The organism is Chryseobacterium phosphatilyticum (assembly GCF_002899825.2).
GTDB classification, from domain to species: Bacteria; Bacteroidota; Bacteroidia; order Flavobacteriales; family Weeksellaceae; genus Chryseobacterium; species Chryseobacterium phosphatilyticum.
Genome location: NZ_PPED02000004.1, coordinates 288,358 through 346,028, shown reverse-complemented (window position 1 = coordinate 346,028; position 57,671 = coordinate 288,358). Strand labels below are relative to the sequence as shown.

General features: G+C 37.6%; 48 protein-coding genes (2 of these 48 only partly in view). 27 read left to right on the top strand and 21 right to left on the bottom strand.

All coding sequences use genetic code 11. The features are described 5' to 3' along the window. From C1631_RS17255 to C1631_RS17200, 12 genes are all read left to right on the top strand, one after another. On the top strand, nt 1-432 hold the 3' portion of the coding sequence (locus tag C1631_RS17255) for a SusD/RagB family nutrient-binding outer membrane lipoprotein (protein WP_103246998.1). 1,194 nt of this gene lie to the left of the window's left edge; only the last 432 of its 1,626 coding nucleotides appear in the window; the start codon falls outside the window, past its left edge; its stop codon occupies nt 430-432. A 144-nt stretch (nt 433-576) separates the two neighbouring features. Then, nucleotides 577-1,869: an MFS transporter gene (locus tag C1631_RS17250; RefSeq protein ID WP_103246997.1), complete on the top strand. Its 1,293-nt coding sequence runs from the start codon at nt 577-579 to the stop codon at nt 1,867-1,869. A 93-nt stretch (nt 1,870-1,962) separates the two neighbouring features. Continuing rightward, on the top strand, nt 1,963-2,934 hold the full coding sequence (locus C1631_RS17245) for a glycoside hydrolase family 130 protein (RefSeq protein ID WP_103246996.1): 972 nt from the start codon (nt 1,963-1,965) through the stop codon (nt 2,932-2,934). Nucleotides 2,935-3,042: 108 nt separating this feature from the next. After that, nucleotides 3,043-5,286, top strand: coding sequence for a GH92 family glycosyl hydrolase (locus tag C1631_RS17240; RefSeq protein ID WP_228441308.1), 2,244 nt, complete (start codon nt 3,043-3,045; stop codon nt 5,284-5,286). Nucleotides 5,287-5,318: 32 nt separating this feature from the next. After that, on the top strand, nt 5,319-6,746 hold the full coding sequence (locus C1631_RS17235; RefSeq protein ID WP_103246995.1) for a glycoside hydrolase family 125 protein: 1,428 nt from the start codon (nt 5,319-5,321) through the stop codon (nt 6,744-6,746). Nucleotides 6,747-6,928: 182 nt separating this feature from the next. Beyond that, nucleotides 6,929-9,079 carry an endo-beta-N-acetylglucosaminidase H gene (locus C1631_RS17230; protein WP_109713541.1) on the top strand — a complete coding sequence of 717 codons (2,151 nt, stop codon included), beginning with the start codon at nt 6,929-6,931 and terminating at the stop codon, nt 9,077-9,079. A 59-nt stretch (nt 9,080-9,138) separates the two neighbouring features. Beyond that, complete coding sequence (locus tag C1631_RS17225; RefSeq protein ID WP_103246993.1) at nt 9,139-11,556, top strand: endo-beta-N-acetylglucosaminidase H; 2,418 nt, start codon at nt 9,139-9,141, stop codon at nt 11,554-11,556. A 119-nt stretch (nt 11,557-11,675) separates the two neighbouring features. Further along, nucleotides 11,676-12,536, top strand: coding sequence for an ROK family protein (locus tag C1631_RS17220; RefSeq protein ID WP_103246992.1), 861 nt, complete (start codon nt 11,676-11,678; stop codon nt 12,534-12,536). Between the two features lie 20 nt (nt 12,537-12,556). Beyond that, nucleotides 12,557-14,836 (top strand): GH92 family glycosyl hydrolase, encoded by a 2,280-nt coding sequence (locus tag C1631_RS17215; RefSeq protein WP_109713540.1) that lies wholly within the window; start codon nt 12,557-12,559, stop codon nt 14,834-14,836. Nucleotides 14,837-14,864: 28 nt separating this feature from the next. After that, a complete protein-coding gene (locus C1631_RS17210; protein WP_103246990.1) occupies nt 14,865-15,362 on the top strand; it encodes a cupin domain-containing protein in 498 nt (165 codons plus the stop codon). A 217-nt stretch (nt 15,363-15,579) separates the two neighbouring features. Then, nucleotides 15,580-17,679 carry a glycoside hydrolase family 97 protein gene (locus C1631_RS17205; protein ID WP_228441306.1) on the top strand — a complete coding sequence of 700 codons (2,100 nt, stop codon included), beginning with the start codon at nt 15,580-15,582 and terminating at the stop codon, nt 17,677-17,679. Continuing rightward, the gene (locus C1631_RS17200) at nt 17,676-19,715 is read left to right on the top strand and encodes a kojibiose hydrolase (protein ID WP_306461418.1); all 2,040 of its coding nucleotides are present in this window, start codon (nt 17,676-17,678) and stop codon (nt 19,713-19,715) included. The genes C1631_RS17205 and C1631_RS17200 overlap by 4 nt, the downstream gene beginning before the upstream one ends. A gap of 216 nt (nt 19,716-19,931) precedes the next feature. Here the strand turns inward: C1631_RS17200 and C1631_RS17195 are convergent, their stop codons facing one another. The 5 genes from C1631_RS17195 to C1631_RS17175 form a co-directional block, all read right to left on the bottom strand. Then, the gene (locus tag C1631_RS17195; RefSeq protein ID WP_103246988.1) at nt 19,932-21,284 is read right to left on the bottom strand and encodes a sugar porter family MFS transporter; all 1,353 of its coding nucleotides are present in this window, start codon (nt 21,282-21,284) and stop codon (nt 19,932-19,934) included. 5 nt (nt 21,285-21,289) lie between these two features. After that, a complete protein-coding gene (locus tag C1631_RS17190; RefSeq protein WP_103246987.1) occupies nt 21,290-23,044 on the bottom strand; it encodes a class I mannose-6-phosphate isomerase in 1,755 nt (584 codons plus the stop codon). 9 nt (nt 23,045-23,053) lie between these two features. Next, nucleotides 23,054-23,992: an ROK family protein gene (locus C1631_RS17185; RefSeq protein ID WP_103246986.1), complete on the bottom strand. Its 939-nt coding sequence runs from the start codon at nt 23,990-23,992 to the stop codon at nt 23,054-23,056. Nucleotides 23,993-24,104: 112 nt separating this feature from the next. Continuing rightward, nucleotides 24,105-27,434, bottom strand: coding sequence for a glycoside hydrolase family 38 N-terminal domain-containing protein (locus C1631_RS17180; protein WP_228441303.1), 3,330 nt, complete (start codon nt 27,432-27,434; stop codon nt 24,105-24,107). 65 nt (nt 27,435-27,499) lie between these two features. Beyond that, nucleotides 27,500-28,261 carry a GntR family transcriptional regulator gene (locus tag C1631_RS17175; RefSeq protein ID WP_103247569.1) on the bottom strand — a complete coding sequence of 254 codons (762 nt, stop codon included), beginning with the start codon at nt 28,259-28,261 and terminating at the stop codon, nt 27,500-27,502. A gap of 509 nt (nt 28,262-28,770) precedes the next feature. On the opposite strand from C1631_RS17175, the gene C1631_RS23860 reads away from it, so the two are divergent. The 3 genes from C1631_RS23860 to C1631_RS17165 are packed head-to-tail and all read left to right on the top strand — an operon-like array spanning nt 28,771 to nt 29,759. Further along, complete coding sequence (locus C1631_RS23860; protein WP_123966722.1) at nt 28,771-29,037, top strand: hypothetical protein; 267 nt, start codon at nt 28,771-28,773, stop codon at nt 29,035-29,037. After that, complete coding sequence (locus C1631_RS24150) at nt 28,952-29,509, top strand: hypothetical protein (RefSeq protein WP_103247570.1); 558 nt, start codon at nt 28,952-28,954, stop codon at nt 29,507-29,509. The genes C1631_RS23860 and C1631_RS24150 overlap by 86 nt, the downstream gene beginning before the upstream one ends. After that, nucleotides 29,502-29,759, top strand: coding sequence for a hypothetical protein (locus C1631_RS17165; RefSeq protein ID WP_123966720.1), 258 nt, complete (start codon nt 29,502-29,504; stop codon nt 29,757-29,759). The genes C1631_RS24150 and C1631_RS17165 overlap by 8 nt, the downstream gene beginning before the upstream one ends. A gap of 6 nt (nt 29,760-29,765) precedes the next feature. Here C1631_RS17165 and C1631_RS17160 read toward each other — a convergent pair whose 3' ends face one another. Further along, the gene (locus C1631_RS17160) at nt 29,766-30,233 is read right to left on the bottom strand and encodes a hypothetical protein (RefSeq protein ID WP_103247572.1); all 468 of its coding nucleotides are present in this window, start codon (nt 30,231-30,233) and stop codon (nt 29,766-29,768) included. 132 nt (nt 30,234-30,365) lie between these two features. Between C1631_RS17160 and C1631_RS17155 the strand changes: the two genes are divergently transcribed. After that, entirely contained in the window at nt 30,366-30,746 is a 381-nt protein-coding gene (locus C1631_RS17155) for a DUF6876 family protein (RefSeq protein ID WP_103247573.1), read from the top strand. Nucleotides 30,747-30,983: 237 nt separating this feature from the next. Here C1631_RS17155 and C1631_RS17150 read toward each other — a convergent pair whose 3' ends face one another. The 5 genes from C1631_RS17150 to C1631_RS17130 form a co-directional block, all read right to left on the bottom strand. Beyond that, nucleotides 30,984-33,674: a TonB-dependent receptor domain-containing protein gene (locus tag C1631_RS17150; RefSeq protein ID WP_185144678.1), complete on the bottom strand. Its 2,691-nt coding sequence runs from the start codon at nt 33,672-33,674 to the stop codon at nt 30,984-30,986. A 200-nt stretch (nt 33,675-33,874) separates the two neighbouring features. Then, entirely contained in the window at nt 33,875-34,030 is a 156-nt protein-coding gene (locus tag C1631_RS24145) for a hypothetical protein (RefSeq protein WP_165828323.1), read from the bottom strand. A gap of 89 nt (nt 34,031-34,119) precedes the next feature. Next, nucleotides 34,120-34,749 (bottom strand): hypothetical protein, encoded by a 630-nt coding sequence (locus C1631_RS17140; protein WP_228441300.1) that lies wholly within the window; start codon nt 34,747-34,749, stop codon nt 34,120-34,122. Nucleotides 34,750-34,826: 77 nt separating this feature from the next. Continuing rightward, nucleotides 34,827-35,513 (bottom strand): response regulator transcription factor, encoded by a 687-nt coding sequence (locus C1631_RS17135; protein ID WP_002982671.1) that lies wholly within the window; start codon nt 35,511-35,513, stop codon nt 34,827-34,829. Between the two features lie 150 nt (nt 35,514-35,663). After that, complete coding sequence (locus C1631_RS17130) at nt 35,664-37,208, bottom strand: sensor histidine kinase (protein ID WP_103247577.1); 1,545 nt, start codon at nt 37,206-37,208, stop codon at nt 35,664-35,666. Between the two features lie 200 nt (nt 37,209-37,408). On the opposite strand from C1631_RS17130, the gene C1631_RS17125 reads away from it, so the two are divergent. Then, nucleotides 37,409-37,897 carry an SRPBCC family protein gene (locus tag C1631_RS17125; RefSeq protein WP_109713536.1) on the top strand — a complete coding sequence of 163 codons (489 nt, stop codon included), beginning with the start codon at nt 37,409-37,411 and terminating at the stop codon, nt 37,895-37,897. A 75-nt stretch (nt 37,898-37,972) separates the two neighbouring features. On the opposite strand, the gene C1631_RS17120 is transcribed toward C1631_RS17125, so the two are convergent. The 5 genes from C1631_RS17120 to C1631_RS17100 all read right to left on the bottom strand — a co-directional run bounded on the left by C1631_RS17120 (nt 37,973) and on the right by C1631_RS17100 (nt 43,230). Then, entirely contained in the window at nt 37,973-38,314 is a 342-nt protein-coding gene (locus C1631_RS17120; protein ID WP_228441362.1) for a hypothetical protein, read from the bottom strand. An 11-nt stretch (nt 38,315-38,325) separates the two neighbouring features. Beyond that, nucleotides 38,326-40,371 carry a S9 family peptidase gene (locus C1631_RS17115; protein WP_109713534.1) on the bottom strand — a complete coding sequence of 682 codons (2,046 nt, stop codon included), beginning with the start codon at nt 40,369-40,371 and terminating at the stop codon, nt 38,326-38,328. Between the two features lie 138 nt (nt 40,372-40,509). Next, nucleotides 40,510-41,649: a T9SS type A sorting domain-containing protein gene (locus C1631_RS17110; protein ID WP_103247580.1), complete on the bottom strand. Its 1,140-nt coding sequence runs from the start codon at nt 41,647-41,649 to the stop codon at nt 40,510-40,512. A gap of 159 nt (nt 41,650-41,808) precedes the next feature. Then, nucleotides 41,809-42,549: a uroporphyrinogen-III synthase gene (locus C1631_RS17105; RefSeq protein WP_034721908.1), complete on the bottom strand. Its 741-nt coding sequence runs from the start codon at nt 42,547-42,549 to the stop codon at nt 41,809-41,811. A gap of 12 nt (nt 42,550-42,561) precedes the next feature. Beyond that, the gene (locus C1631_RS17100) at nt 42,562-43,230 is read right to left on the bottom strand and encodes a DUF4271 domain-containing protein (protein ID WP_109713532.1); all 669 of its coding nucleotides are present in this window, start codon (nt 43,228-43,230) and stop codon (nt 42,562-42,564) included. Between the two features lie 243 nt (nt 43,231-43,473). Here C1631_RS17100 and C1631_RS17095 point away from each other — a divergent pair, with 243 nt between their 5' ends. From C1631_RS17095 to C1631_RS17080, 4 genes are all read left to right on the top strand, one after another. Beyond that, nucleotides 43,474-44,190, top strand: coding sequence for a polyprenol monophosphomannose synthase (locus tag C1631_RS17095; RefSeq protein WP_109713530.1), 717 nt, complete (start codon nt 43,474-43,476; stop codon nt 44,188-44,190). Nucleotides 44,191-44,255: 65 nt separating this feature from the next. Beyond that, nucleotides 44,256-44,624, top strand: coding sequence for a DUF4296 domain-containing protein (locus C1631_RS17090; protein ID WP_103247971.1), 369 nt, complete (start codon nt 44,256-44,258; stop codon nt 44,622-44,624). Nucleotides 44,625-44,682: 58 nt separating this feature from the next. Then, nucleotides 44,683-45,813, top strand: coding sequence for a tRNA guanosine(34) transglycosylase Tgt (tgt, locus tag C1631_RS17085; protein ID WP_109713528.1), 1,131 nt, complete (start codon nt 44,683-44,685; stop codon nt 45,811-45,813). Nucleotides 45,814-45,823: 10 nt separating this feature from the next. Continuing rightward, a complete protein-coding gene (locus C1631_RS17080; RefSeq protein ID WP_103247982.1) occupies nt 45,824-46,933 on the top strand; it encodes an LptF/LptG family permease in 1,110 nt (369 codons plus the stop codon). 2 nt (nt 46,934-46,935) lie between these two features. On the opposite strand, the gene C1631_RS17075 is transcribed toward C1631_RS17080, so the two are convergent. Next, nucleotides 46,936-47,652: a biotin--[acetyl-CoA-carboxylase] ligase gene (locus C1631_RS17075; protein WP_109713526.1), complete on the bottom strand. Its 717-nt coding sequence runs from the start codon at nt 47,650-47,652 to the stop codon at nt 46,936-46,938. An 87-nt stretch (nt 47,653-47,739) separates the two neighbouring features. On the opposite strand from C1631_RS17075, the gene rsfS reads away from it, so the two are divergent. From rsfS to C1631_RS17050, 5 genes are all read left to right on the top strand, one after another. Then, the gene (rsfS, locus tag C1631_RS17070; protein WP_103247966.1) at nt 47,740-48,102 is read left to right on the top strand and encodes a ribosome silencing factor; all 363 of its coding nucleotides are present in this window, start codon (nt 47,740-47,742) and stop codon (nt 48,100-48,102) included. 22 nt (nt 48,103-48,124) lie between these two features. Further along, nucleotides 48,125-50,146 (top strand): ATP-dependent zinc metalloprotease FtsH, encoded by a 2,022-nt coding sequence (gene ftsH, locus C1631_RS17065; RefSeq protein WP_109713524.1) that lies wholly within the window; start codon nt 48,125-48,127, stop codon nt 50,144-50,146. Between the two features lie 136 nt (nt 50,147-50,282). Beyond that, nucleotides 50,283-50,864 carry an LUD domain-containing protein gene (locus C1631_RS17060; RefSeq protein WP_185144677.1) on the top strand — a complete coding sequence of 194 codons (582 nt, stop codon included), beginning with the start codon at nt 50,283-50,285 and terminating at the stop codon, nt 50,862-50,864. A 23-nt stretch (nt 50,865-50,887) separates the two neighbouring features. Next, entirely contained in the window at nt 50,888-51,760 is an 873-nt protein-coding gene (locus tag C1631_RS17055) for a phosphatidate cytidylyltransferase (protein ID WP_109713522.1), read from the top strand. 4 nt (nt 51,761-51,764) lie between these two features. Then, nucleotides 51,765-52,418: a phosphatidylserine decarboxylase family protein gene (locus tag C1631_RS17050; protein WP_103247416.1), complete on the top strand. Its 654-nt coding sequence runs from the start codon at nt 51,765-51,767 to the stop codon at nt 52,416-52,418. A 148-nt stretch (nt 52,419-52,566) separates the two neighbouring features. Here the strand turns inward: C1631_RS17050 and C1631_RS17045 are convergent, their stop codons facing one another. The 4 genes from C1631_RS17045 to C1631_RS17030 form a co-directional block, all read right to left on the bottom strand. Then, nucleotides 52,567-52,917: a DUF1801 domain-containing protein gene (locus C1631_RS17045; RefSeq protein ID WP_103247417.1), complete on the bottom strand. Its 351-nt coding sequence runs from the start codon at nt 52,915-52,917 to the stop codon at nt 52,567-52,569. A gap of 16 nt (nt 52,918-52,933) precedes the next feature. Further along, entirely contained in the window at nt 52,934-54,772 is a 1,839-nt protein-coding gene (locus C1631_RS17040) for an ABC transporter ATP-binding protein (protein ID WP_109713520.1), read from the bottom strand. A 218-nt stretch (nt 54,773-54,990) separates the two neighbouring features. Next, the gene (locus tag C1631_RS17035) at nt 54,991-55,914 is read right to left on the bottom strand and encodes a M28 family metallopeptidase (protein ID WP_109713518.1); all 924 of its coding nucleotides are present in this window, start codon (nt 55,912-55,914) and stop codon (nt 54,991-54,993) included. 165 nt (nt 55,915-56,079) lie between these two features. Next, nucleotides 56,080-56,469 (bottom strand): DUF4293 family protein, encoded by a 390-nt coding sequence (locus C1631_RS17030; RefSeq protein ID WP_103247420.1) that lies wholly within the window; start codon nt 56,467-56,469, stop codon nt 56,080-56,082. A 144-nt stretch (nt 56,470-56,613) separates the two neighbouring features. Between C1631_RS17030 and rho the strand changes: the two genes are divergently transcribed. Beyond that, a protein-coding gene (rho, locus tag C1631_RS17025) for a transcription termination factor Rho (RefSeq protein ID WP_109713516.1) crosses the window boundary here: on the top strand, nt 56,614-57,671 show its 5' portion. The gene runs 772 nt beyond the window's last position; the window shows 1,058 of its 1,830 coding nt (coding positions 1-1,058); its start codon is at nt 56,614-56,616; the stop codon falls past the right edge of the window.

Here is a 57,671-nt window from a genome sequence, read left to right as displayed (position 1 = left end):
GAATGGGGTAAAACGGCAGATGTAGCAACTTATCTTGCCAATACAACTGCTACTGAAGCACCTTATATTGATCCTAAGAATGCTGCCAATAATATTAATGCCGGAGATGCCCAATTAAGTACCATTACCATTGCATGGAATGATGCTGACTCAACAGAAAGAAAACTCGAAAGAATCATTACTCAAAAATGGTTATCATTGTATCCGAACGGACCTGAGGCATGGGCTGAACAAAGAAGAACCGGCTATCCTATCCTGTTTAAAATAAGACAAAATGATAGCGGTGGACTGATCAGTACTGATGCAATGATCCGAAGAATTCCTTTTACCAATGATACCAAAACTTCATTATACAATTATCAGCAAGCGTCTCAAATGTTAAATGGACCGGATAATGGGGGAACCAAACTTTGGTGGGATAAAAAATTATAAACAGGCAAAAACACTTAATACAGAGGCATCTCAAATATCTGATGAATGGCGACGGGAGAGGGAAAGGCTCCAAAATTTATAGTTTCGTTTTATGTCGTAATTCATTTTTGAGATGTTCTCTTTTTTAGCATTTATTTTTTTAATATGGGAAAAAACAACTCAGGAAACCGTCTGGTAAACCCTATCCTTTGGATATCGACGTTGTATTTTGCAATGGGAATGCCCTTTGTAACCATCAATGCCGTTTCCGGAATTATGTACAAGGATATGGGAATTTCAGATGCTCAGATTACGTTCTGGACAGCACTTATTATGTTCTCATGGACATTGAAGCCGCTCTGGAGCCCTTTCCTGGAGATTTATAAAACCAAGAAATTTTTCGTTGTTTCTACTCAGTTTGCTATAGGGATTTTATTCGCTCTGGTTGCCTTGAGCCTCCCTCTACCAGGATTTTTTAAGTATAGTATTGCTCTTTTTGCCATCATTGCTTTTTGTGGAGCGACTCATGATATTGTTGCCGATGGTACCTATATCAGTTTTCTTACCAATAAGGAGCAAGCAAAATATATCGGCTGGCAGGGAGCTTTTTATAACCTCGCGAAGATTATCAGCAGTGGAGCACTGGTTTATTTTGCCGGAGTACTTGAAAAAACAAAAGGAGTTACCCATGCCTGGATGATTATTATGGGAATTTATGCGATGGTATTTTTTGCTTTGGCGATGTATCACTCATGGGTATTGCCTAAAGAAAATACGGAAAAGCAAAAAGTGAAGAAAACAGCCGGAAATATCCGACAGGATCTCATGGAGGTTATCACTTCATTTTTTACAAAACCAAAAATTTTGTGGTGCATCTTGTTCATCATATTATACCGTTTTGCAGAAGGCTTTGCCATTAAAATTGCCCCGTTGTTTTTTAAAGCACCAAGGTCTTCAGGTGGATTAGGATTATCTACATCAGATATCGGACTGATTTATGGAACGTATGGTTCAGCAGCGTTTATTCTGGGATCTGTTTTAGCCGGATATTTTATTTCTGCCCGTGGACTGAAGAAATCTTTGATATGGTTATGTTGTGCTTTCAATATTCCATTTGTGGTGTATGCTTTATTGGCTCATTATCAACCGACAGATCTTATGCCTGTAGCAGTGGCAGTTGTAGTAGAATATTTCGGTTACGGATTTGGTTTCGTAGGTCTGATGCTGTATATGATGCAGCAGATAGCACCCGGAAAACATAAAACAGCTCACTATGCATTTGCAACCGGTATTATGAATCTCGGAGTGATGATTCCGGGAATGTTCAGCGGAATGATCAGTGACTGGGTAGGATATAAAATTTTCTTTATCTGGGTGTTGATCGCAACGATTCCTGCATTCCTTGTCACTCTGTTTGTGCCATTCCCTTATACAGAAAATAAAGAAGTTCATAGTTAAAAGACACTCAACCTAACAGGTTTCTAAAACCTGTTAGGTTTAAAATAACTCTTACTCAATATTAAATTAAAATAAAAAAGTAAAAAATACTTTATGACAGCTCAATCAGTAATGATCCCATGGCAGGATCGCCCGGAAGGTAGCAATGATATCATGTGGAGGTTCTCCGAAAACCCGATCATTAACAGATATGCGATACCCACTTCCAACAGTATATTCAACAGTGCGGTGATTCCTTTTGAGGATGGATTTGCAGGAGTGTTCCGCTGTGACAACAAAGCGGTACAAATGAATATTTTTGCAGGATTTAGTAAAGATGGAATCAATTGGGACATCAATCATGATCCTATTGAAATGAAGGCCGGAAATACAGAAATGATCGAATCTGATTATAAATATGACCCACGTGTGACCTTTATCGAAGACCGTTACTGGATTACATGGTGTAACGGATACAACGGTCCTACAATTGGAATTGGATATACTTTTGACTTTAAAGAATTTTTCCAGTGCGAAAATGCTTTTTTGCCTTTCAACAGAAACGGAGTGCTTTTCCCTGAAAAAATTAACGGTAAATATGCGATGTTAAGCCGCCCGAGTGACAATGGGCATACGCCTTTCGGAGATATCTATATCAGCTATAGCCCTGATATGAAGTACTGGGGGGAACATCGTTGTGTCATGAAAGTGACCCCATTTGAAGACAGTGCATGGCAGTGTACAAAAATTGGTGGCGGGCCGGTTCCTATTAGAACAGAAGAAGGATGGCTGTTGTTTTACCATGGTGTAATCAATACATGCAGAGGGTTCAGATATTCAATGGGAGCAGCATTGCTTGATCTTGAGGACCCTACGAAAGTATTGTACAGAACAAAACCGTATTTATTGGCTCCGGCAGAATTGTATGAACTTACGGGAGATGTTCCGAATGTAGTTTTTCCTTGTGCAGCATTAACGGAAGGAGATAAAGTAACGGTATATTATGGGGCTGCCGATACCGTAGTTGCCATTGCTTTCGGATATATTTCAGAAATTATTGATTTCATGAAAAAGAATTCAATCTAAAGAATATGAAGTTTTTAAATATGAACATCAGCTTAATTCCCTTTATTATTGGGATTTTTGTAATGGTTTTCCTATTTTTAAACCAACTTTTAAATTAAGAAAATCCTGATGCCTATTATCATGAAGAAAGAATTGCTAATCTGTTTTTTTACCACGCTGATTTCTATTGCCAACGCTCAACAGAATAAAAATGATGTGTTATCGTGGGTAGATCCGTTTATTGGAACTGGCGGGCATGGACACACATTTCCGGGGGCTACCACGCCTTTTGGAATGATTCAGCTGAGTCCGGATCAGAATACCAAAAGTGGTGACTGGGACTGGTGTTCCGGGTATCATTACAGCAGCAAGACGATTATGGGGTTCAGTCATAACCATCTTAGTGGTACCGGCTGGGCAGATCTCGGAGATATTCTGGTAATGCCTACGGTAGGTCCGGTGAAAATGACTCCAGGTACAGAAGCAAATCCTGAAACGGGATACCGTTCAACATTCAGTCATGATAAAGAAACAGCTTCTCCGGGATATTATTCCGTTATGCTTGATAGCTATGGAATTAAAGCAGAACTTACTGCCTCTCCAAGAGTAGGTTTTCATAAATATACATTTCCAAAAACTGAGGAAGCCAATATTATCATTGACCCCACCAATAAGATCTTTGGAAATATTTACCATACCCTGGTAAGTGTAGAAGGGAATAATAAGATTAAAGGATATTGCTACAGCAACGGATGGGGCGGAAAACGATTTGCCTATTTTGTAATGGAATTTTCTAAACCGTTCAAATCTTACGGAGTTTATGCTGAAGGAAAAATAAAAAACAATGAAAAGATTGCTCTTGCCAAAGATGCCAAAGCTTTTGTAAGATTTGCTACTGAGGACAATGAAAGCATCGAAGTAAAAGTGTCATTATCTCCGGTAAGTACGGAAAATGCTCAGGAAAACTTTGATACCGAAGCTAAGAACATCAATTTCGCTCAGGCTAAAGAGACTGCACAGAGTACCTGGAGAGACCTTATCGGAAGATTTCAGGTGACAGGAGGTACAGACAGTCAGAGAAAGATTTTCTACACGGGAGTTTACCATACGTTCATTGCTCCTAATTTATATATGGATGCCAACGGAGACTACGTGGCTGCTCAGGAAAATATGAACACCAAATGGTTTACCAATTACAGTACCTACTCTTACTGGGATGGGTTCAGAGCAACACACCCGCTGTTGACCATCATGGATCAGAAGCATACCAAGGAATTTGCCAACTCCTTAATCAGCAGATATACAGATCGTAAAGACCATATGCCTATCTGGGAGCTTTGTGGCTACGATAACTTCTGTATGCTGGGATATCATAGTGTATCGGTAATCTGGGATGCCATTTCAAAAGGGGTACCAGGCATTGATGCTGAAAAAGCATTTGCTGCGATGAAGGATGCTTCTTTAACTGACAAAATGAGCAGCAGCGATGGAGGCGGAGGTCTTAATGATTATATCAAATTAGGGTATACCCCTTCTGAAAACGGAGCTTCTGTTTCTGCAACATTAGAATATGCATATGACGACTGGTGTATCCTGCAACTGGCTGAAAAACTGGGTAAAAAAGATGAAGCGGATGTATACAGAAAACGTTCTATGAACTTCCTGAATACGTTCAATAAAGAAAATAATCATTTCTGGCCAAGACAAAAAGACGGGAAATTCATCCCTGATTTTACATTGAATGACTGGAAAAAATTACAGCCACACTGGGTTTCCGGGAATATCTGGGCCTATGACTTTTTTGTTCCGCATCAGATTGATGAAATGATGAATCTCTATGGCGGTAAAAAAGGATTTGAAGAAAAACTGGATAAAACCTTCACAGAAAAACTGAATATGGAAGGCGAGCAGCATGTTGATATCTCGGGATTCATTGGATCGCTTGGATTTGGAGATGAGCCGGGACATCATGTTCCGTATCTGTACAACTATGCAGGAAGTCCTTACAAAACCCAGAAAATGGTGAAGTACATCCGTGATAATATGTACGCCGCAAAACCTGATGGGATTGTAAACAACGAAGATTGCGGGCAAATGTCAGCATGGTATATTTTCTCTTCATTAGGATTCTATCCTGTAACACCTGGTAAACCTGTGTATGCCATTGGGGCTCCTCAGTTCCCTAAAGCATCCCTGAAGCTGGAAAACGGAAAAATATTTACCGTGATTGCTGATAAAATTTCTGATAAGAATATCTATGTTCAGAAAATGTTCCTGAACGGAAAAGAATACAAAAGCTGGGAACTGAACCACAGCGATATTATGAATGGCGGTGAACTGAGATTTGTAATGGGAAGTAAGCCTGTAAAATAAAAGAATAAAAATAAAACGAAATACTAGTATCAATGGAAAGGAGAAATTTTATTAAAACAAGTGCATTGGCAGGGGCCGGATTGCTGTTTACCCAAAATGTTTTTGCAAAGAATCTGATCATAGACGATTTTCCTGTTGTCCGTGTTCCGAAAGATAAAAGACATTTTACCAGTGAATCTGTAGAAAGTGCGATTGCCGCTTTCAAAAAGAAAGTTAAAAATAAAGAATTATCATGGCTGTTTGAAAACTGCTTTCCGAATACTTTAGATACTACTGTTTTTTATAGTGAAGCCAATGGAAATCCTGATACCTATGTGATTACAGGAGATATTGATGCTATGTGGCTTCGTGACAGTTCTGCACAGGTATTTCCTTACCTTCAGTTCTCAAAGAAAGATGAAAACCTTCACAAACTGATTTGCGGAGTTATTCATAAACAGACCACTTTCATTCTTAAGGATCCTTATGCTAATGCGTTTTACAATGATGATCAGAAGATCAGCAAATGGAAAGAATATGATCACACCGATATGAAGCCGGGGATCCATGAACGAAAATGGGAAATCGATTCATTGTGCTATCCTATCCGTTTAGCATACCATTTCTGGAAAGAAACAGGAGATACAAAACCTTTTGATGCCAACTGGCTGCAGGGGATCAAGCTGACCTTGCAAACATTTACAGAACAGCAAAGAAAAAAAGATTTAGGTCCTTACAAATTTGAACGTACCACATCATGGGCTACAGACGGTGTTCCTATGGGAGGTTACGGATATCCGACGAAACCTGTTGGGTTAATCAGTTCTATGTTCCGTCCAAGTGATGATGCTACGATTTATGGATTTTTAATTCCGTCTAATTTATTTGCAGTAGTAAGCTTACGTCAGGCAGCGGAAATGGTTTCTCAGATTAAAAATGAAAAAGCTTTAGCTCAACAACTGAACAGCCTTGCGGATGAGGTAGATGCAGCCGTTAAGAAATACGGAGTTTACAACCACCCCGAATACGGAAAAATATATGCTTTTGAAGTCAATGGCTTTGGAAGTTATAACCTGATGGATGATGCAAATTGCCCAAGTTTGCTGGGATTGCCTTATCTGGGCGCCGTGAAATCTGACGACCCTATCTATGCGAATACCCGAAAATTTGTATGGTCAGAAAATAACCCGTTCTTTTTCAAAGGTAAACTGGCGGAAGGAATCGGAGGGCCACACATCGGACTAGACATGATCTGGCCGATGAGTATTATTATGAAAGCACTCACTTCAAAAGATAAAAGTGAGATCAGATGGTGTATAAACACCTTACAGAAAACTCATGGAGGAACAGGATTTATGCATGAATCCTTCCACAAAGACAATGACAAGAAATTCACCAGAGAATGGTTTGCCTGGTCAAATACATTATTTGGTGAACTCTTATGGAAAACCTTTAACGAGAACCCGGATTTACTGGCTTAGGTTGGATATTTGCAGTAGGTAACAGCATCCCTTTATTCCCGTTTTTTAGTTGAATTGTGTTACAAGGCTTTTTGTTCAGAGAGGCCTTGTAGGACTCTCATTGCATACCTAATCCGTTTTTCCCCTTTTTCATAAGGAGAAACGACTAGATATAACAAATCAAATAACTTAAAAAAAACATTATGAAAAAAGCCTTTATTGCATTGATCCTATTGATCATCCACGTGGAATCTGTGCTCTATGCACAGCAGCTTAATCCTATGGGAATCTGCTATGTGGAAGTAAATAACAACAATCTTCTGAACGCAGGGGCGTACAAGTTACAAACCTCAAACAACTACCTGTTTAATGTCGTCAACATTTTTGCGGCAAACATTAATTATGACACAAGCCGTGGCAGAGCGTATTTGTATAGCAATAACAATGTCACCAAAGTACTGACCAATGCAGATACCTACATCAAACCCCTCCAGCAAAAGGGAATGAAAGTCGTATTAACAATCTTGGGAAACCACCAGGGAGCGGGAATTTGTAACTTCCCAACCCGTGAGGCTGCCAAAGATTTTGCATTACAATTAGCCAATACCGTTAATACCTACGGATTGGATGGAATTGATTTCGATGATGAATACTCGGAATATGGAAATAACGGAACCGGGCAGCCAAATGACAGCTCTTTTGTAATGCTCGTCCAGGAATTAAGAGCGCTCTTGCCTAACAAACTTATTACTTTTTATTATTATGGCCCCGCTGCTTCAAGACTTTCCTGGAACGGAAGCAGAGTAGGAGACAATGTCAACTACAGCTGGAATGCCATGTATGGTACATTTTCCGCACCCAACGTTCCTCCGCTTACCAAAGCTCAGATTTCTCCCGCAGCGGTTTGGTTGGGAAATACTTCTAATTCAACGACAACAAGTCTTGCCAGCCAAACCAAAACCGGAGGATATGGTTTATATCTTTGGTATGATCTGAAAGGAACTAACCAGGCTTCTCAACTTTCTGCAGGAACTCAAACTTTATATGGAGAGCAAACTGTATTGAGTGGTACTTTACAATCATGGACGGCAGGAACCAACTGTGACGCTCCTATCGGCTTATCCACAAGCAATCTTACCGGGACAAGTGCAAAATTAAACTGGACTGCCGTTGGAACAAATACATATGATATCGATTATAAAGCAGCTTCATCTACAACCTGGACGAGTGTAGCTACAGCTGTGACAGGAACTTCTGTGACGGTTTCAGGATTAACAGCAAATACAGAATATGACTGGAGAATAAGAACGAACTGTAGTGTAAAAAGTACCTATATGTTTGCTCCAAGATTTAATAGCGGAGGTGGAACAACCAATCCCACAGGTTCATATGCTATCAGCCTTAATGGCACCAGCAAATCAGGTTCGGCTGGAAATATCAATCTAAGCGGTTCTGCACTATCTTTTGAAGGATGGATAAAACCAGCTTCTTTCAAATCAGGATTTCCATATATTTCAGCCATCATGGGAACGGAGGCCGGAGATGCCAACTCTGCATTTATACGTTTAGGAGATGCCAACCTTGCCAACAACAAACTTCAGTTTGTACTCAGCATCAATAACGTGCAACAAAAACTAGCTTCCAATACAGCATTAAACGCCAATACATGGTATCATGTTGCGGCAACTTATGATGGAACAACCATGAAACTGTATATCAACGGAACTCTTGACGCCAGCAAAGCTCAAACGGGAAGTGTGAGTTCAAACGGAGCGTTCAATGTTGGATATTTATATGAAACGTCAAGAAATTTCAATGGAAAAATAGATGAGGTTCGTGTTTGGAAACGTGCATTAAGCCAGACGGAAATCAGTCAGAATATGTGTAATGTAATTTTACCTGCTACTTCTCTTGCTGCCTATTGGAAATTTAATGAAGGAAGTGGTTCATCCGCACAGGACAATTCCGGAAACGGAGTGACACTGACATTATCAGGAGCTGATGCTTCTATCTGGGGAACAGACGTACCATGTACAACTTCAACAGCAAGAACGTCAAAAAATACAACAACTCAAAAGGTAATTAACCCTGAGCAGACAGGATTGAAAAAACAATTAAAACTGTACCCGAATCCTTTAAGCAGATCTTCTCAGCTTAGTATTTCTAGTCCTGAAGAGTACAACAGAGGACAGCTGAAAGTATATAACTATAGTGGTGGCCTTATGGATACACAAGTATTAAAGGGCGGAGATCATGAGTATAATCTGCAAAAACTTCCCGCAGGAAATTATATCCTTCAGTTTGAATCGCAAAACGGAAGTTTGAAACAGACTGAAAAATTAATCATTAAATAAAAAAACTCCATCATTGGGCTTCGGCCCAATGATTTTATCAAAACTAAAAATAGTATACTATGAAAAAAACATTTATTCTTGCCACCCTGGCATTGCTGGGGATTCAGACAGCTTCCGTGCTTAAGGCACAGCAGCTTAATAATCCTGTAGGTATATGTTATGTGGAGGTTAATAACAATAACATGCTTAATGCCGGGTCTTATACTTTGCAAAACAGCAACAAGCAGCTTTTTGACGTTGCCATTATCTTTGCAGCGAATATCAATTATGATGTTTCCAAAAGCAGAGCTTACCTCTCAAGCAACAACAATGTCACCAAAGTATTAAACGATGTAAATACCTACGTAAAGCCTTTACAACAGAAAGGAATCAAAGTGTTACTGGATATTTTGGGGAATCATCAGGGAGCCGGTATTTCCAATTTTCCTAACAGGGAAGCCGCTAAAGATTTTGCTTTACAAATTGCCAATACGGTGTATACCTATGGTTTGGATGGAGTAGATCTTGATGATGAATATGCAGGATATGGAAATAACGGAACAGGACAGCCAAACAGCAGTTCTTTTGTCATGCTTTTACAGGAATTGAAGGCCGCTATGCCTGATAAACTCATCACCTTCTATTATCTGGGACCTGCAACAAGCAGACAAAGCTATAACGGAGATGCGGCAGGAAATTATATAGACTACAGCTGGAATCCATATTACGGAACTTACAGTGCTCCTAATGTACCACCACTTACTAAATCTAAACTTTCTGCAGCAGCAACCTGGATCCAGAACACAAACCCTCAGTCTACTTCTACGGCTACACTTACCACATTGGCTACCAACACCAAAAATGACGGGTATGGAGTATTTATGTGGTATGATCTTGGAGGAACCAATGTTGCCAGTTATCTGAGTACAGGATCCAATATTCTTTATAATGAAAATACACAACTTACAGGTCAGCTATACTCATGGACTCAGGGAGTAGCTTGTGATCCGCCACTAGGACTCGAGGTAACAAATGTAATGGGAACTTCTGCCAGATTAAACTGGGCTTCTAACGGTTCTCAAACGTACAATATCGATTATAAACCTGCCAATTCTACAACATGGGTGAATGCAGGAACCAATTATTCCGGAAGTAATATTGTGATCAGTAACCTTAATTTGAACACAGACTATGACTGGAGAATTCAGTCAAATTGTTCTTCGACATTAACAAGTACTTATCTTTTTGCGCCGAGGTTCAATTCCGGGAACGGATGTGCAACACCTGCAGGTCTGGTATCCGCGAGCAATCTGGGAACAACCACTCAATTATCATGGGATGCTACAGGAGCTTCTTCCTATAATTTACAGTATAAGACAACAGCTGCGACAACCTGGACTGATGTTCCTGCTGTTTCAACCAATACCTATACCCTTCAGAATCTTTCGCCAAATACTACCTATCAATGGAGGGTACAATCGGTATGCAATGGAGGAGCGGTAAGTACGTATTCCGGAGAAAGCACATTCAACAGCGGTTTTGCACCGGTAACCAGTCCTGGCTCAAGATCGCTTTCCTTTAATGGAAGCACCAATTACCTTAATGCCGGGCAATTTAATTTAAGTGGAAATGCAATGACATTTGAAGGTTGGGTGAAGGTTAATGCATTCAAAACAGGATTTCCTTATATCACTTCCGTAATGGGAATTGAAGTAGGGGATAATAATTCTGCAATACTTAGATTTGGAGATGGAAATCTTGCCAATAATAAGCTGCAGTTTATATTGAGTTTCGGATCTTCACAGGTGAAACTGAACAGTAACTCAACATTTAATACCAATACATGGTATCATGTGGCAGCTACTTATGACGGGACTTCAATGAAAATGTATATCAATGGTAATCTTGATGCCAGTGTGGCCACAACCGGAAACTTTACTGCAAACGGTATTTTGTATCTGGGAAGAAACTATGATAATTCCCGTACACTGAACGGAAACCTGGATGAATTCAGAGTTTGGAAAAGAGCATTAACAGCACAGGAGATTATAGATAATAAATGTAACGTTGCACCTACCTCCACAGCATTGGAAGCCAACTGGAAAATGGATGAAGGAAGTGGAAACGGTGCTCTTGATGCAACGGCCAACACTCATTTTGCAACATTGACGAATATGTCAGACTCCAACTGGAGCACAGATGTAGCCTGTAATTCTTCTTTATCTGTAGAAGATTTGAAAGGACTTGCCAGCGGGAAAGAAAGCCGTGTTTATCCTAACCCTGTTAAAAAGGGAAGTGATATTCACTTTAAAATTGAAAATAATTCAGCAAGTGAAATATCTTTGTATGATATTTCCGGAAAATTGTTGAAAAAACAGCAAATTAATAAAAATAATAACATTGTGAATACCCAGGATTTACCTCGTGGTACCTATATTTATAAAATTATTTCAGCAGACAGTCATATACTGTCATCAGGGAAGATTATTGTGGAGTAAACCTGTGGTTTGCCAGAATATATAAGTAGAATTAATTTTGAGATCTGAGACCGACAGGCAGGTTTTTTCTTGTCTGTCTGTTTTCAGTCTGAGAATAGTGAGTAAATAAATTAAAAATAATGCAAAATATACTGGGGATAGATATTGGAGGCTCCCACATTACATTGGCTCAGGTAGATCCTGAAAAACGTGAAATCATTTCTTCAACCTATGTAAGGGAACATGTTGATTCTTATGAAAAAAGGGAAACGATTTTTTCTGCGTGGGTTTCTGCGATAGAGAAAGCTTCCCATGATTTGAAAAGAGAGGATCTTCTCATAGGAATTGCAATGCCGGGACCTTTTGACTATGAAAACGGAATTGCTCAGATGCTGCATGGAAAATTTCTTGACATCTATAACGTAAACATCAAAGAAGAGCTGGCAAAACGTCTGTCAATCTCCCTCGATCAGATTTATTTTGTTAATGATGCAGCTGCTTTTATGGAAGGGGAGGTTTTTGGAGGCTGTGTGCAGGATTATACACGAATTTTTGGAGTAACACTGGGAACAGGATTTGGAACCACCTTTTATAATGGAGAAATAGCTACCGATGAAGACCTTTGGGATGCTCCGTTCAGAGACTCTATTTTTGAAGACTTTATGGCGACTCGCTGGTTTGTAAACCGTTACGAAGAATTGACCGGTGGAAAAATTTCAGGAACCAAAGAACTACTGGAAAAACCTCAGGACATACAGAATACCATGTTTGATGAGTATGCAGATACCTTTTCGGAGTTTATTGTGCAGCATGTCAGCAAGTACCAACCGGAAGTTTTAGTTATAGGAGGTAATATTGCCAAAGCATATCCTCATTTTGAAGCAAAATTTAAGGAGAATCTCTCCGCAAATCATATTAACCTGCCCGTGAAAATCTCTGCAATATTTGAAGATGCAGCCATTTTGGGAGCGGCCAGTTATGCCTTGAAAAAAGCAAAATAAATTAAAAACGAAACGATACAATGAAGTCTCTATTTTCTACTTTTTTTCTTGTATTACAGATCTGGGCTTTCAGTCAGAGCATGTCTCCCGTAGACTATGTGAATCCCTTGATGGGAACCCAGTCCAAACCCTCTTTATCCAACGGAAATACCTATCCCGCAGTGGGACTTCCATGGGGAATGAATATCTGGACTCCCCAAACCGGTAAAATGGGTGACGGATGGGCGTATACCTATGATGCAGATAAAATTAAAGGATTTAAACAAACCCATCAGCCTTCTCCCTGGATGAACGATTACGGCGCTTTTGCCATGATGCCGGGAGTCGGTAAACTAAAATTTAAAGAAGATGAACGTGCAAGCTGGTTCAGCCACAAAGCTGAGGTATCAACACCCTATTTTTACAGTGTATATCTGGCGGATATCAATGTAACCACTGAGTTTACCCCAACAGAGAGAGCCTCTTTTTTTAAATTTGATTTTCCTAAAACAGATAGCGCCTATGTTGTCATTGATGCCTTAAACAAAGGATCTTACATTAAGATTTTACCTAAAGAAAGAAAAATCCTGGGCTATACAACCCGATATTCAACCGGGAAATATGAAAATTTTAAAAACTATTTTGTCATTCAGTTTGATAAAGATTTTGAGCTGACAAGAACATGGAAAGACAATCAGCTGATCAACGGCCAGTTGGAGGTAACCAGCGACCATACCGGTGCAGTTGTAGGTTTTAAACTTAAAAATAAAGACGCGGTTTACGCTAAAGTAGCTTCTTCATTCATTAGTTTTGAACAGGCAGAGCTGAACCTTACAAGAGAAATCGGTAACAGAAATTTCGAACAGGTAAAGACTGATGCAAAAAATATCTGGAATAAAACCCTTGGGAAATTAGAAGTAAAAGGAGGAACAGATCAGCAGATGAGAACTTTCTATTCTTCGTTATACAGAACCCTCTTCTTTCCACAAAAATTATATGAAATTGACGCTCAAAATAAAATAAAACACTGGAGCCCGTACAACGGTAAAATCGCTGACGGAAGAATGTTTGCCGGGACAGGTTTCTGGGACACTTTCCGTGCTTTATATCCGTTCTTAAATCTGGTGTATCCAGGTATTAACGTGGAAATGCAGGAAGGTTTGGCAAATGCGTACAGAGAAGGCGGTTTCTTGCCGGAATGGAGCAGCCCCGGATATTCTGATATTATGATTGGAAATAATTCGGCTTCCGTGGTGGCAGACGCTTATATCAAAGGACTTCGGGGATATGATGTAGAAACGTTATGGCAGGCGGTAAAACATGGTGCCAATAATGAAGGTCCTATTGAAGCAGTAGGGCGTGCAGGAGTGCAATATTACAATACATTGGGTTACGTTCCGTATGATGTGAAAATCAATGAAAATGCTGCCAGAACACTGGAATATGCCTATGATGATTTTTCTATTTACCAATTGGGGAAAGCTTTAGGAAAACCTGCTTCAGAAATTGATATTTACAAAAAAAGAGCGTATAATTACAAAAATGTGTTTGACAAAGAAACAGGTTTAATGCGCGGTAAGAATAAAGACGGGAATTTTCAGAAACCTTTCAATCCCTTTAAATGGGGTGATGCCTTCACAGAAGGAAATAGCTGGCATTATACGTGGTCTGTATTCCAGGATATTGACGGGCTGGCAGAATTGATGGGAGGTAAAAAGAAGTTTGAAGCCAAACTGGATGAGGTATTTTCACTTCCTCCTGTTTTTGATGACAGCTATTACGGTGGAGTAATCCATGAGATCAGAGAAATGCAGATCATGAATATGGGGCAGTATGCTCACGGAAACCAGCCAATACAGCATATGATTTATCTCTATAACTATGCCGGAGCTCCGTACAAAACACAATATTGGACAAGGCAGGTGATGAATAAGCTGTATATGGCTACACCAGACGGATACTGTGGAGATGAAGATAACGGGCAGACTTCTGCGTGGTACGTTTTCTCGGCCCTGGGATTCTATCCGGTGACGCCGGCTACAGATCAGTATGTACTGGGTGCACCATTATTCAAGGAGGCAACCATTCATCTTGAAAACGGAAAGAAAATTGAAATAAAAGCACCGGAAAACAATGCAGATAATCTGTATGTGAAATCTTTGAACCTAAACCAACAGCCTTATTCCAAAAACTGGTTAAGCCACCAGGAGCTGATGAAAGGAGCTGTTCTTGATTTTACAATGGATAACAAACCGAACAAAGAAAGAGGCTCACAGGAAAAAGATTTTCCTTATTCAATGTCAAAAGAACAATCAAAATAAAATAATTTAACACTTAGAAATAAACTGTATGAGTACAGAAAAGAAAGAAATATTCGAGAGAGTAGAAGAGATGCTGGGAGCACAAGGGTTTAGTATTGCAGCAAAAGATGATACAAGACCTTGGGGAGGATTTTTTGTGATTGATGAAAATCAGGCTCAGGATTTTGCCAACCAGTATTTTGACGGGATTGATGTGGAAAACTTAAGAATAGGAGGGAAGCTAAGTCCTAAAATTCTTATTGTTGCTCCACAGGCGAGATTAAGCTGGCAGTATCACCACAGAAGAGCTGAGATCTGGCAGGTTGTGGAAGGTACCGTAGGAATCAAAAGAAGCAATACCGATGACGAGGGTGAAGTAGCAGAATACAATCCAAAAGATCAGGTAAAACTTCAGCAGGGAGAGAGACACCGTTTAATTGGTCTTGATGGCTGGGGAATTGTTGCCGAAATCTGGCAGCATACCGATGCTTCTCATCCTTCCGATGAAGACGATATCGTTCGTGTACAGGATGATTTCGGAAGATAATTAACCATAAAAACATTCATTTCTTCTCTTCAGCAATTCTGAAGAGAAGAATGTAATGTTACTTGCCTCCTTTTTTTGGATTCAGTATTTCTTAAGCAACCTTTCTATCCACAGTTGCACCCTGATTCTGAACTTATCATTTGCGCTCATCATTTTTATATGGCGGAATGAATTTCTTTTTTAATAATTAAAATAGCTGAAGATCATGATAAAAAATATGCTGTCACTCTGTATATCTGTTATATGCGGAATCATTATACATGCCCAATCATTCGAATCTCCCAATGGTCAACTGAAATTGAACTTTACTATCAAAGAAGAAGGAAGCCCGTATTATGCGCTTCAATACAAAGGGAAAACCATTGTGAAGGATAGTAAACTGGGATTTATTCTAAAACCTTCCACCTCTTATTTTTCAGGATTTAAAGTGGAAAATATCAGCTATACTTCTGAAAGTAATACCTGGAGGACCGTTTGGGGACCCAACAAAGAAGTAAAAGATCATTATAAAGAAATGCTGGTTCATCTCGTGCAAAATAAAACGGGTTGGAAACTGGATATCAGATTCAGACTTTTTGATGATGGATTGGGCTTCAGATATGAGTTTCCCGTTCAGCCTGAGTTGAGACATTTTACGATCAACAACGAGCTTACCTCTTTCAATCTGTCCAAAGATTATAAAGCATTCTGGATTCCCGCAGATTATGATACCAATGAATTTCCGGTAACGACTTCAACATTATCTCAGATTTCAGGTTTAATTGATGAGGTAAGAAAAGAACCGTTGGCAGCCAAAGCTCCCAGTTCAGGTTTAGCTGTACAAACGCCGTTGATGCTGAAATCTCAGGATGGAATTTATATCAACATCCATGAAGCTGCACTGGTTAATTTCCCGGCGATGACTCTTAACCTTGATGATAAAAACTTTATTCTTTCTTCCAATCTTACACCCGATAAAAACGGCGACAGAGGATTTATTCAAACCGGTTCAGTAAGTCCGTGGCGTACCATGATCATCAGTGATGATGCAAGAGAAATATTGTCTTCCAACCTGATTGTTAACCTTAATGAGCCCAGCAAAATAAAGGATACTTCCTGGATAAAACCTACGAAATATGTAGGTGTATGGTGGGAATATTTTACTGGCGGTGGTTCTACGTGGGCCTACTCTGATAATCAGGACATCAGAATTGGAGAAACAGATTATAAAACATTGAAGCCGAACGGCAGGCATGGTGCCAACACAAAACATGTGAAAGAATATATTGACTTTGCCGCAGCGAACGGATTTGATGCTGTTCTGGTAGAAGGCTGGAATGAAGGCTGGGAAGATAACCAGGCGTACAGAAAAGAACATATTTACAGCTTTACCAAAGCTTATCCGGATTTTGATGTGAAAGAACTCCAGGCTTATGCAAAAAGCAAAAATGTAAAAATCATCATGCATCACGAAAGCACTTCTTCAGTGGTGGATTATGAAAGACAATTAAAAGATGCTTTCAAATTTATGAAGGATAATGGATATGATGCCGTAAAAACAGGATATGTAGGACCAATTATTCCAAGAAGTGAATATCATGATGGGCAATGGATGGTTAACCATTACAGATATGTTGCTGAAACCGCAGCCCAGTACCAGATCATGGTCAATTCCCATGAAGCAGTGCGACCTACCGGATTGCACAGAACATATCCCAACTGGATTGCCCAGGAGTCAGCGAGAGGAACCGAATTTGAATCCTTCAACGGAAACAAACCGGATCATACCACAATTCTACCTTTTACCCGATTGATCGGAGGTCCTATGGATTATACTCCGGGTATATTTGAAGGTGATCTTTCTGTGTATGGAAAAAATAAAGCGAAATTAAGCACAACTTTGACAAAACAGCTTGCTCTTTATATTACAATGTACAGTCCACTTCAAATGGCTGCAGACCTTATTGAAAATTATAAAAAATATCCTGACGCTTTCCAGTTTATCAAAGATGTTGCAGTAGATTGGGATTCATCTTATATTCTTGAGGCAGAGCCGGGAGATTATGTGACGATCGCAAGAAAAGCAAAAAATAAAGACCAGTGGTTTGTCGGAAGTATCACCGATGAAAATCCAAGAGAAGCTACAGTCGATTTATCATTCCTTCCTATAGGTCAGAAGTTTGAAGCCATTATCTATAAAGATGGAAAAGATGCCAGCTGGAACCACAATCCGAAAAGCTATGAAATTTCAAAACAAAAGATAAAATCAAGCGAGAAACTTAAAATAAAAGTAGCTCCGGGTGGAGGATTTGCCATCAGCATAAAACCAATATCATGATGAAAAAAGGACTAGCGGTTTTAAGTATAGTATTCACTTGTATTTTCGGACTCTGTTCCGCACAGGATCCGTGGGGAATTAAAGCAGAGAATATTAATCCGGATCATTACACCGGTATTACGGTTTCCAACGGAATGATAGGAGTGATTTCCTCACCGGAAGCTTTGAAAGCGGGAAATGTTATTCTGGCCGGAGTGTATGATCAGTATGGAAGAGGAAGAACAAGTAATTTTCTTTCCAACTTTAATGTGCTTGATTTTAATCTTGTCATCGACTGGAAAGAAGTTAATCGTAAAAATATTTCGAATTATACCCAACATATCAATTTTAAAACAGCCACTTTTTCCGGTTCATTCGATTATGGAGATATAGCCTCTGTAGAATATCAATATGCAGCGTTGAGGCATCTTCCCAACAATGTAATTCTTACCGTGACCATACATCCCAAAAAGGAGCTTTCATTTGTTGCGGAAAGCAATCTTAAAACCCCTCAGGGATTTCTGCCCCTTCAACAGAGTTATAACGAAGTAAACCCTCCGCATGCCACGATACCTCTCTTAACCTCGGTAGCAAAAAGTCCTACCGGAGCGCTTACGATGGCAGCAAGCACCACATTTGTATTTCCGGAAGAACAATATAAGCAGCCAAAAGTTTCACATGAAATGCGTGACAGCGATGCTCATTTGATGAAATTCGTGAAAAAATTAAAAAAATCAGAACCCTATACTTTTTCTTTGATAGGTTCTCTTGTATCATCCTCTCAGGTTCAGGATCCATATAATGCTGTTGAAAGATTAAGTATTTATGCCAATTTGCAAAATCCGGTTCAACTGTATAAAATACATGAAGAAGAATGGAAGAACTTGTGGAAAGGCGATATTGAAATAGAAGGGGATGCGCAGGCACAACAGGATGTTCATAATATGCTGTACCATCTGTATTCCTTTTCAAAAGAAGGATCAGATTACTCCTTATCTCCGGTCGGATTGAGCGGAACAGGTTATAACGGGCATGTTTTCTGGGATACAGAAATGTTTATGTTCAAACCTTTGTTGTTTTTCCATCCTGAAATTGCACAAGGACTTGTAGAGTATCGTTTTAACAGGCTGAAGGCTGCTAAGACAAATGCTATGATGTATGGATATAAAGGTGCAATGTTCCCCTGGGAAAGTGCAGTTTCAGGAGAAGAAGAAACCCCGGTTTGGGCATTGTCCGGAACCTATGAGCATCATATTACCGGAGATGTTGCTTTTGCAGCCTGGAATTATTATCTAATGACTAAAGACCTGCAATGGTTAAAAGAAAAAGGCTGGCCTCTTCTAAACGAAACAGCAAGGTTCTGGCAATCGCGGGTAGAAAAGGAAGGAAACAGGTATTACATTAAAAATGTGGTTGCTGCCGATGAATGGGCAGAGAATGTAGATAATAATGCGTACACGAATGCCATTGCAAAACAAAATTTCAGGTTTGCCAATGCTGCTGCCAAGTTACTTAATATACCTTTCAATAAAACCTGGGATGACATTGCAGAAAACCTGGTGTTTACGCGACTTGAAAACGGAGTGACAAAAGAACACGATACTTATAACGGAGCATCAATAAAGCAGGCGGACGTCAATTTACTGGCGTATCCGCTCAATACCATTCAGGATAAAGAACAGATCAGAAAAGATTTGAAATATTACCAGGAAAAGGTTCCCAATAAGAAAACTCCGGCGATGACCAAGTCTATTTTTGCTTTATTGTACAGCAGATTAGGAGAGGGTAAAGAGTCGTATAAATGGTTTAAAGAATCTTATGAACCTAATCTTTTACCCCCATTCAGAGTTCTTGCTGAAACGGAAGAGGGAGATAACCCTTATTTTCTTACGGGTGCAGGAGGAGCATTGCAGGCTGTAATGATGGGATTTGCAGGAGTGGATATGGATGAAAAAGGTACCTTAAAATCAACTAAAAATGCATTGCCTCCGAATTGGAAAAAGGTGACGGTAAAAGGAATAGGTACCGGAAATATGACCTTTTCAAATAGTCAGTAAATTTCTAATGCATTAGACCTGCCTTGCAATCTTAATTTTGTTGTAAACCAAAAGGAATATAAGAAACATCAATAGGAGCGGACTTTAGTCCGCTTTGTTATTATATTCTGTGGAATCCGGCTTTAGCCAAAACCTATTTATTTTCAATTTTTAGCCACGAATGCACGAATCCTTTTATTTGTGCATTCGTGGCTAAATACATCAGTCCCTTCACCTTTAATCCCTCCATTCTTTTTCTATCTCTTCCAGCGTTTTTCCCTTAGTTTCAGGAATCATTTTCCAGATAAAAAAGAAGGTAAATACCGAAATTATCATATACATCCAAAAGGTTAGGGCACTTCCAACAGATCCTATGAGAACCGGAAAAGTCTGTGAGACCAGAAATACAGCCAGCCACAGAAAAAAAGTTGCTACCGACATGGCTGTAGCCCGTGCTTTTGTCGGGAATATTTCAGCGATAACAACGAATGTCAGCGGTCCTAGTGACATCGCAAAACAGGCAATATATCCAAGTATAGCGATCAGAAGCAGATAGCCTTGTTGCTGATTGTAAAAAACAAGTCCGGTAACAAAAAGGCAAACAGTCATCCCTGTAACACCAATTAACAAAAGTTTTTTTCGTCCCCAATGATCTACATATTTTATGGCTACTAAAGTGAAAACGACATTGATGATTCCCACTAGAATAGTTTGTATAAATGCAGAGTCTGAGCCTACCCCCGTAGATTTAAAGATTTCAGGAGCATAATACATAATAGCATTAATTCCCGAGACTTGGGAAAGAACAGCCAGTACAATACCGATACTCAATGCCCGTTTGAGTTGAGGTGTTTTTATATCAGAAAAAGAAAATGGAGTTTCATCCCGTAAAGACTCATCAATGGATTTCAGTTCCTGTTGAGCGATTTCAGCGCCATTGATTTGGGTAAGAATATCCAGTGCTTCGGTATTTCTTTTTTGTGATGCCAGCCAACGTGGGCTTTCAGGAACCGTTAACAATAAAAGAATAAAGATGAAAGAAGGAATAACCCCTGAGCCAAACATCCATCGCCATCCCATGGAAATGTTCCATGTTTCATTATGAATTCCGGCGATATAAGCGTTGACAAAATAAATAACAAGGATCCCTGTAACAATACCCAGCTGGAAGATTGAAATTAAACGCCCTCTTATAGCTGCCGGCGCCATTTCTGAGATATACATCGGTGAGAGCATAGACGCAATTCCTATTCCCATTCCTCCAATAATCCGGAATATCACGAAGATCCAAAGATCAGGTGCTACAGCCGTTCCTATTGAGGAGATGACAAACAATATAGCGGAAAGCATTAATACTTTTTTCCGCCCGATAAGATCACTGAGTTTACCAGAATACATTGCTCCCACAATACATCCGAGCAGCGCACACGAAGCCACCCAGCCCGTCATTACATCCGAAAGCTGATAGTAGATTTTCATAAAGCCGATGGCTCCGGAAATTACAGCTGTATCGTAACCGAATAATAATCCACCTACTGAAGCTACCAGAGTTGATTTATAAATAAGTGTTGAATGTGAAGTTGGTGACATAGCGTTTATTTTAAAACTTTATGGGAAATCATCTCAGTTCGAATGCTGGCTTTAATCGTTGCGCATTCTTTTCCGGCACTTTCCCCGTGAGGAGTGATGGTGTAGGTTCTCACATGAGCAGGAACAATAAACGTTTCTGCATAATGGATGATATAAGGCTCAAAACTATGATCAGGGCTTTCTATAATTACTTCACGACCCTCGACCAGATTCAGTACGTTAACCACTCCTTCTGTATGATGAATCACTTTTTTGGTAAACCAGTGTCTTCGGGTCTCAATGAATGACATCGAATCTAATCCCGTACGTTCTTCACGCCAGCCATCCCCTTCATTGACGGACTCCGTAAGATTGAGAATATGTTCCTTTGTCCATGAAGTGGTGCGATCCCATTGAATCACATTTTTTCCATGTTCCAGAGATATCGGTCGCGGCTTTCCATCCAGCCCCATTCTTCCCCAATCCCAGAGTTTAAACGTAAAAATATAGGGAGTGGCACTAATTTCCAATACTACGGAATCAGCCCCTGAGCAATGTACCGTTCCTGCCGGTATGGAAACATGATCGTGCTTTTGCATGGGCCATTTTTGTACATACTGATCTGCATCAAAAGGGATAGAGTCTTTTTGTGCAGCTGTGAGATCTTTCATCATACATTCATGATCGATATTTTCTTTCAGACCAAGATAGACAAAAGCACCCTCTTTTACATCCAGCATGTAATAACTTTCATCCTGAGTATAGGTCATCCCGAATTTTTCTTTAATGTACTCTTTCAGTGGATGTACCTGCAGGCTTAAGTTGCCACCTTTCATCGTATCCAGAAAGTCAAAGCGGATAGGGAATTCATCTCCGAATCCTTCATATACCTGCTTACCAAGCAAAGCTTCCGGTTGGAAAAACACAAGATTAAGAGATGGAATTTCCACTACCTGATCTCCGAATCCTAATAATAAACTGTTTTCTTCCGGTACACAATCAAACCCCCAGGCATAATTAGGCTGGCTTCTGTCCAGATCACAGACTTCTTTCAGCCATTGTCCACCCCACGGCCCCGGATCAAAAAAAGGAACGACCCTGAACGGCTGGTGTACCGTTTGCTGAAGAGCTTTAAATAAAGCCGCTTTTGTTATCATTTTGGGCTGATACGGAATGGTTGTATCCACTACAAAATGGCACTTGTTGAGAATTCTTTTTTTATAACGGTCACAAACTCGCCAGTCGACAAAATAAGCATGTTTATATTGATAAGCAAAAGAGTCCGTGTTATTGGTTCTTCCAAGATTAGAGGCTGTGTTTTGCCGGAAGCGCTTCTGTATTTCCCATCGGGGCATATCTGCATACAGGATGGTATCAGGTTTTTCACTCACTATAGTTGCTCCCGGGCCAATAATTACTTTACATCCTTTTACTTCATTCAGCTTTTTATGAAGATCTGTTATTTTGGAAGGGACAAAATACATTTCCAATTCCAATGGACTGATGTAACCGAATACAGGATCCTCAGTCACATACTTTTGTACCATCGCGGAAATTTCGTTCTCCGTTTTCATCGCTTCGGTAGTATTGATGATCAGTTCAGGCTGTAAAAATTCCTTTACTGCAGCAATCATTTCGCTGATAAATACTCCGGGATAGCATTCAATAGCAATCGTTTCCTGCGTATTCACCGTGAGTTCTTTTAAAATATCTTTCCAACCCGTAATACAGGTATGATCTTTTATGGAAATAATTGGAAATTTATTAAAATTTGATTTCATTCTTTTTGATTAATGGTTGATAAGGTGAGCGATTCCAAGCAATGCTGCGGTACGGGGGAAACTTCCTTCCTCAATTCGTACTTTTCCCCATGGTGTCCATGCGTGAGCTTCAACATGCTGTCTGATAAAAGGAAGAATATAAAAGTTGCTGGCCATAATGCCTCCTGTCAGCACCAGAACTTCCGGATCGTAGGCATGGATGAGGTTGATAGCACATGCAGACCAGACCTGCAGGCTCCGGTCACGAATAGCTGCAGCGGCACTATCGCCTTCTTCCGCAAGTCTGAAGATAAGTTCATAATCAATAATCTGATGTAATGCAAGTTGATTATCCGTGAAGTTTTTTTGTGCTGCTGCGATAACCGGAAGATTCCATGTGGAGGCTTCTGTTTCTACACAGCCTCTATTCCCGCAGTTACAAATATTTCCCTGATAATTAATGACAGAATGACCACCAAGGACGCCGGCGGTAAAATGTTTTCCCCTCAGTAATTGGCCTTCCATAACCACAGCGCTTCCAATACCGGTTCCTAAGGTCATCAGAACAATATTGTCGTACGTGTTAGCCTTGCCGTATTTCCATTCTCCTATTAATGCAGATCGGGCATCATTTTCAATAAAAAAAGGGAGGTTAAAAGTCTGTAAACACCATTCTTCAAGATTAATTTCCGGTGCGTCACCAAACTTTTTATCGATGGAAATAATCCTTTTCTCAATGCTATCGACAATTCCCGGAGAAGCAATGCCAAACCCTGAAATATCATCGATAGTAAGGTTGTGTTGACTTAATATGTTTTCTACGGCCCCTTTTATGACAGGAAGCTTTGGAGTAAGGCCTTTCCCGGAGTCTGCATCAACGGAAATATAAGATAAAACGGCTCCTTCCTGTACAAGACCGATTTTAATCTTTGTTCCGCCCATGTCTATGGCAATTACTGGTTTTGACATTGTCTGATTTATTTTAAATGTTGACAAATATTTATAGTTGGTATTCAAACCTTATAGGTTTCGAAAACCTATAAGGTTTAGATGGAAAGTACTCATTTTAGAATGCTGTCCCTTAGAGAATTAGTTTAATCTCAAGCACATCCATTCCTTCTAAACTAAATTTATCGGTAATGGGCAATTCTTCCCCTGTTTTAAGGTTAATAAGCTTTACTGGCTTGAGTTTTTCCCATTGGAATGAGGTTATTTGTTCTTTTTCATCCGGGTTATATAATCTGATCATAAAGCTCTGATCTTCCTGTGGAGTAATACTTGTAACAACCACTTTGCCATTGTTCATATGGAAAAGACTTCCACTGTTAACAGATTTTCCCCTGACAGGAATTGCAAGAAGAGGCTGTGTAAATGCAGCTGCTGATTTTTCATTTTCGACAGAATTAAAACCATCATGAGGACGTAGCACGTAATGGTAATGTACCGGTCCTTCCTGATCCGCTTTATAATTGGTGTGCCAGTAGTTGTTCATGGCATAACTGAACCAATTTGTCGTTCCCGGAGTACCACTATCTTTCCACTTTTTGTGGCTATTGTCGATGACCATTCTTTCGTCAATCATTGCTGCGGCTTCAATCAATGGAGTTTCCAGCACCATCCACTGCATTCCTTTTTGCTCTGAAGAAGCATCTACCCAACGACGGCTGTACCAATAATCCATATTAGAACCCGGAAGCTGATCGGTAAGGTACTTCATATTGCCATAACCGGCATCGACAGTGATATTTTTAAAGTCACGGTTAAAAGGAAATCCAAAATGAACGGCTTCTTTGGTACGAACAGGTTTTTTATCCACAATATTTTCCAGCGCTATTTCGTCACTGCCGGCAATGATGGTAATAATTCTTTCCAGTTTATGAGCACCCGGAGCTTCAGATACTAATGAAATCTTTGCCATGACAGGTCCGTTTTCCAGTATTTTTACCTGTACATCAGTATTTGATAAGGCTTCTTTAGGATCAGATCCCGGAACATACCAGTAAGAGTTCAATCCCTGATTATTAAAACTTCCTGCGTAATTGGTCATTGTTGCATCGGTGAGATGAGTGATGCTTCCCGTTTTTTGATCCCAGGTCACTGTAATTTTTCCATTCGAAATACTGGTGTCAGTAATAGTGAACGGAGATGGAGACGTTACTTTATTTTTAATCAACGTATATGTTGCCGATCCCAGAGCCGGAACATTTTTGGCTAAAAATGTCATTTTCCCGTCTTGTAATTTTTGCAAAGGAGTTTTTTGGCCGGTAGCATCCTGTACTGCGTTAGCCTGCATATTTTCAGGGATAATGACCATGCCTTCTCTTGTCCATGATGAGGTATTGAATACAGCTATTGTTTTGGACGCAGGATCTGTCAGAGGATGAAGTAGTTCTTTTTCTAGCTTTCCGGTTTGAGAGCTGCCCTCTGTTGAGAATTGTTTTTTTACTTTCCACTGATCTGCCACGAAAGGAAGATCTGGTGCCGTAATACTGTTGAAAGCTCCCCATGTATGCTCATGGAATAAAATAATGTTTCTCCATGCTTCATAAAAATGCTGGCTGTTATATAGTCGGGGATTTAGCATAGAATAAAGTGTTGTCAGTTGTTGCAGTTTTAAGCTGCTGTTTCTGTTGATTCCTTCTTCTTTGGCAGTGGACATGGCTCCATCCTCCCAATAAGGACTGATATCTCCTTTTACAACAGGGATTTTATCTCCGTATTTCTTCTCAAATACTTCGAACATTTTTTCGTTGGTACTCAGTACAATTTTGGGTGAGATGTATTTTTTATTCCATTCATCTACAAATTGGGAGACGGTAGGATCTATAGGGCCGTTGTCCGCAACAATATTGTAGCGCCATTGTACCATGTCATAAGGATAATTGGTGTTGGTAAGGTCTTCCAGGTATTCTGCAATTTTTTTTTGACCATTGTCAAATACATCTCCGGGATGTACACCATGCCATGAAGAATATCCCCTTCCTGCTGTCCAGAATAATATTTTTTCTTTTCCTGACGGAGATTGCCACCACACCGGCTTATCACCCCAGTTTTTTACAAAGTTTCCGACACGGTCTCCCAAATAAGGATTAGTCTTTCCAAGATAATTAGGCCCGCTTGAGAAGTATTTTACTCCCGATGAGGTAAGAGCAGGGACTAATGACCAGGCAAATCCCGGTACATCAGACATCATGGCGCTGTTGATTGTTAAACCAAATTCTTTTTCCAGTTTTTGGGCATATTCTGTGTAGTGGAATAATTCTTCCGGCTGGCTAAGTCCTGTTAAAATATTGCCATACATGGCAGAAAGGCCGATGCCACCTCCATGTACCGCTTTTACAAAAGATTTTTTATCTTCAGCAGTCGCGTTTTTCATGAAGTTTTCTACATCCCACAGAGCTTCCACATTATATTTAAAACGTGCTTCTTCAGGAAGATTCTTTGTCTTTTCGATCATCGCAAGAGCATCATAAATGTTTTTTGTATGAATCTTTTCTACCTCCGCTTGTAAATGGGAATATCCGACATCGGTATGAGAGTGATGAATAAAATATAAAGTTCGTGGTATTATGGCCTGAGCCTGAATTGTTTTTTGGAGTAGTTTTTTCTTTCCGGAGGTCACTACAAGTTCCAGTTTACCTCCTTCAGAAGAGAGAGAAACCGGAATGTCAAATGTTTTAATCCCATCCGGCATGGTAAAAGAGAACGTGTCTTTGTTATCTATTTTTGCTGTTATTTTTTGCTCCGGTCCGAAATGTAAGGTGGTAAGTGTCAGAAGACGTTTTCCATTTTTTAAAAGAAAAGGTGTCGATTGAGCATCTATTTTTTCCTGAAAAGTAAATTTATAGGTCATCATCCAGTCCCTGCTGTTCTGAGCCTGGCCTACTATTTTTAAGCGAAGTGGTTTTCCCGGTGTTACTTTTTTGACCGGAACTCTCAGATAGGCAATTCCGTAAGAATCTTTTAATCCGTCAGTTTTGGTCTGATGAAATACAAAGGCGGTACTATCCACTGCTTTGGAAATCCAGTCGGGATGCTGGTTGGCAGGGTAGGTAGTAAGAGTTAATGCTTTTTGGTCATTGATATATAAGTCAAAATTTCTGGGTCCTCCACTTGTTCCTGAAGAATGGGAAACCAGCCAGTTGAAATAAATGTATTGACCATTATCTTTCAAAGGGACAGAAGCAGTTTCCCACTCGATTGTTTTTTTTCCGTCTGTGGTTCTGGTAAGGAGCGCCCGGTTAGCATGATCCGGAAAGGCTGAGAAATAATCAATGTTTTCACCGCTTATTTCGCGTTCATATCCATTAATTGCCTGTATGTTTCCGAAATACGGGACTTTTTTCTGACCATATACAAAATTGCCTGTCATCAGGAAGGACACCAGCAAAAGAAAATACCTGTTATACATGAGCTTTGTTTTTTATGATTATATGTTAGAATGTTTGAACATATTAAATGCTAAAAAAAAGGAAATCAGATTTCCGGGGATTTATTGATATCTATCGTATAGGTGAATTTATCTGAACGATAATATCCTACGTTATATTCAACGGGCTTTCCGTTAATATCATACACAAAACGTTCACGCTTCAATACGGGAAAAGATGCGGAGACTTTTAATTTTTTTCCAATGACAGTACCAGCCTGGCAGGCACTTATATTTTCCCGGGATCGATGCACAATAATGCCATAATTATCCTGCAACATACTATACAGAGGCAGATTAAAATCATCGTTTTTATTGATACCGATTCTTGGATGGAAGAAGCTCTCAAAATAAACAATGGGATCACCTGAACTTTCTCCTTTTAATTTCGATAACTTAAATATTTTTTTATCCGGCGGAGAATGAAAGAAATGGCAAATTTCTTCATTGGGCTGTTCCATGCTTGTTTTCAGTAGCTGATTGACTACCTTAACTCCTTTTTCCTGCATTTCTCTGGTAAAGCTGTACCAATGATCTAATCCCGTAACCAGGCTTTTCTTTTCTGCAACCCGTGTCCCAATCCCTTTTTTACGAATGATCAACCCTTCATGCTCCAGCTTATTGGTAGCCTGGCGGATGGTGTTTCGGGATACCCCCCAAAGATTGGCAAGATCAACTTCTTTAGGCAATAAAGCGCCTTTTTTGTAAGCTTCTATTTTGATGAGTTTACGGAAAAGTTCTTCTACCTGTACATGTAAAGGGAGTTTGCTGTTGTGATCAATAATAAAATCCTGAGATAGTATGTTCATACATATAATAAAGTACGAAGATAGTAAATTTTTAAAACGAAATGTTTTTTTCTGATAAAATTTGACTCATCTGTATTTCTGAAAAATTAATTATTTAAACATCTTGAATAGTTAAAACAGATATAATTTTGTACATCTCTTGGTCGGGAAAAAAATATCATTATTGAGCATAATCGGAGTTTGGACTCATTTTTTGGTGAAATTATATCATTATTCAGCAATATTTCATGGTGAATTATTGGCATATATGTCGTTTTGTGTTGTTTTTTTATTTTGCTGTATTTGCGATAATATCTGCATTTTAGACCTTTTTTTATTTAATTGATTCAGTTTTTTATAATTAATTGCAATTAAACGTATAATATTTATTACATTTGAGTTTGTTTAGATAGTAATATAAAATTCCTGTTTGTAAAAATTATTTAACAGACGAGAATTATTATTGTATATTTATAAGTAAAATATAAAAGGTAAACTCTTATCTTTAAGTCGTCAAAAATGTACTACCTATGAAAGCAAGATTATTATTATCAGGAATCTTACTATTATCTGTCCTGACGGCGTGTTCAGATAGAAATGAAGAAGTTGAAGTTGCCAGGCCAGCTGATCAAAAAAGAGTAGAAGTTGGAGCGGATAGATCAGAAGGAGCCCAAATTGTAAGTGATTCACTGAAGAAAAACACTATTTTAGATGGAGCCAGCAAGCAAGAAGATACAGAAGGCTACTCAGAAGCCGCTGACACAATCGATCCAACAAAATCGGATCGGCCTAAATAAACTGACTATTGAAATAATAGCTTCAGCGTTTGTTTTAATTTCTGCTATATTACCATTTTTAAATAATATAGTAGGATATTTTGTTGATGTTAATGTTCAGCTGGAGAACAATGTTGGTGAAAGAAGACTGGATCTTGATTCAACTATTTATTTTTTATCGATATCATCATGTGTCATATTTCTGGCATTAGGTGGTTTATTCAGGGCAAACAGATATACATTTTATGTAGCTTTAGTAGCAGGTTATTTTCATTTGGTAACCTATATAAAATTCATCTTTTTTAACGAGAACGAAATAACAGCAATTGCTGATATAGCCATTGTATTGGTTTTGATATTGATTATTTTTCTGGTATTTAAATTGGATAACTATTATAGAAAATTACATTTACTGGATCAATTTAATAATAGTACGCTGGACAGGTTCTCTACGATTCTCTTTAAACGTAATGAAATTGAAGAAAATGAATAGTCATAGAGAAAGATTAAAAATTCTTGTTGCCCTTTCTGATAAGTTATGGGAAGATTATTCTGAAACAATTATTTCTGAAGCAGAATATCTGAAAAAAATTTATTTAGTAAAAAAGGAGATCAATAAAGGATTTATTAACACCATGGAAGATTTGGATCTTTTTACAAAAGATCTCGGATATCTTATTTTAACAACTCCAACAAAAACTCTTTTAGGAGGCTCAGAAACAATAATAATTAATAGGAATTAATATTAATTATTTGACAACTGTTTTGGTCAGAGATAAAATTTCCTCTAAATATTTATTTTGTTTCAAAATAGCATCATCATATTTCTTTTCAATCCTTGAAATTTGACTTTGAATAAACAGGATACCCTTGTCCTGAGCATTATACTGCGCAAACAAATTGGCAAGTAAATCCCCTATTTTCTCATTAGATTCTTCATGCTGAAGATGAAGTTCTTGCAGATGTTTTCCCTGGTCTGTGTCCAGATTCAATTTACCATTCCCGGTGATTAACCAAATTAAATTCTCATTTTCTTTTAATTCAGGATAAACATTTAAAATCTTGGTGAGTTTATCAACACCCAGGTCACTTTTTAGGCCGGCCCCTTTAAAATTAGAGGCTGACATACCTGCTTCTCTATAAAAAGTTTCCTTCTTAACCCCTCTTTTTTCAAGGAAAAAGAAAATTCTTTCTTTAATGGTTTGAATTTTGTCCATATTTTTATTAAACTAGTCTAAATTTTGACTATATTTGTCAAAGATAGAAAACATTATTAACATAACAATGTTAAATAAGTGTTAGATATCAAAATTAATATTTAAACCAGAACTATAAAAATCTATAACCCCATGATTAGTAATAAACATACCAAGATTAAAAACTCTGCAAATGATCTTTATGATATTTATACATTTCCAGACAAGTTATATGAGTATAAGGAGGGTCATAAAATGACAGAAGGTATAAACAATATAGCAGTGTATGAAAATTGTTTCTGGCTACTGGATCTGATTTTAAATCAACAAGACTATCCCGGATTAGATTGCGAAGTTCAAAACTGGGAATTGCAAAAAATAGAAAATGGCCTTTTTGACCTCAGTTGTTCACGTGAGAACAAAATGATTATTCATGAAGTCAAAGGTTTACAGACAGGCTTTTATTTTGATGACTTCACAATTATGAAGAAAGGAAATATATTTTGCCTGCCGATAGAGAAAGAATTGTATTAATAAACTTAGGATTTTCCATGATTATTAATGTTAAATGTGAGTGTGTAAATAGAACAGCATCAATTTGATGCTGTTTTTTGTTTTAAAATAGAATGCTGTCGACAGGATTGCTAAATAGGCTATAAAATTTAGTATCCAAGACGAAGTTTTTTCCATGCCGGTAGCATGATCGTTCTGTATTTGCTTTTATAAATAAAAAAACAGCGTCGATTCGACGCTGTTTTTTACTAGGTATCTTTAGAATGTCACATCAAGTCCGACATAGAAATTGGCTTTCATAATCGGAGCATATACCATTCCGCCATCAAAATAATTTCCGAAAGGATTTTTGAAATCAACAATTGCATTTTTCTGATAATAGGAAGTAAGGTTTTCTCCTCCTACATACGCCCTGATTTTTTTGTTGAAATTCTTTGAAATCTGAGCATTCAGTATTGCATACGAATTAGAATAAGCCGGTAACTGGAACTCCGTCGGATTACTTGAAGTGTCCGGAAGTCTTTGTTTTCCTACCCAGTTTAAAGTAGTATCGAAACTCCAGAACCCTCCTTTGTCATTTTTATTGGTAGCATAGGCCAGGTTCACAAAACCTCTGTGTTTCGCCATAAAAGGAACTTCTCTTCTTCCTCCGATATAATCAGCCTGTACATCATAATATTTGTATGCAAGTCTTACATCAAAATTTTTGAACGGGGTAAGATCCCACTGAGTTTGAAAAGAGTTAGCAAATGATTTTCCTTCCAGATTATAAAAAGTCAGCTGCTGAGGAGAACGATCCAGATCTACCAAAACCTGATCCTGGAAGTCTGTTCTGAAAAAATCAGCGATAATACTTGATTTTCTTCCGAAAAGCTTGAACTCCTGTTGTAAACTGGCACCATAATTCCACGCGATTTCAGGTTTTAAACCATAGATATTTCCTCCGTTAGGTAAAATCGTAATAGCTCTGTTAGAGGCGAAATATTGTTGACTTTCAGCAAAGATATTGGCTGTTCTGAATCCTCTTCCCGCAGAAAGTCTTAAGATGGTTTGTGGCGTAAAATCATATTTAAAATTAAGTCGTGGAGTAAACTGAGTTCCGGCTAAGTTGTGGAAATCCACTCTTGTACCTGCTACTAAAGTATATTTTAATCCGGTTAAGGTATATTCTGCAAAGATTCCCGGAACAATTTCGTTTCTTCGAAGGTCATTCGTGAAATAAGTCTCTTTATAACCGTCGTATAAAAAGCTTGCACCTGCTTTATACTTATGATTGGTGTTCCCGATAATACTCTCAAAAATCAAGTTGGAATAATACGTATGTTGTTGCCCTGCATAATTTCTTAATCCGAAAAAACTGTCCTGCTGGTGGTACACATATTGGTTCATCCATCCAATGCTTTGATAAGGTTTTCCCTTAAAAACATACCCGGTTTTGTTCCAAACCTGAAATCTTGAAATATCAATTCCTACTCCATAAGCGGATTGTTTATCCTGAGATATTTTTTTGTCAAAATCAACTTGCCCTGCCGTTCTTTCATCCCTGATAAAATTAATTCCGAAGTGAGATCCAAATCCGGATTTTTCCAGATCATTATAATTAAGAAGATAAGCAGCATTAATCTGTGTTCCTTTGGGTCTGTCAAGAAAACCGTCACCATTCATATCGGTATTTCCGAATGTCCCGTTTCCATGAAGCAAGAATGTTTGTGACCACTTATCATTGATGGGAGATACACTCGTTATATTGGCTTCAGCTCTTCCATTAAAATCAGAAAAAAGATTCAGAGAGGTTTCAGGAGTCTTGGCATTTTTCAAAAGCTCCGTATTGATTTGCCCTGTAATACTTTCGTAGCCATTGGTTACAGTACTTCCCCCTTTGGTCAGCTGGATGCTTTCAATCCATCTTCCCGGGATGAAATTCAACCCATATGCGGATGCTAATCCTCTGATTTCGGGTAATTGTTCTTTCGTCAGGCTTGTGTATTTCTGATCCAGCCCTAGCATTTTCAGTTGCTTTGTTCCTGTAACCGCATTGCTGAAAGAAACATCCACGGTTGCATTGGTTTCGAAACTTTCAGATAAGTTACAACAAGCTGCCTTTAACAACTCTTTTTTATCAATATTAAATACAAGTCCGGTTTCTTTCTTGCTTAAAGAAGTAGCAGCTTTCGAACCTGTTACTACAACTCCTTCAATATTCCTTTCATGTTTGTCGTGAGATTCGTCAACAGAAGTTGTCTGATGCTCTTTTTGGCCTTCACTTCTCTTTTCTTCTTCATGATGAACATTCGGATTAGCTTCTCCAAAAGGAATATCCCTGTCGTATAAACAACATCCCGGAAGGCTTTTGTAAGTGGAATCTGATGTTTTGTATTTTTCATTGTCATGACCGGCATCAGCAATCGCTTTTAAAATTTTATCTGAAGAAGTTTTTGACGAGTCAAAATTAAGAACCACAGTTTGTTTTTCTGCATTCCATTCCGCCGTATCTGATCCTGCTTCTTTTGCTGCTTTTTCAATTCTGGCTTTACATGATGCGCAGTTTCCTTTTACGAAAAACTCATTGTCTTTTTTCGCATGGTGCTTATGAGTTTCTGTTTGGGAAGTCACGGGTTGCAGATCTCTCTCATAATGGCAACATCCCGGAAGCCCATTGTATGTATCATTCGGAGCTTTAAACTTCTCGTTATCGTGTCCTGCTTCGGCTACTTTTTTTAGAATATCTTCAGCCGGAACTTTATCGGTTTCTAGGGTTAAAGTTTGAAGATCAACAGAATATTCTGCCTTTTTTGCTCCTGCTTTTTTAGCTGCACTTTCAATTCTTGTTTTGCACATTTCGCAGTTTCCTTTTACTTTGAACTGATTTTTTGAAAGGCTTTGAGCAAATATAAATTGGGTAAATAAGAATAATGTACCAAGTATCAACCTGGAAATATATAATTTCATTATGTTTAAAAATTTAGATTAATTAAAAAATGGTTCATTAAATAATTAATGAACAGAGGTGTTTAATTAACCTATCTTTGGCGGCTGCCATATTTCTTTTAAACGGTCTGATAAATAAGGATCTGAATATTGAAACTGCGGATTTTTATTCGCTTTGTAATAAGACAGTTCCAGACGTAGATTCTTTGAGAATGGAGTTTCTATAAAAGTAAAACAAGCAATACATGATGAGCAGCAGTCATCATTGCAGGATGATTTCTTTTGATCTTCCTGATGATCTTTTGAAGAATGGTTTTTGCAACAATCACTTTTTTTGGACTCTTCTTTACAGCAGGTTTTCTGCATAGATTGTGCATAGAAGCTGTCTTTAGGAACTAAGAAAATTCCTAAACAAAAAACTATCGTCAGTATGTGAAACAGCTTCATATCTGCAAAAGTACAAAATTTATGGTAAAGGATCACCAACTTTTATGGAGCAACTATGCCATGGCTCTCCGTGAGCCGGATTTATTTTTGGTTTTTCTCCCATTGCAAGGTTTGTTTCTGCAGGAGCTGGTGTAGGGGTTACCTGTACTGTATTTTGAGCTGGTTGTGGTGCCGGAGCGGGTTTGCTGTTTAGGGGCTGTCCTACCGGAATATCACATCGATGTCCGGGTTGTCCGTGTGGAGGATTCATTCCAGCAGCAGTTTTGCCTTGCTTCCTATTGTTATCGACGGCTAATTGACCGGGTGATGTTATATTGGGATCAATCTGAATGACATTATTACCTCCTCCCACCGTAATGTTTTGCGCAGCGGCAGGTTGGTTACTTAGAGGTTGTCCTACAGGGATATCACATCGATGACCTGGTTGCCCATGCGGAGGGTTCATACCAGGAGCTGCTGCTACAGGAGTCGGATTGGGATTAGACTGAATTCCCGCCTGATCCATCAATGCTGTTTTAGAGGTTGTATTCATGGCTACATTGGGCTGCTGAACGCCTGCTTCTTCTTTTATATAAGTCGCCTTTTCATCTTTTTTACAAGAGGTCACCAATAATGATATGGCGACCAAACCTAAAAGTGTATTCTTCATATTCATGGGTATAAAACAAAATTAGCAAAACATTTCAATTGTTTTGCTAATTTTATATTTATAATTCTGTTTTGGGTTTAATTTTTCACCAAAAGCCTGAATCCTTCGCCATGAACGTTGATGATTTCCAATCCTTCGTCGTCTTTTAATAATTTACGAAGCTTGGCAATATAAACGTCCATACTTCTTGCCGTAAAATAATTTTCTTTTTTCCAGATCTTTCTTAAAGCCAGATCTCTTGGCATGAAATCATTTCTGTGAATACACAGAAGTTTCAATAATTCGTTCTCTTTCGGAGAAAGTTTGTATTCTTTATCACCTACTTTAAGCTGTCTCAGCATAGAGTCGAAGAAAATATTACTGATTTTGAATTGTTCCTGTTCTTCATTTTCCAATGTAGAGCTTCTTTGCAGAATAGCTTTGATTTTATACAAAAGAAGTTCAGTGTCAAAAGGTTTTGTAATATAATCATCAGCTCCCAATTGATATCCTTTTAAGATATCCTCTCTCATATTTCTGGCAGTAAGGAAAATGATAGGCGTATTTTTATCAATCTTTTTCACATCCTCAGCTAATGAAAATCCGTCTTTTTTAGGCATCATCACATCGAATATACAGATGTCGAATTCATTTTCTGTAAATTCTTTAAGTCCTTGTTCTCCGTCTGTAGCAAGGGTAACTTCAAAATTATTGATCGTTAAATAATCTTTAAGCACCGCCCCGAAGCTCTGATCGTCCTCTACTAATAATATTCTGTTGCTCATAATTTTAATAATTAAATTAATAATTAAGAATGAACTTCTTCACTCTATCTTCCTATATTTTGTTATTGGGTTCTTATTTTATAATTGATGAATAATACTTGATAATTGATGTCCAGTTTTTATATCAAATATTACTTATCATTTATATTTTCAGCTCATTGGCAGTTTTATTGTAAATGTACTTCCGTTCCCTTTATGGGAGTCTACGATAATCTGTCCTTTATGCAGTTCTACAATTTTTTTAACATAAGAAAGGCCTAAACCTTGTCCTTTTACATTATGAATATTTCCGGTCTCTTCCCTAAAGAATTTCTCGAAAATTTTAGTTTTATTCTGGGTCTCCATCCCCATCCCTTTATCAGAAATCTCAATCACATACCAATGTCCCTCATTTCTGGTTTCTACATGAATTTCAGGAGCTTCCGGTGAATACTTATTGGCATTGTCCAGAAGATTAACCAGCATATTGGAGATATGAAATTCGTCTATTTTAAAGTTATAATGAGTCGCATTAAATTGTTGGGTTAGTGAACCATTTCTCTGTTGTACAATCAGGTTGAAAGATTCTGTAGTTCTTTTAATGAGTTCTCTTACGTTGGTTTCCTTTAAAAATAATTCCACCTCATTTCTTTCAAGTTTAGACATATTAAGGACATTTTCCACTTGTTTTTTCATCCTTAAATTCTCCTGTTTGATGAGTTCTGAATAATATTTTACTTTATCGGGATTTGTTGCAATTTTATCGTTGGCTAAAGAATCCGTTGCCACGGAAATGGTAGCTAAGGGGGTCTTGAATTCATGAGACATATTGTTGATAAAGTCTGTTTTTACTTCTGCAAGCTTTTTTTGCTTCATCATATAATTGATGGAAATGATATAAATCCCAAGTATGGTAAGTAGAGAAAGGAAGGTTCCCAAAAGCATCGGCCAGTTATTCATTGCGAGAGAATATTCTTTCTTGGGAAAGACTAAGGCGAGGCTGTATAAAGTGTTCTTTTTGTCTGTAAAAAGAGGGTAGATGTAGGTATTGTTGTCTTTTTTCTCTTTATATGTCTTATTGACAATGCTCGTCAGTTTACTGTTTTTGTCAAGAACTCCGTATCCGAATTTTGCAGTGATTCCTCTTATTTTCAACTCTTTGGTAATCACAGAATCAAGGATTGCAGGATCTACTCTCTTAGTGATGGGAAGATTGTTTCCGTATACCTTGACAAATTCCTTCATGGAGTAGACTCCGTTATCAATATCCTGATTGATATCTGCCGTAAGAAGTTCACGGTTGGTAGTGTCTCTTTTTATTTTATAAGCAGCTTCGTCAGTGTATAAAGTGGTTAATTTTACAGAATCTCCCTTCTGAGAAATGGGAAGCTGTGTTTTTGATATAATATTTTTAGAGTAGATTATTTGTCTTTGAGTTCCTGAATCCTCTACTTGCTGAATTGTTGTAAGAGAAGGTTCTTTGCTATTGGCAATAATATTTTTTCTGAAGTCTTTGTAATCCTGATTTAAATATTTGTCGGCTTCGATTTCTTCAATACTTTTTGAAGTGCTTTCTAATACAGAATAAACCTTATTCTGAAAATCCTGATCCAAAGCACCGTAATAGCCTTTCAGCCAATAAAATTGGAGCGTAACAAAGACAATCAGCGAGATCGTCATAAACACCGAAATTATTGGGATGAATTTATTATTCATTATGTAATTATATATATATTGGAAAAATGAATGTTAAAATTAATTGTTTTAAGACTACGTAAACAAAAAACGAGCCAAAAAATTGTATTTTTTTTCTTAAAAGAGTGTTTTTTAACAATTATTTATGAATTATTGGGAAGTTGTCATATGAAAAGTCCCGTCAGCAAATAAAGCATTACCTTTATTAAAAATAATTATTTATGGAAACTAATATCATTTTCAATAAAGATTTTGATTCGGGCAGCGCTTATGTAATGAAAATTTACAATGCCGATGTTTCAAAAGTGTGGAATTATTTTACCCAATCCGAATTGTTGGACCAGTGGTGGGGACCAAAACCATGGAGATGTGAGACGATACAACAGAATTTTGAAAAAGAGGGAGTTTGGTTGTATACCATGATAGGGCCAAATGGAGAAAAAGCAGGATATTCCCGATCCAGATATGGAGAAATTATGGAACACAGAAGTATAGAATGGGCAAGTGCTTTTTGTGATGAACACGGAAATGTGAGCGATGACGCACCACAATCACAATGGTTGATTGGATTCACGGGAGTAGAAGAAGGAACGAAAATAACAATCAATATTCATTACCCTTCTCAGGAGGTCATGAAAAAAATGTTTGATATGGGCTTTGAAGAAGGGTTTACAATAGGTCTGAACCAGCTTGAAGAGATTCTGAAATAAAGAAAAACAAATTCTAAAATTGCCTTTATATGTGAAAATATAAAAAAGCTTGGATATTTTTCCAAGCTTTTATTTTTATAATAATTCCTCTTCCTGAAAATATTGAATAATCGCCTTTTTCATAAGCAGGGTCTGCTCATTAGGTTTTAATTCCGGGAGCTCTTCCAGAGTCTCAAACTGTGGCCACCCATCCTCATAATGGGTAAATTTATAATATCCAAAGGGTTCAAGTAATCTACATACCGCAATATGAATAAGGTTTACTTTATCCTCTTTTGTATATTTCTGTTGCCCGCTACCCAGTTCCTGTAGTCCTATCAGAAACAATAGTGTTTCAATAGGCGGATTCTTCTCTGTTTGAAAATTGTCTTCGAAGAATTGTTCTATTTTTTTCCAGTATTCAGCTTCGTTGATCATCATTTAATCTTTTATCCATTATCATTTATTTTCAACAAAAATGCATATTCTAATGCATCTTCTTTCAGCGATTCAAATCTTCCGCTTGCACCGCCGTGCCCAGAGCTCATGTCTGTTTTGAAAATTAAAATATTATTATCTGTCTTTAATTCTCTTAGTTTGGCTGTCCATTTTGCCGGCTCCCAATATTGTACCTGCGAATCATGAAGTCCCGTTGTAATCAACATATGAGGATAATCTTTGGCTTCTACATTATCATAAGGAGAGTAATCTTTCATATAATAGTAATACTCTTTATCATTAGGATTTCCCCATTCATCATATTCTCCTGTTGTTAAGGGGATGGTATCATCAAGCATAGTGCTTACCACATCTACAAAAGGAACCTGTGCGACAATTCCGTTGAAGAGCTGTGGTTCATAATTAACAACAGCACCCACCAGAAGGCCTCCTGCGCTTCCACCCATTGCATATAGATGTTTTGATGAAGTGTAATTCTCCTTTATCAAATACTTCCCGGCATCAATAAAATCAAAGAACGTATTTTTCTTGAATAACATCTTCCCATCCTCGTACCACTCTCTTCCCAGATATTCTCCACCACGGATGTGGGCAATTGCGTAAATAAAGCCACGATCCAGGATTGATAGTCTTACATTGGAGAAACTGGCATCTACGGTGTGCCCGTAACTTCCATATCCATAGAGAAGAAGAGGTGTGTCTGCAGATTTCTTCGTGTCTTTATGGTAAACAAGAGAAATCGGGACTTTGGTTTTTCCGTCTCTTGAATCTGCCCAGATTCTCTCAGAAATATAATTTTCCGGAAAGAATTTTCCGCCCAAAACTTCCTGTTGCTTTAGAAGTATTGTGGTTTTTTCTTTCATATTATATTCATATGTAGAGCTGGGTTGAGTTAATGAAGTGTATCCGTAACGCAGGACTTCAGTGTCAAACTCAAGGTTGATCCCAATATAAGCTGTGTAAGTAGGATCTGAGAAAGGTAAATAATAAGACTCCTGAGTTTTCTCATCAATTATTTTGATCTGTAGTAAACCTCTTTCTCTTTCCTCCAGCACAAGATAATCTTTAAAAATCTCAAAACCTTCTAATAAAACTTCAGCACGGTGGGGGATAACATCCACCCAATTTGCCATACCGCAGTTGTTGATCTTTGTTTTTACAATTTTAAAATTAATGGCGTCGTCAGCATTGGTAATAATGTAGAATTCATCTTCATAATGCTCTACAGAATATTCAAGGTCATCAATTCTTGGCTGAATGACAGTCCATTCTGCAAAAACATTATCAGAAGGAATAAAACGATGTTCATCAGAAATTGTACTGGAACTTGCAATGAATATATATTGCAATGATTTTGTTTTAAAAACATTGACATCAAAAGTTTCATCCTCTTCATGAAAGATAAGAACATCTTCTGAAGCGTCTGTTCCCAGTTTATGTCGGTACACCTGAAATGCCCGAAGACTTTTATCTTTTCTGATATAAAAAACATGCTTGTTATCATTAGCCCAAACGGCTTTTCCTGTTGTGTTGGGGATAACATCGGGAAGAATTTCTCCGGTTTTTAAGTTTTTAAAATTTAAAGTATAAATTCTTCTTCCTACATTATCGGCAGAGAAAGAAGCCAGCTCATTACTAGGACTTACCGCTACGCTCCCTACTTCAAAATAGTTTTCACCTTCTGCTAAAATATTAACATCAAGCACTATTTCTTCCTGATTATCCAGGCTGCTAAATTTTCTGCAGAAAATAGGATATTCCTTACCTTCTTCGTACCGTACAATATACCAGTATTCGTTGAAGAAATAAGGAAGGGACTCGTCATCTTTTTTATAACGGGCTTTCATTTCTTCAAAAAGCTCTTCCTGAAGTTGTTCTGTATCTTTCATGACGAATTCTTCATAAGCATTCTCTTCTTCAAGATATTTGATGACCTCGGGGTTTTCCCTTTCATTAAGCCAGAAGTAATTATCTGTTCTTCTGTCGCCGTGAGTTTCTAGTATTTTTTCTATTTTTTTTGCCTGTGGAGCTTTCATCCGAATATTTTAATATGTTGCGTCTGACATTTATGAAGTGCTGTATGCAGACGTTTTGTTTCAATGTTAATTCTTGTTCAAATATAAGAAAGGCTATCAAACTTTTGATAGCCTTTTCACTAATATTGGATAATAAGGTTATTTTTTTATTGTTTTAATTGTTTTGATACTGCCGTCTTTCATTTTTAAAGTAACGAAATATAAACCTTCTTTTAAATCTTTCAGGTATAAAGAAGAGGTTGGTTTTTCAATCGTTTTCACCAATTTTCCTGAAGTATCTGTAATCGAAATTGATTGTACACCGGATATGTCAGAGATGGTAAGCTGATCACTAAAAGGGTTCGGAGATGCAGTGATTTTCTTTTTGTTGTCAGCGACTTCCTGAGTGGATAGCAGAGTATCATCATAGGCTGAAATCTGGAACTCTCCGTTATCTGTGGAAGAACTGTATTTCCAAACATTGATATATAAAGTAGATCCCGGAGTTTGCCCGGTTAAAGTAAGTATTGAGAAATATCCGTCACCACTATCCTCATCACAACCAACTTCTGTTAAGGATCCACATGTACCACTATAAACGCTCAATACACTGTCGTCAAAATCAGAACCTGAAACCTGCTGGGTTTCTATCTTTAGATTTCCGCTTTGTGGCACTGTTACTGTAAACCACACATTTTCTACGGCATCTGAATTACATGGAGGTAAAGAGCCGTCTGTAGTTGCTCCCACATTAGTGACAGTAGTTGCTCCTGATGCGAAATCAGTTCCAGGAGTTAAAGGTATTGCTCCAGAGCAATTGTCATTGGCTGGCGGGATAGGGTCATAAGCTGAAATCTGAAACTCTCCGCTATCTGTAGTGTCACTGTATTTCCATACATTAATATACAAAGTAGATCCCGGAGTTTGTCCGGTTAAAGAAATTGATGAGAAATACCCCGAGCCTCCATCATCATCACAGTCGATTTCATTTAAAGCTCCACATGTTCCGCTATAAACATTAAGTACCGTGTCGTCAAAGGTAGAACCTGAAGCTTCATTGGTTTCAATCTTCAGATTTCCACTTTGGGGTACCACAACTTTAAACCATACATTTTCTACTGCGTCTGAATTACATGAAGGCGCAGAGCCGTCGGTGGTCGCTCCGGTATTGTTTGCTGTGATTGCTCCCGATGTGAAATCAGTTCCAACAGTTAGGGAGATGGCTCCTGTACAATCGTCATTTTGTGCATGTACAAATACAATTGTGAATAAGAATAAAGAGAATAGTAATTTTTTCATATTGAAAGTTTTACTAAATGTAATAAAAATCTACTAAATGTGAAAAAATAATATTATAATGTGTTGATTTTTACTATTTAAAGAATAGTTTAAACTTTTTTATATAAAAAAACCATCTTTTCCTAAAAAAAGATGGTTGTATGTATTTGTATTGAATGCCTATTTGTGAAGCGCTTTAATATACTTTTCCAGAGCCATTGTCATGGAAGGAGTCTCCTTAGTTGGAGCCATTAAATCTACCTTTAATCCGGCTTCCTCTGCAGCAGCTAAAGTCGTATTTCCAAAAACTCCGATTTTTGTTTCATCCTGTTTGAAATCCGGGAAGTTTTGTTGTAAAGATTTGATTCCTTGAGGGCTGAAGAAGATCAACATATCATAATCTTTAATGTTGATGTCTGTAAGGTCACTACATACCGTACGGTACATGATGGCTCTTGTCCACTCTACATTAGCAGAATCTAAAGTTTTTACAATATCCGGGCTTAAAACATCAGAAGATGGCAACAAATACTTTTCAGTCGGGAATTTTTTGAAAAGAGGTAACAGGTCAGAGAAATTTTTCTCTCCGAAGCTGATTTTTCTTTTTCTGTACACAATGTGCTTCTGAAGATAGTTGGCAATTGCTTCCGACTGACAGATGTATCGCATCGTATCCGGAACAGCAAAGCGCAGTTCTTCTGCAAGCCTGAAATAATGGTCAATCGCATTTTTACTGGTAAAGATAATACCTGTATATTGCGTTAGATCTATTTTTTGTGTTCTAAGTTCTTTATTGTCAACTCCTTCAACGTGGATAAATGGACGGAAATCAATCTTTATTTTTTCCTTCTTCGCTATATCCAAATATGGAGAAGACTCACTAGGCGCTGGTTGAGAAACCAATATGGACTTTATTCTCATCATTGACTTTTATTAAAAAAATAACAACTTCCAAAGCAGTAATAATGGTGCGATTTGGAGGGTGCAAATATACAAAAATTTATAATACCATTTCTCCGGAAGAATCTTGTTCTTGTGAAATAAATAGAAAAATACTTTGAAAACGAATACAAAAGAAAAGAAGAAGACGTAATATAAAAACATTTTATTTCTGTCAATAGGGAAGTAATAATGGGATACACACAAAATTATTAACAAAAATGACAGGATAAAATAGAATTTAGTACAGGTGAAATAAAATATCGACCATTTTTTTCCATCTCCAATACTTTGATAAAATAAAAAACCTAAAGCTGATTTTATGATATAAAAAAATAGGATAGCGAGTAAAGTATATCCAAATTTATTCAATTGGTGTCCAAAAAGTTGAAGATCTGCAATATATTTCGGAACAATAGGAATATACTGCGAAATTAAAACGGATAAAGTAAGTGTCGTCACACAGGAAGTGATGATCCAGCTGGGCAGGTTGTTACTTGCGTCAAAATATTTTTGAAGCAAAAAATCTTTAAGACTGGCATCTCTTTCTACAATATTCATCATGAAAACATATAAAAATATACAGCCTACAAGTATAAAAATGACCCAATCATTATTTTCAGGTATTCTTATATGATTAACGAAGTTTTGTGACGATGGCAAAATTTAATTTTTTATTGTTTCTTATTTAACATTAAATAACACAAATTTGGCATAGATTTCTTTATTGCTTGATCCATGAAAATTAATGCTAAAACCTATTCCCTTTCAGATTTTGGACGGAACTCAGATTTATTAATAAAAGTCTATGTTTCAATCGCATGATCTTTGAAAAAGATTTTTGCAAAATTATAGATTATTTTGTATAAAATAAAAAGGTTAAATAAACTATCTTTGCAAACTGAAATGAAAAAACTCGTCATCATCCCGACTTACAACGAAAAGGAAAATATTAAAAATATTATTTCCGCGGTTTTCGCATTGGAAGATGACTTTCATATTCTGGTAGTGGATGACTCTTCTCCGGATGGAACAGCAGAGATTGTAAAGGAATTACAAAAGAAGTATCCACATTATCTGCATTTGTCGATAAGACATGTGAAAGATGGTTTGGGGAAGGCATATATCCATGGTTTTAAGTGGGCGATCGAAAATAAATATGATTACATTTTTGAAATGGATGCTGATTTTTCACACAACCCAAATGATTTGCCTAAGCTTTTCGAAGCTTGCCTGAATGCAGACATGGCGATTGGCTCAAGGTATTCTAAAGGAGTGAATGTGGTCAATTGGCCAATGGGAAGAGTTTTGCTTTCTTATTTTGCTTCAAAATATGTACGGTTTGTTCTGGGACTTCCTATCTACGATACAACGGCAGGATTTGTTTGCTTCTCCAGAAGAGTTCTGGAAGAAATAGGGCTGGATACTGTAAAATTGAAAGGATATGGATTTCAGATAGAAATGAAGTTCAGGGCATATAAAAAGAATTTCAAAATTGTAGAAGTTCCTATTATATTTACCAACAGGATTCTGGGGGAAAGTAAGATGAATGGAGGAATTATCCACGAAGCTGTTTTTGGTGTTTTAAACTTAAAATGGAAATCAATCATCAACAAACTATAAAATACAAAGCCTGAAACGATGGAGCCAAGCTTCAAGTGATCATTAAAAAATATAAAAGTAAACTGATGAAAAAGCTGACCTTTATTTTTGTTTTGCTGAGTCTGTTTTCATGCAAAGATTTTATCGATAAGCCTAAAAATCTGATCGATGAGAAAGTTATGGCTGAAGTGATTGCAGATCTTATGCTCAATGAACAGGCTACTTTCATGTATCAGAATAAAAATCTGGAAGCAGGGACAAGATTCATTCTGAAATCTCATCATGTAAAATCGGAAGATTTTGTTGAAAGCTTTAAATACTATACTATTAAAGAAAAAATGGAGGGGATCACCAGTGATGCACAGGAAATTCTGATGAAAAAAGATCCGAAAGCCGAACAATATATAAAGGATAAAATGAATCAGAACGGAAGCATGCAGCCTTTAGTAAGGTAATGATGATTCCCGGATAAAAAAGTTAACCACGGAAGCGGAGAACAAAAAAGTACTTAGAATGAAATTTTTTAATATAGAAAAAACCTCTGAAGGGAAAGCAAGAGCAGGGGAAATTACCACAGATCACGGAAAAATTCAAACGCCTATTTTTATGCCTGTGGGAACTGTGGCAAGTGTGAAAACAGTCCATCAGAGAGAATTAAAAGAAGACATAAAAGCTCAGATTATCCTGGGTAATACTTACCATCTTTATCTTCGTCCCGGTATGGAGACTATGCAGGCTGCAGGTGGGTTACATAAATTTATGAACTGGGATCTTCCTATTCTTACAGATTCCGGAGGCTTTCAGGTGTTCTCGTTGGCGAGTAACAGAAAAATGACAGAAGAAGGAGCAAGGTTCAAGTCTCATATTGACGGAAGCTATCATATGTTTTCTCCGGAAAGATCCATGGAAATCCAAAGACAGATCGGAGCTGATATTTTCATGGCTTTTGACGAATGTACGCCTTATCCTTGTGAATATAACCAGGCAAAATCATCTATGGAGCTTACACACCGTTGGTTAAAAAGATGTATTGAATGGACCAATGATAATCCTGAACTATACGGTCATAAGCAAAGACTTTTCCCGATTGTTCAGGGATCAACCTACTCAGATTTAAGAAAAATTTCTGCTGAAGTAATTTCTGAAGCGGGAGCTGAAGGAAATGCAATCGGAGGGCTTTCTGTAGGAGAGCCGGAAGAGGAAATGTACAGAATCACGGATGAAGTAACAGATATTCTTCCAAAAGAAAAACCAAGATATCTAATGGGTGTTGGGACACCATGGAATATTCTGGAATCCATCGGCCTTGGAATTGATATGATGGATTGCGTTATGCCGACAAGAAACGCGAGAAATGCTATGCTTTTCACATGGAAGGGGGTAATGAACCTTAAAAATGAGAAATGGAAACAAGATTTCTCTCCTTTAGACGAATTTGGTGCCAGCTTTGTAGATCAGGAATATTCAAAAGCGTATCTTCGTCACTTGTTTGTGTCTAAAGAATATCTGGCAAAGCAAATAGCTTCTATCCATAATCTTGCATTCTACCTTGATTTGGTGAAAGTAGCGAGAGAGCATATCATAGCGGGAGATTTTTATGAATGGAAAAATTCTGTAGTTCCGGTTCTTAGACAAAGACTATAAAAAACTTATGATCAAAATTGTAGACAAGTATATCATCAAAAAATACCTTGGAACCTTTAGTTTCATGCTGGTGCTATTGTCTATAGTAGTACTTGTAATTGATGTTCAGCAGAAGATTCCAAGGATAGAGAATGCCAAGGCGATTGATCCGAAACTTGACCTGACGTACTTCCTTATTCATTTTTATCCTTTCTGGATCGTAAACCTGGTGGTAACATTCTTGTCTATTTTGGTGTTTATTACCGTAATTTATTTCACCTCCAGAATGGCCAACAATACAGAAATTGTTGCCATTATCAGTAGTGGTGCAAGCTTTCACCGGTTTGCAAAACCTTATCTCTATACTTCAATTTTGATTGCTTGTATGGCTCTTTTGGTGTATCACATGATTCTTCCGTGGGCTAATATTAAAAAAAATGAACTGGAAGCTTATACCTATAATGCAGCCAATAAAGAAAGGATTTTAGGTACAGCACCGGCTTCTTCACAGCTCAGTAAGACGGAGTATATTTTTGTCGATTCGTGGAATAAAAGAGAAAGAAGGGGATCAAGCTTTGTGTATCAGAAGTTTGATAAAGACCGTAGAATGGTATACGAACTAAAAGCAAGTGAAGTATATTGGGATAGTGCCAAAAAACAGTTTGTTTTAAATAATTACTACGAAAAGACCATCAATAAGGACAACTCTGAGAAGTTGGGTAATGGTGTTGAGTTGAGAAAAAATTATAGCCATTCTCCGGAAGAGCTTTTCCCTAATGAACTTCTGGGACAAAATAAAACAACTCCGGAACTTTTAAAATTTATCGAAAGAGAAAAGGCCAGGGGAAACAGTAACCTGAATTCTTATCTGAACGAGCTCCATCAAAGAACATCGATGCCTGTCTCTATTATCATTCTTACCTTTCTGGCGCTTTCCTTATCTTCTCAGAAGAAAAGAGGAGGATTGGGGATTAACCTTGCAATAGGAATTTCATTAGCCTTTCTTTTCGTGTTCTCATTTGAAGCCTTAAAAGTAGTTTCAGAAAATAAAAGTTTGCCACCTGCTTTAGCCATGTGGCTCCCTAACCTGGTATTCCTGCCGCTTACTCTTTATCTTTATCTTAAAAGAGCCAATCAGTAAGATCAGTAAAGGAGCTTTACTTCTTTGTGATAAAAAGAGCGTATCCCGTCATTTTCCAGTTCAATCCAGATCTCACCGTTTTTATCTGCATTTCGGATAATGCCATTTTGTCGTGCTTTTTCAATTTCAAATACAGAAATCTCATCCTTACGGAATAAATTCTTATTGAAGCTGTCCACAATTTCTTCTTCGGATGGAATGTTTTTTAATTTTTCACACAAAAATTCATGAAGCTGAAAGGTAAGCTCTTTAAGGTCAAATTCTTTTCCTGTCTGGGTCAGGAGTGAGCCTGCACTCGATATGGTGTCAAATTTGTCCTGAAGGATATTGATGCCTGCTCCTATAATGAAATAATTATTTTGATTAATTTTTTTCTTTTCTATTAAAATTCCAACGATTTTTTTACCTTTAAGGATGATATCATTCGGCCATTTAATTTTTACATCATAATCAGCCAAATTGGCAAGGAAATCTCTGATAATAATTGCGGTATAATAATTGAATATAAAGTCGGAGCACAGGATGTTTTGAGTATTCACTGCCAGCGTATACGCCAGATTTTTTTCGGCAGTCTGAGTCCACACATTTCCATATTGACCACGACCTTTTGTCTGATTAAAAGTATGCAATCCTATAAAATCTGAATTTTCATAAAGTAAAAACTTTGATATTTCGTCATTAGTAGAAGAACACTCTTTTAGGTAGAACAGTTGGCTCATTTAAGAAAACTTTAAGACATTAAGAGGGTAAAAGTAAGGTTAAAGTAAAGAAAAAACAATAAATTTGCAGATTATAGTATTTTTTTAATGAATAAAACAGCAGAAAAACAAGCACTAATAGATAAAATCGTTGAAGCACTTCAAGATGTAAAAGGTGAAGATATTATGATCTTCGATCTTTCAAAGATTGAAAATTCAGTAGCAGAGACGTTCGTAATATGTAGCGGAAACTCAAATACACAAGTATCTGCACTCGCAGGAAGTGTAGAAAAAAAAGTAAGAAATGATCTTAAAGACAGACCTTGGCACGTAGAAGGTACAGAAAACTCAATGTGGGTACTGGTAGATTACGTTTCAGTGGTAGTTCATATTTTCCAGAAAGAGGTACGTGAGTACTACGATATAGAAGAGCTTTGGGGTGACGCAGTCATTACCAAAATTGAAAATTAATTATAAATTTTAAAAAGTATAAATGAATAACAAAGGATTCAACTGGTTCTTTCCTATTGCAATCATAGCTCTTTTGCTATTTTTTGGCTCCAATTTCTTAGGAGGTGATAGTGCAAAATCTATTGATGAAGATGGTTTCTTTAGAGAAATGCAGGCGGGGAAAGTCCAGAATATAATTATATATAAAGACACTGAGAAAGCTGATGTTTTCCTTACAAAGGCAGCAAAGACGGCGATGGTAAATAAATCTGCCAATCAAAATAATCCTCTTTCTGCATTCGAAATGGCTCCTAAAGCAGATTTTTCTGTAAAATATGGAGACCTGCAGCTTTTCCTTCAAAAATTTGAACAAATCAAGGGAACCAATCCGGCGATTACAACGACAAAAGACTACGGAGCAGGTAAAAACCCGTTCATGGATATTCTGGTGTCTGCATTAATCTGGATTGCTATTCTGGGATTATTCTACTTCCTTCTTTTCAGAAAGATGGGGGGAGGAGGAGGTCCTGGCGGACAAATCTTCTCCATCGGGAAATCTAAAGCAAAGCTTTTTGATGAAAAAGAGAGAATTCAGGTAACATTCAAAGATGTTGCAGGTTTGGAGGGTGCTAAAGAAGAAGTACAGGAAGTTGTTGATTTCTTGAAAAATTCTGAAAAATATACCAAATTAGGAGGTAAAATTCCGAAAGGTGTCCTTCTGGTAGGTCCTCCGGGAACTGGTAAAACCTTATTGGCCAAAGCGGTTGCTGGGGAAGCTAAAGTTCCGTTCTTTTCACTTTCAGGTTCTGATTTCGTAGAAATGTTCGTGGGAGTAGGTGCTTCCAGAGTAAGAGACCTTTTTGCACAGGCAAAAGCAAAATCTCCGGCAATTATTTTTATTGATGAGATTGATGCTATCGGACGTGCCAGGGGAAAAAATAATTTCTCAGGGGGTAACGACGAAAGAGAAAATACCCTTAACCAACTTCTTACTGAAATGGATGGTTTTGGAACTGATGTTAATGTCATTGTGATGGCTGCAACCAACAGGGCAGATATCCTTGATAAAGCATTGATGAGAGCCGGACGTTTTGACCGTTCGATCTATGTAGACCTTCCGGAATTGCATGAAAGAAGACAGATCTTTGATGTTCATTTGAAGAAAATCAAACTGGATGACAATGTTGATAGAGATTTCTTGGCAAAACAAACTCCCGGATTCAGTGGGGCAGATATTGCTAACGTTTGTAATGAAGCAGCATTGATCGCCGCAAGATATAATCATACTTCTGTTACAAAACAGGATTTCCTTGATGCTGTTGACAGAATCATCGGAGGACTTGAAAAGAAAAATATGGCCATTAAGCCATCTGAGAAAAAAAGAGTGGCTTACCATGAGGCAGGACACGCTACGATTTCCTGGCTGGTAGAACATGCCTCTCCACTTTTAAAAGTAACAATTGTTCCAAGAGGACGTTCATTAGGGGCAGCGTGGTATCTTCCTGAGGAAAGACAACTTACCACTACTGAGCAAATGTTGGATGAAATGTGTGCAACTTTAGGAGGAAGAGCAGCAGAGCAGGTTATTTTCAATAATATCTCAACAGGAGCCCTTTCTGATTTGGAAACGGTAACGAAGAGAGCTCAGGCGATGGTTACGATTTACGGATTGAGCCCGAATATTGGAAATATTTCTTACTATGATAGTTCAGGTCAATCTGAATATTCTTTTGGAAAACCTTATTCTGAAGAAACGGCTACTAAAATTGATGTAGAGATTAAATCAATCATTGAAAATCAATACGAGAGAGCAGTTAGAATTCTTGAAGAAAATAAAGGGAAGCTTGATGCTTTGGCCAATAAGCTTTTAGAAAAAGAAGTGATCTTCCGTGAAGACTTAGAAGAAATCTTTGGTAAAAGAGCATGGGATCCTGAATTGACAGAGAAACCGGTTACCAACACCATTCCTGAGAAAGAACAACAGGAGATATTGGAAACACCTCAAATTAAAGAAAAAGCAGAGGAAAGCGAAATACAGGCTCCTGAAAGCCCCACACAACTTTAAAAAACCTCTGAAATAGGATAAATTAAACCTGACAACTTTAAAATTGTCAGGTTTTTTCATATTTAAAGAGACATTTTTGGAATCTATTGTAATTTATTTTCTATTTTTGTATAAAGTTGACTAAAAATAGATTAAGTTGAATTTATTCAAGAGGATTGTAAGCAAACTTACCAACCAGCCTGAGGAAGAGGACAAACAGAGCCTGGAGAAGCTTGGGGATTCGCTCAAAAATGCGGATCTCGACTATAAGTTTGCGCAATTATTTACGCATTCGGGGGGATTTTTTAATTATTGTGCAGATGAAGCGGAGGCTCTACAAACTTTAAATCAAATTATCAAAATAGAAGGTATAAGAGATCTTTTCTGTTGGGATAAAGAACTTCAGAACTTTTTAAATGTTGTGAAGTCTCCCTATACCTCAGAATTGCAACCGTCTAATGATGCGGCATTCATTACCTGTGAATACCTGATCGCATATGATGGAAGGATTATGCTTTCTCATAATAATATTCTTCATTATCATTCTTCAAGGCTACCCGATAGAATTATTATCATCGCCAATGTTTCACAGATTGTAAACAACCTGAATGATGCCATGGGGAAAATAAAAAGGAACGGAAATATCAAGAACCTTACTTCCATCAGTGGAAGCCAATCAAAGATGGACAGTTCTTCAAATTCCAATACCAAATTGTTTTTATTACTGCTTGAAGATTAAGCACCACTTCTAAATTTTAAATTTTGGACAAAAACCTTATTCAAAGAACCATTTCAGGTCTGGTATATGTAGCCGTTATCATTCTTTGTACTACTCCATTGGGAGCACAGTTGATCAATACTATTTTCCCTGGCCTTATCCAACAGCAATATCTATATCATGGATTAATGAGCTTGTTGCTGGTCGTAGGAACCTGGGAATGTATCAAAATCATGAAGTTTGGAAAAGGATATGAAAAATGGGTTGTTTTTCCATTGGTTATTTTTATCTTCTATATTTTTTCCAAAAGATATTTTCATCACGATTTCTTTTTTGATTTCCGATTGAGTGAAATTCTCGCTTTGGCGTTAATTGGGATTGCTGTAGTTACTTTATTTAAATATCCTAACGAATTATATTTCGACAGCGGGAAACTTATTTTTACGGTTATTTATGTAGCTCTACCGTTCAGCTTTGCTTTAGGGCTGCCAAGGTTCTCAAGTTATAATGATACCTTCTCTCTGGAAGTTCTTTTCCTTTTTATTCTGATCTGGAGTAGCGATACGTTTGCTTATCTGGTAGGAAAATTCTTTGGAAAACATAAAATGGCACCCAAAATTTCTCCTAAGAAAACATGGGAGGGATATGCAGGAGGTGTAGTGTTGACATTGGTTTTATCTTATTTTATTGAACATTACCAACCCGAGCTCAGAGGAAACTGGATGGTAGTAGGGTTTTTAGTGGCTGCCTTTGCCCCGTTAGGGGATCTGGTGGAGAGCCAGCTGAAGAGAAATTTTGGGGTAAAAGACAGTGGAAACATCATTCCGGGGCATGGTGGCATTTTAGATAGGCTGGATAGTTTCATAATCTGTGTTCCTGTCGTATATTTGTACTTTATTTTAGAAAAATTTATATAGTCTCATGAAATTGCATAGAGAATCAAAAGGAACAATTACCGTAGCAACGATCCTTTTTTTAATATTGGGAGCTTTAGCTATTTACTTCCTTAAAATATGGTCACTAGTGATCATCATGCCTTTGTTGGTTATTTACTGTCTTGTATTCTGGTTTTTCAGGGTGCCTGATCGTAGTATTCTTGATCACAAAGAAAACGTAATAGCACCAGTTGACGGAAAAGTCGTAATGATCAAGGAGGTAGATGAAAATGAGTTTCTTCAGGGGAAGGCAATTCAGGTTTCTATTTTTATGTCTCCATTGAATGTGCATATTTGTAGATATCCGGTTACCGGAAAAGTGATCTACAAAAAGTATCACCCTGGAAAATACCTGGTAGCATGGCATGAAAAGTCTTCTACAGAAAATGAAAGAACAACTGTAGCGGTAGAAACTTTAACGAATCACAAAGTGGTGTTCAGACAGATTGCAGGATATGTGGCAAGAAGGATTGTTTTCTACTGTAATGAAGGCGATAAAGCAAAAGCCGGGCATGAGTTCGGATTTATTAAATTCGGATCAAGAATGGATGTGTTCCTGCCTTTGGATACTGAGATTATCTGTAAGATCGGAGATATCACAAAAGGTGGCCTGGATGTTATTGCCAAATTGAAAAACTAAGGGTTATCAAACATTATAAAAAAAGACCATTCTGATAAGGATGGTCTTTTTATTTTGATACAAGTGAATAGCAATGTAATAGTTTTTAAAAACCGGAACTATATCCGGTTTTAATTGTATAGTAGATACAAAGACCCCAAAACTAGGCTTAAGCCTTTATATACTGTTTTATCTCATCCAGCAAGCTCATAATAAACTCTGCAGGTATATCTTCTTCAACATCAATTAAGAGGATTTTAAACTTCTTTCTGCCATCCTGGGTCAATTCAGGATAATCCAGTTTGTCACCATGATAAAAGCTGATATAATGTTTCTTGTATTTTTTGCTGTAGTAGAAATAACACAGCATTTTCTTTTTGTACTTGATAAAAGGAAGTCCGAAACTGAAAGTTTCTGTAATGTTTTCTGGATCAGACGCCAGGATCTTCTCACGTAAAAAAAGAAGAGTACTTCTTTCAGGCTCTTCGATTCTGTAGAAATACTCTTGTATAGGATTCATATTTGGCTTAAAATGGTTAGTCGAAATTCTGGAGTTCAACCAGTTTGTTATACATTCCTTTTTTAGCAATAAGATCATGGTGGGTACCTTGCTCTACAATATCGCCTTTTTCCATGACCACAATCCAATCTGCTTTCTGGATGGTTGAAAGTCGGTGGGCAATGACTAAAGACGTTCTGTTTTCCATCATTTTCTCTAAAGCATCCTGTACAAATCTTTCTGATTCCGTATCCAGGGCAGATGTTGCTTCATCAAGGATCATAATGGGTGGATTTTTCAATACGGCTCTTGCAATAGAAACCCTCTGTTTCTGCCCTCCAGACAACTTATTCCCGTCGTCCCCGATATTGGTATCATATCCTTCCGAAAGATTGGTAATAAAGTCATCGGCATTGGCAATTTTAGCAGCGGCGATGACCTCTTCTCTCGTAGCGTCAGGTTTACCCATTAAAATATTATTATACACCGAATCATTGAATAACACAGACTCCTGGGTTACCATTCCCAAAAGCTTACGATATTCCTGTAATTTCAGATGTTTAATATCGGTTCCGTCAATCAGAATTTCTCCTTCCGAAACATCATAGAATCTGGCTAAAAGGTTGGCAATGGTTGTTTTGCCACTTCCACTTTGTCCCACTAACGCAACGGTTTTTCCTTTCTGAATGGTCAGATTGAAATTTTTAAGAATTAAATTAGATTTATCATAGTAGAATCCAATGTTTTTAAACTCTATATTATTCTGCAAAGTTGAAATAGAAACCGGTTCTGCAACTTCTTCAATTTTTACATCTGCATCCAGAATTTCCAATACTCTTTTCAGAGAAGCTTCTCCTTTCTGCACATTGGAAATGGAAGTTGATAAACTTTTTGCAGGGGGAAGAATCTGAAAGAATAATCCAAGGAAAACAAGGAAGTCGGCAGGAGAAATGCTTTGCTCAACAATGATTTGTTTTCCTCCGTACCATGCAATGATTAAGAAGGTGATAGAGCCTAAAAATTCGCTCATCGGAGATGCTAATTCTTTCTTTCTTCCCAAACTGATAGAGCTGGAGATCCATTTATTCATAGACTTCATAAAACGGTTGTCCATGATCTTTTCTGCATTAAAAATTTTAATGACTTTTGAAGATTTCAGGGTTTCATCTACGATTGAAAAGATCGTTCCCATTTCATTTTGTGCCTCATGTGAATCTTTCTTAAGGCTTTTTCCTACCAGGGCAATCATGGTTCCCATTACAGGTAATACCAGCAATGAAAAAAGGGTCATTTCAGCACTTAAGAAAAATAAGCTCACTAGTGTACTGATCAACATAAACGGAGCATTGATCAGTTCAACCAGACTTCCTAATATATTCCCTTCAACTTCGCCTACATCATTAGACATACGAGACATTAAATCTCCTTTTCTGCTTTCTGTAAAAAATGAAACAGGTAAAGAAAGTACTTTTCTGTACATGGCTCCACGAAGGTCTTTGGTAACTCCTACACGATAATTGATCAACAGGAAAGCGCCAAAATATCTAAACATATTTCTCAATAAGAACATGAATGCAGTGATGATACACAGCCATGCAAGTACCTTAAGGGCGCCATATTCACCAACAAGATTTTGAATATAGTAGTTAGAGTAATCTTTCACATACGAGAAGAAATCGAGGAACTCTCCTGAATAAACGGGGGCTGTCTCATATTTCTCAGGCTTAATCGTTCCAAAAAGCATTCCCAATACCGGTAAAATAGTACCTAAGGAAGCAATCTGAAATACGGAATACAGAATATTGAAAAATAAACTTCCGTAGATATATTTTTGATGCGGTCTCGCGAACTTTAAGATTTTTTTATATTCGTTCATTCAATGAAAAAATTGGATAGCAAAATTACGTAAAATTAAAAGATAAGACGTTCTTAATCCTATTTTACTTTAATTAATATGTTTTAAAGAAGATGTTTTTGTTACAACTGAAGGTGATCTCTTTATGATTTTTGCGGGATAGAGAATATGATCAGGTATCAGGACAGTATTGGCGAAAAAAATAAACCGCCTTATCGACGGTTTATATGATGATAAAACTAATTATATTTTACCTGATCATTGTATTTCGGGGAGAAATTTTGACGATTTAATTTTTCCAGAGTTTTCCCAAAATTGTTGATGATTTGAGTCATATTGTCAAAATCAACAATAGAAATATCATCATTTTCGTGATGATAATGGGTGGCCTTACTCATATCAACCGTTGAAAAGGAGTGGGCAATGATTTTCTTTTTTACAAAGCTTACATTGTCTGATCGATAGAATAATTGTTCTCTTGCATAAGGATCAGCGTTTATTTTTAATCCGTTTACTGCATTTTTGTTAAATAATTCATCCAGATCTGAAAATCCGTCTCCCGTCATGTACAGTGCATTTTTGCCCCATTGAGATTCTGTAGCAACCATTTCAAAATTGAAAAGAGCAGTCATATGATGATAGATCATATCAAGGTTTTTATCCTGAGATATTGCTGTTGATCCTAGCATTCCTTTTTCTTCTCCATTGAATGCCATGAAAACCATAGAGAAATCTGGTTTTTTATTTTTAAAATAATCTGCAATACCTACCAAAGTAGTAATTCCACTAGCATCATCATCTGCGCCATTGTAGATATTATCTCCGCTGCTATTACTGGTGCCGATATGGTCAAAATGCCCTGAGAAACCTAAATACTTATCCGTCTTTCCTTTTTTTACACCACATACATTATAGACTTTTTTACCTTTGTAATCGAAAGGAATCAAATAAGAATTTCCGGTACAATAGTCGAGATTGTTTTCTTTAAAAAGTGTAGCAATATATTGGGTCGCATTTTCGTTTTCAGGAGTCCCGATTTCCCGTCCTTTCATTTCATCAGAGGCCAATGTTGATAGAATGGTTTTTACTCTTTCTTTTGAAACTTCCTGTGCAAAGGTAAATATGGAGAATAGCGATAATGTAAGATAGGTTAGCTTTTTCATTGTCTTTAATTAATGGTTATTTAATGTGTCGTGACTTTTACTGAAAAGTTGCAGGAAGGTACATAAATAAATTGAGGTAAAGACGGCAGGATGAAGGCGAAATACACAAAATAAAAAACAGCTCCTTATAAGGGAACTGTTCTCACTCAAAAAATCGTTGTAAGGCTATCGAAGTCTGTCTACAGATTTTACGAGCCTCTCATCTCTGCGGATAAAAATGTTTGCAATAAGCAGACAGATCATCGCGATCAATGGGAAAATCGGCTCAATACCCTTCTCAGGAAATTGAATTCCTCCGGATAAGTTTAGTAACCAGTACGCCAATACACCAATCAACAAAGCGTTTATAATAATGCTGATGGTATTCAGCAGAATTTGTCTTTTTCTGTTTTTAAAACTGAAAATACTTAATGCTCCGGTTAAAACCAGTAGGATACAACCAATATTAAGTGCCGGAATATTGCCGGATACGACAACATCCTGTCCTGTAATGAAAAGAAAAACAGCAGCTAAAACTGCTAATAATGTCCAAATAGTTTGTATTCTCTGTAGCATTGAATATTAAATTCTTGGCAAAAATAACATAAATTTTGCACAATTCAAAAATAAGTGTAGATTTGCATTATACAATGTACTTGAAAACAAAAGTCACCGGACTTACTTTTCTTACTCACAATTAATTACATTTTTACATTAAGTATGTTTAACATAGAAACGTTAAGGTCAAAATCCGTAACGGAACTGACTAAAATCTTAAAAGATTTGGGCGTTAAAGTTGCAAGAAACAGCAATGAAAATGACAAGATCTTTGCTATTCTTGACTTTCAGGCTTCCAACCCCAAAGTCTCAAAAGATTATTTCAACGCCACAGAGACAACCAGTATAAATACTGAAGAGGATCAGGCAGAAAAACCTGCTAAAGCCCCGGCAAGAAAAGCTGCTGTCCCTAAGAAAGCCCCAGCCAAGCCCAGAGCTAATGCTAAAGCACCGGTAGAACCTAAAGTAGAGGAAAAAGTAATAGAACAAATACCGGTTTCTGAGGAAATAAAGCCAGAAGAGCCCAAAGCTGAAGCTGTAACGGCAACTGAAGAAGTATCTGCCACGACAGCAAATGCTAAAAAGAAGAGAAAAAGAGTTTCTACCAACACGGGTAATACAGAAGTATCCCAGGAAAGACAAGAAGCTCCTAAAAACACAGAATCCCAAGAGCCTGTTCCGGCAGAAGATAAGCCGAACAATCCCCCTCAACAACAGCAACAGGCTAACAGACCTCAAAAAGGACACAACCACCCGCAAAACAGCGGAAACCAACATAAAAACCCAAACCAACATCAACATCAGCACCAAAACCAGAATCAGAACAGACATTCTGAAAAGGCAGAGGAGCAGCATGATCATAAGAAAGAATTCAGTTTCGATGGAATGGTGAGTATTGAAGGAGTGTTAGAAATATTACCGGATAACTATGGATTCTTACGTTCTTCAGACTTCAGTTATATTTCTTCCCCTGATGATGTGTATGTATCTACCGCCCAGATCAGAAATTTTGGTCTGAAAACCGGAGATACAGTTAAAGGAATTGTAAGATTACCAAAAGAGGGTGAAAAATATTTTTCATTATTAAAGCCTACAGAGGTTAACGGACGTGATCTTGCCTTTATTAAAGATAGAGTTGCTTTTGAATATCTGACTCCACTTTTCCCGGAAGAAAAATTCAATCTTGCAGGAAGCGGATCTACTGTTTCTACAAGAATCGT

Coding starts and splice junctions, on each gene's coding strand:
- C1631_RS17250 (WP_103246997.1), top strand. CDS start 577: ATGGGAAAAAACAACTCAGGAAACCGTCTGGTAAACCCTATCCTTTGG.
- C1631_RS17245 (WP_103246996.1), top strand. CDS start 1,963: ATGACAGCTCAATCAGTAATGATCCCATGGCAGGATCGCCCGGAAGGT.
- C1631_RS17240 (WP_228441308.1), top strand. CDS start 3,043: ATGCCTATTATCATGAAGAAAGAATTGCTAATCTGTTTTTTTACCACG.
- C1631_RS17235 (WP_103246995.1), top strand. CDS start 5,319: ATGGAAAGGAGAAATTTTATTAAAACAAGTGCATTGGCAGGGGCCGGA.
- C1631_RS17230 (WP_109713541.1), top strand. CDS start 6,929: ATGAAAAAAGCCTTTATTGCATTGATCCTATTGATCATCCACGTGGAA.
- C1631_RS17225 (WP_103246993.1), top strand. CDS start 9,139: ATGAAAAAAACATTTATTCTTGCCACCCTGGCATTGCTGGGGATTCAG.
- C1631_RS17220 (WP_103246992.1), top strand. CDS start 11,676: ATGCAAAATATACTGGGGATAGATATTGGAGGCTCCCACATTACATTG.
- C1631_RS17215 (WP_109713540.1), top strand. CDS start 12,557: ATGAAGTCTCTATTTTCTACTTTTTTTCTTGTATTACAGATCTGGGCT.
- C1631_RS17210 (WP_103246990.1), top strand. CDS start 14,865: ATGAGTACAGAAAAGAAAGAAATATTCGAGAGAGTAGAAGAGATGCTG.
- C1631_RS17205 (WP_228441306.1), top strand. CDS start 15,580: ATGCTGTCACTCTGTATATCTGTTATATGCGGAATCATTATACATGCC.
- C1631_RS17200 (WP_306461418.1), top strand. CDS start 17,676: ATGATGAAAAAAGGACTAGCGGTTTTAAGTATAGTATTCACTTGTATT.
- C1631_RS17195 (WP_103246988.1), bottom strand. CDS start 21,284: ATGTCACCAACTTCACATTCAACACTTATTTATAAATCAACTCTGGTA.
- C1631_RS17190 (WP_103246987.1), bottom strand. CDS start 23,044: ATGAAATCAAATTTTAATAAATTTCCAATTATTTCCATAAAAGATCAT.
- C1631_RS17185 (WP_103246986.1), bottom strand. CDS start 23,992: ATGTCAAAACCAGTAATTGCCATAGACATGGGCGGAACAAAGATTAAA.
- C1631_RS17180 (WP_228441303.1), bottom strand. CDS start 27,434: ATGTATAACAGGTATTTTCTTTTGCTGGTGTCCTTCCTGATGACAGGC.
- C1631_RS17175 (WP_103247569.1), bottom strand. CDS start 28,261: ATGAACATACTATCTCAGGATTTTATTATTGATCACAACAGCAAACTC.
- C1631_RS23860 (WP_123966722.1), top strand. CDS start 28,771: ATGAAAGCAAGATTATTATTATCAGGAATCTTACTATTATCTGTCCTG.
- C1631_RS24150 (WP_103247570.1), top strand. CDS start 28,952: ATGGAGCCAGCAAGCAAGAAGATACAGAAGGCTACTCAGAAGCCGCTG.
- C1631_RS17165 (WP_123966720.1), top strand. CDS start 29,502: ATGAATAGTCATAGAGAAAGATTAAAAATTCTTGTTGCCCTTTCTGAT.
- C1631_RS17160 (WP_103247572.1), bottom strand. CDS start 30,233: ATGGACAAAATTCAAACCATTAAAGAAAGAATTTTCTTTTTCCTTGAA.
- C1631_RS17155 (WP_103247573.1), top strand. CDS start 30,366: ATGATTAGTAATAAACATACCAAGATTAAAAACTCTGCAAATGATCTT.
- C1631_RS17150 (WP_185144678.1), bottom strand. CDS start 33,674: ATGAAATTATATATTTCCAGGTTGATACTTGGTACATTATTCTTATTT.
- C1631_RS24145 (WP_165828323.1), bottom strand. CDS start 34,030: ATGCACAATCTATGCAGAAAACCTGCTGTAAAGAAGAGTCCAAAAAAA.
- C1631_RS17140 (WP_228441300.1), bottom strand. CDS start 34,749: ATGAAGAATACACTTTTAGGTTTGGTCGCCATATCATTATTGGTGACC.
- C1631_RS17135 (WP_002982671.1), bottom strand. CDS start 35,513: ATGAGCAACAGAATATTATTAGTAGAGGACGATCAGAGCTTCGGGGCG.
- C1631_RS17130 (WP_103247577.1), bottom strand. CDS start 37,208: ATGAATAATAAATTCATCCCAATAATTTCGGTGTTTATGACGATCTCG.
- C1631_RS17125 (WP_109713536.1), top strand. CDS start 37,409: ATGGAAACTAATATCATTTTCAATAAAGATTTTGATTCGGGCAGCGCT.
- C1631_RS17120 (WP_228441362.1), bottom strand. CDS start 38,314: ATGATCAACGAAGCTGAATACTGGAAAAAAATAGAACAATTCTTCGAA.
- C1631_RS17115 (WP_109713534.1), bottom strand. CDS start 40,371: ATGAAAGCTCCACAGGCAAAAAAAATAGAAAAAATACTAGAAACTCAC.
- C1631_RS17110 (WP_103247580.1), bottom strand. CDS start 41,649: ATGAAAAAATTACTATTCTCTTTATTCTTATTCACAATTGTATTTGTA.
- C1631_RS17105 (WP_034721908.1), bottom strand. CDS start 42,549: ATGAGAATAAAGTCCATATTGGTTTCTCAACCAGCGCCTAGTGAGTCT.
- C1631_RS17095 (WP_109713530.1), top strand. CDS start 43,474: ATGAAAAAACTCGTCATCATCCCGACTTACAACGAAAAGGAAAATATT.
- C1631_RS17090 (WP_103247971.1), top strand. CDS start 44,256: ATGAAAAAGCTGACCTTTATTTTTGTTTTGCTGAGTCTGTTTTCATGC.
- tgt (WP_109713528.1), top strand. CDS start 44,683: ATGAAATTTTTTAATATAGAAAAAACCTCTGAAGGGAAAGCAAGAGCA.
- C1631_RS17075 (WP_109713526.1), bottom strand. CDS start 47,652: ATGAGCCAACTGTTCTACCTAAAAGAGTGTTCTTCTACTAATGACGAA.
- rsfS (WP_103247966.1), top strand. CDS start 47,740: ATGAATAAAACAGCAGAAAAACAAGCACTAATAGATAAAATCGTTGAA.
- ftsH (WP_109713524.1), top strand. CDS start 48,125: ATGAATAACAAAGGATTCAACTGGTTCTTTCCTATTGCAATCATAGCT.
- C1631_RS17050 (WP_103247416.1), top strand. CDS start 51,765: ATGAAATTGCATAGAGAATCAAAAGGAACAATTACCGTAGCAACGATC.
- C1631_RS17045 (WP_103247417.1), bottom strand. CDS start 52,917: ATGAATCCTATACAAGAGTATTTCTACAGAATCGAAGAGCCTGAAAGA.
- C1631_RS17040 (WP_109713520.1), bottom strand. CDS start 54,772: ATGAACGAATATAAAAAAATCTTAAAGTTCGCGAGACCGCATCAAAAA.
- C1631_RS17035 (WP_109713518.1), bottom strand. CDS start 55,914: ATGAAAAAGCTAACCTATCTTACATTATCGCTATTCTCCATATTTACC.
- C1631_RS17030 (WP_103247420.1), bottom strand. CDS start 56,469: ATGCTACAGAGAATACAAACTATTTGGACATTATTAGCAGTTTTAGCT.